The organism is Tabrizicola sp. (genome assembly GCF_041911175.1).
In the GTDB taxonomy this organism is placed as follows: Bacteria; Pseudomonadota; Alphaproteobacteria; order Rhodobacterales; family Rhodobacteraceae; genus Tabrizicola.
The window spans coordinates 1-54,283 of the sequence record NZ_JAYRPN010000043.1 but is presented as its reverse complement, the minus strand read 5'-3'; the positions used below and the strand labels follow the sequence as shown (position 1 = coordinate 54,283).

The 54,283-nt window shown below is 67.1% G+C and carries 56 protein-coding genes and 1 pseudogene (1 of these 57 cut by a window edge); 15 read left to right on the top strand and 42 right to left on the bottom strand.

Annotated elements, in window-relative coordinates; genetic code table 11:
- The 12 genes from ACE3P6_RS05550 to ACE3P6_RS05495 all read right to left on the bottom strand — a co-directional run.
- Positions 1-1,168, bottom strand: partial view of a 3-hydroxyacyl-CoA dehydrogenase NAD-binding domain-containing protein gene (locus ACE3P6_RS05550; protein WP_374392471.1) — the 5' portion only. The gene continues 1,022 nt to the left of window position 1, outside the view; 1,168 of the gene's 2,190 nt are visible here — the first part of the coding sequence; its start codon is at positions 1,166-1,168; its stop codon lies off the left edge, out of view.
- The gene (locus ACE3P6_RS05545; protein ID WP_374392468.1) at positions 1,165-2,145 is read right to left on the bottom strand and encodes a cupin domain-containing protein; all 981 of its coding nucleotides are present in this window, start codon (positions 2,143-2,145) and stop codon (positions 1,165-1,167) included. The genes ACE3P6_RS05550 and ACE3P6_RS05545 overlap by 4 nt, the downstream gene beginning before the upstream one ends.
- A complete protein-coding gene (locus ACE3P6_RS05540) occupies positions 2,142-2,603 on the bottom strand; it encodes a hypothetical protein (RefSeq protein ID WP_374392467.1) in 462 nt (153 codons plus the stop codon). The genes ACE3P6_RS05545 and ACE3P6_RS05540 overlap by 4 nt, the downstream gene beginning before the upstream one ends.
- On the bottom strand, positions 2,600-3,070 hold the full coding sequence (locus ACE3P6_RS05535; RefSeq protein ID WP_374392465.1) for a cupin domain-containing protein: 471 nt from the start codon (positions 3,068-3,070) through the stop codon (positions 2,600-2,602). Before ACE3P6_RS05535 ends, ACE3P6_RS05540 begins: the two co-directional genes overlap by 4 nt.
- Positions 3,071-3,102: 32 nt before the next feature.
- Positions 3,103-4,314 carry an acetyl-CoA C-acetyltransferase gene (locus tag ACE3P6_RS05530; protein ID WP_374392463.1) on the bottom strand — a complete coding sequence of 404 codons (1,212 nt, stop codon included), beginning with the start codon at positions 4,312-4,314 and terminating at the stop codon, positions 3,103-3,105.
- A gap of 10 nt (positions 4,315-4,324) precedes the next feature.
- Positions 4,325-4,945: a glutathione S-transferase family protein gene (locus ACE3P6_RS05525; RefSeq protein WP_374392460.1), complete on the bottom strand. Its 621-nt coding sequence runs from the start codon at positions 4,943-4,945 to the stop codon at positions 4,325-4,327.
- A gap of 284 nt (positions 4,946-5,229) precedes the next feature.
- Positions 5,230-7,002 (bottom strand): acyl-CoA dehydrogenase C-terminal domain-containing protein, encoded by a 1,773-nt coding sequence (locus ACE3P6_RS05520; protein ID WP_374392457.1) that lies wholly within the window; start codon positions 7,000-7,002, stop codon positions 5,230-5,232.
- Between the two features lie 49 nt (positions 7,003-7,051).
- Positions 7,052-7,441, bottom strand: coding sequence for a MerR family DNA-binding transcriptional regulator (locus ACE3P6_RS05515; RefSeq protein ID WP_374392684.1), 390 nt, complete (start codon positions 7,439-7,441; stop codon positions 7,052-7,054).
- A gap of 221 nt (positions 7,442-7,662) precedes the next feature.
- Positions 7,663-9,297: a DUF4139 domain-containing protein gene (locus ACE3P6_RS05510; RefSeq protein WP_374392454.1), complete on the bottom strand. Its 1,635-nt coding sequence runs from the start codon at positions 9,295-9,297 to the stop codon at positions 7,663-7,665.
- Positions 9,298-9,396: 99 nt separating this feature from the next.
- Positions 9,397-10,713, bottom strand: coding sequence for an aldo/keto reductase (locus ACE3P6_RS05505; RefSeq protein WP_374392451.1), 1,317 nt, complete (start codon positions 10,711-10,713; stop codon positions 9,397-9,399).
- Between the two features lie 36 nt (positions 10,714-10,749).
- Entirely contained in the window at positions 10,750-11,772 is a 1,023-nt protein-coding gene (locus ACE3P6_RS05500) for an aspartate-semialdehyde dehydrogenase (RefSeq protein ID WP_374392448.1), read from the bottom strand.
- 90 nt (positions 11,773-11,862) lie between these two features.
- Positions 11,863-13,032: an MFS transporter gene (locus ACE3P6_RS05495; RefSeq protein WP_374392446.1), complete on the bottom strand. Its 1,170-nt coding sequence runs from the start codon at positions 13,030-13,032 to the stop codon at positions 11,863-11,865.
- Between the two features lie 163 nt (positions 13,033-13,195).
- Here ACE3P6_RS05495 and ACE3P6_RS05490 point away from each other — a divergent pair, with 163 nt between their 5' ends.
- Positions 13,196-14,239 carry a DUF4424 family protein gene (locus tag ACE3P6_RS05490; protein WP_374392444.1) on the top strand — a complete coding sequence of 348 codons (1,044 nt, stop codon included), beginning with the start codon at positions 13,196-13,198 and terminating at the stop codon, positions 14,237-14,239.
- A gap of 76 nt (positions 14,240-14,315) precedes the next feature.
- Here the strand turns inward: ACE3P6_RS05490 and ACE3P6_RS05485 are convergent, their stop codons facing one another.
- A complete protein-coding gene (locus tag ACE3P6_RS05485) occupies positions 14,316-15,554 on the bottom strand; it encodes an MFS transporter (RefSeq protein ID WP_374392441.1) in 1,239 nt (412 codons plus the stop codon).
- 238 nt (positions 15,555-15,792) lie between these two features.
- On the opposite strand from ACE3P6_RS05485, the gene ACE3P6_RS05480 reads away from it, so the two are divergent.
- A complete protein-coding gene (locus tag ACE3P6_RS05480; RefSeq protein WP_374392439.1) occupies positions 15,793-17,403 on the top strand; it encodes an alpha-amylase family glycosyl hydrolase in 1,611 nt (536 codons plus the stop codon).
- 101 nt (positions 17,404-17,504) lie between these two features.
- Here the strand turns inward: ACE3P6_RS05480 and ACE3P6_RS05475 are convergent, their stop codons facing one another.
- The 5 genes from ACE3P6_RS05475 to trxB all read right to left on the bottom strand — a co-directional run bounded on the left by ACE3P6_RS05475 (position 17,505) and on the right by trxB (position 21,686).
- Complete coding sequence (locus ACE3P6_RS05475; RefSeq protein WP_374392436.1) at positions 17,505-18,341, bottom strand: SMP-30/gluconolactonase/LRE family protein; 837 nt, start codon at positions 18,339-18,341, stop codon at positions 17,505-17,507.
- Positions 18,338-18,943, bottom strand: a complete 606-nt coding sequence (locus ACE3P6_RS05470; protein WP_374392434.1) for a 2-dehydro-3-deoxy-6-phosphogalactonate aldolase — start codon at positions 18,941-18,943, stop codon at positions 18,338-18,340. The genes ACE3P6_RS05475 and ACE3P6_RS05470 overlap by 4 nt, the downstream gene beginning before the upstream one ends.
- Complete coding sequence (locus tag ACE3P6_RS05465) at positions 18,940-19,854, bottom strand: 2-dehydro-3-deoxygalactonokinase (protein WP_374392431.1); 915 nt, start codon at positions 19,852-19,854, stop codon at positions 18,940-18,942. The genes ACE3P6_RS05470 and ACE3P6_RS05465 overlap by 4 nt, the downstream gene beginning before the upstream one ends.
- Positions 19,851-20,615, bottom strand: a complete 765-nt coding sequence (locus ACE3P6_RS05460) for an SDR family NAD(P)-dependent oxidoreductase (RefSeq protein WP_374392427.1) — start codon at positions 20,613-20,615, stop codon at positions 19,851-19,853. The genes ACE3P6_RS05465 and ACE3P6_RS05460 overlap by 4 nt, the downstream gene beginning before the upstream one ends.
- A gap of 132 nt (positions 20,616-20,747) precedes the next feature.
- Positions 20,748-21,686, bottom strand: coding sequence for a thioredoxin-disulfide reductase (gene trxB, locus ACE3P6_RS05455; RefSeq protein WP_374392425.1), 939 nt, complete (start codon positions 21,684-21,686; stop codon positions 20,748-20,750).
- A 170-nt stretch (positions 21,687-21,856) separates the two neighbouring features.
- On the opposite strand from trxB, the gene ACE3P6_RS05450 reads away from it, so the two are divergent.
- Positions 21,857-22,357, top strand: a complete 501-nt coding sequence (locus tag ACE3P6_RS05450) for an Lrp/AsnC family transcriptional regulator (RefSeq protein WP_294971689.1) — start codon at positions 21,857-21,859, stop codon at positions 22,355-22,357.
- A 111-nt stretch (positions 22,358-22,468) separates the two neighbouring features.
- On the opposite strand, the gene ACE3P6_RS05445 is transcribed toward ACE3P6_RS05450, so the two are convergent.
- From ACE3P6_RS05445 to lgt, 4 genes are all read right to left on the bottom strand, one after another.
- On the bottom strand, positions 22,469-22,666 hold the full coding sequence (locus ACE3P6_RS05445) for a hypothetical protein (RefSeq protein ID WP_374372455.1): 198 nt from the start codon (positions 22,664-22,666) through the stop codon (positions 22,469-22,471).
- A gap of 113 nt (positions 22,667-22,779) precedes the next feature.
- Entirely contained in the window at positions 22,780-23,538 is a 759-nt protein-coding gene (gene pgeF, locus ACE3P6_RS05440; protein ID WP_374392421.1) for a peptidoglycan editing factor PgeF, read from the bottom strand.
- On the bottom strand, positions 23,538-24,590 hold the full coding sequence (locus ACE3P6_RS05435) for a class I SAM-dependent methyltransferase (RefSeq protein WP_374392418.1): 1,053 nt from the start codon (positions 24,588-24,590) through the stop codon (positions 23,538-23,540). Before ACE3P6_RS05435 ends, pgeF begins: the two co-directional genes overlap by 1 nt.
- A complete protein-coding gene (gene lgt / locus ACE3P6_RS05430; RefSeq protein ID WP_374392415.1) occupies positions 24,587-25,456 on the bottom strand; it encodes a prolipoprotein diacylglyceryl transferase in 870 nt (289 codons plus the stop codon). Before lgt ends, ACE3P6_RS05435 begins: the two co-directional genes overlap by 4 nt.
- A 154-nt stretch (positions 25,457-25,610) precedes the next feature.
- Here lgt and ACE3P6_RS05425 point away from each other — a divergent pair, with 154 nt between their 5' ends.
- Entirely contained in the window at positions 25,611-25,868 is a 258-nt protein-coding gene (locus tag ACE3P6_RS05425; RefSeq protein WP_374372464.1) for an accessory factor UbiK family protein, read from the top strand.
- A gap of 80 nt (positions 25,869-25,948) precedes the next feature.
- Here ACE3P6_RS05425 and ACE3P6_RS05420 read toward each other — a convergent pair whose 3' ends face one another.
- The 17 genes from ACE3P6_RS05420 to ACE3P6_RS05340 all read right to left on the bottom strand — a co-directional run bounded on the left by ACE3P6_RS05420 (position 25,949) and on the right by ACE3P6_RS05340 (position 40,627).
- Positions 25,949-26,707, bottom strand: a complete 759-nt coding sequence (locus ACE3P6_RS05420; RefSeq protein WP_374392413.1) for a TIGR02186 family protein — start codon at positions 26,705-26,707, stop codon at positions 25,949-25,951.
- Positions 26,704-27,627, bottom strand: coding sequence for a sulfite exporter TauE/SafE family protein (locus ACE3P6_RS05415; RefSeq protein WP_374392410.1), 924 nt, complete (start codon positions 27,625-27,627; stop codon positions 26,704-26,706). The genes ACE3P6_RS05420 and ACE3P6_RS05415 overlap by 4 nt, the downstream gene beginning before the upstream one ends.
- An 84-nt stretch (positions 27,628-27,711) precedes the next feature.
- Positions 27,712-28,515 carry a purine-nucleoside phosphorylase gene (locus ACE3P6_RS05410; RefSeq protein WP_374392407.1) on the bottom strand — a complete coding sequence of 268 codons (804 nt, stop codon included), beginning with the start codon at positions 28,513-28,515 and terminating at the stop codon, positions 27,712-27,714.
- Positions 28,516-28,598: 83 nt separating this feature from the next.
- Positions 28,599-29,567, bottom strand: a complete 969-nt coding sequence (locus ACE3P6_RS05405) for an ABC transporter permease (RefSeq protein ID WP_374392404.1) — start codon at positions 29,565-29,567, stop codon at positions 28,599-28,601.
- Entirely contained in the window at positions 29,567-30,667 is a 1,101-nt protein-coding gene (locus ACE3P6_RS05400) for an ABC transporter permease (RefSeq protein ID WP_374392403.1), read from the bottom strand. Before ACE3P6_RS05400 ends, ACE3P6_RS05405 begins: the two co-directional genes overlap by 1 nt.
- A gap of 208 nt (positions 30,668-30,875) precedes the next feature.
- Positions 30,876-32,435 (bottom strand): ABC transporter ATP-binding protein, encoded by a 1,560-nt coding sequence (locus tag ACE3P6_RS05395; protein ID WP_374392401.1) that lies wholly within the window; start codon positions 32,433-32,435, stop codon positions 30,876-30,878.
- A 118-nt stretch (positions 32,436-32,553) separates the two neighbouring features.
- A complete protein-coding gene (locus ACE3P6_RS05390; protein ID WP_374392398.1) occupies positions 32,554-33,549 on the bottom strand; it encodes a BMP family protein in 996 nt (331 codons plus the stop codon).
- A 156-nt stretch (positions 33,550-33,705) separates the two neighbouring features.
- The gene (locus tag ACE3P6_RS05385) at positions 33,706-34,137 is read right to left on the bottom strand and encodes a GNAT family N-acetyltransferase (protein ID WP_374392396.1); all 432 of its coding nucleotides are present in this window, start codon (positions 34,135-34,137) and stop codon (positions 33,706-33,708) included.
- Complete coding sequence (gene tsaB / locus ACE3P6_RS05380; protein WP_374392681.1) at positions 34,134-34,727, bottom strand: tRNA (adenosine(37)-N6)-threonylcarbamoyltransferase complex dimerization subunit type 1 TsaB; 594 nt, start codon at positions 34,725-34,727, stop codon at positions 34,134-34,136. The genes ACE3P6_RS05385 and tsaB overlap by 4 nt, the downstream gene beginning before the upstream one ends.
- An 88-nt stretch (positions 34,728-34,815) precedes the next feature.
- Positions 34,816-35,379 carry a NifU family protein gene (locus ACE3P6_RS05375; protein ID WP_374372191.1) on the bottom strand — a complete coding sequence of 188 codons (564 nt, stop codon included), beginning with the start codon at positions 35,377-35,379 and terminating at the stop codon, positions 34,816-34,818.
- A gap of 93 nt (positions 35,380-35,472) precedes the next feature.
- The gene (locus tag ACE3P6_RS05370) at positions 35,473-35,628 is read right to left on the bottom strand and encodes a hypothetical protein (RefSeq protein WP_374392394.1); all 156 of its coding nucleotides are present in this window, start codon (positions 35,626-35,628) and stop codon (positions 35,473-35,475) included.
- Between the two features lie 107 nt (positions 35,629-35,735).
- On the bottom strand, positions 35,736-36,107 hold the full coding sequence (locus ACE3P6_RS05365; protein ID WP_374392392.1) for a diacylglycerol kinase: 372 nt from the start codon (positions 36,105-36,107) through the stop codon (positions 35,736-35,738).
- Between the two features lie 2 nt (positions 36,108-36,109).
- Positions 36,110-37,753: a phosphoethanolamine transferase gene (locus ACE3P6_RS05360; RefSeq protein WP_374392389.1), complete on the bottom strand. Its 1,644-nt coding sequence runs from the start codon at positions 37,751-37,753 to the stop codon at positions 36,110-36,112.
- A 146-nt stretch (positions 37,754-37,899) separates the two neighbouring features.
- A complete protein-coding gene (locus ACE3P6_RS05355) occupies positions 37,900-38,355 on the bottom strand; it encodes a universal stress protein (RefSeq protein WP_374372180.1) in 456 nt (151 codons plus the stop codon).
- 54 nt (positions 38,356-38,409) lie between these two features.
- Positions 38,410-39,720, bottom strand: coding sequence for an MATE family efflux transporter (locus tag ACE3P6_RS05350; RefSeq protein WP_374392386.1), 1,311 nt, complete (start codon positions 39,718-39,720; stop codon positions 38,410-38,412).
- Positions 39,717-40,208 (bottom strand): PaaI family thioesterase, encoded by a 492-nt coding sequence (locus ACE3P6_RS05345; protein ID WP_374392383.1) that lies wholly within the window; start codon positions 40,206-40,208, stop codon positions 39,717-39,719. The genes ACE3P6_RS05350 and ACE3P6_RS05345 overlap by 4 nt, the downstream gene beginning before the upstream one ends.
- On the bottom strand, positions 40,205-40,627 hold the full coding sequence (locus ACE3P6_RS05340; protein WP_374392381.1) for a PaaI family thioesterase: 423 nt from the start codon (positions 40,625-40,627) through the stop codon (positions 40,205-40,207). Before ACE3P6_RS05340 ends, ACE3P6_RS05345 begins: the two co-directional genes overlap by 4 nt.
- Positions 40,628-40,736: 109 nt before the next feature.
- Here ACE3P6_RS05340 and ACE3P6_RS05335 point away from each other — a divergent pair, with 109 nt between their 5' ends.
- The 3 genes from ACE3P6_RS05335 to ACE3P6_RS05325 all read left to right on the top strand — a co-directional run bounded on the left by ACE3P6_RS05335 (position 40,737) and on the right by ACE3P6_RS05325 (position 44,253).
- A complete protein-coding gene (locus tag ACE3P6_RS05335; RefSeq protein ID WP_374392379.1) occupies positions 40,737-41,117 on the top strand; it encodes a MerR family DNA-binding transcriptional regulator in 381 nt (126 codons plus the stop codon).
- Positions 41,118-41,244: 127 nt separating this feature from the next.
- Complete coding sequence (locus ACE3P6_RS05330; protein WP_374392376.1) at positions 41,245-41,664, top strand: hypothetical protein; 420 nt, start codon at positions 41,245-41,247, stop codon at positions 41,662-41,664.
- 24 nt (positions 41,665-41,688) lie between these two features.
- Positions 41,689-44,253, top strand: coding sequence for a M10 family metallopeptidase (locus ACE3P6_RS05325; protein ID WP_374392374.1), 2,565 nt, complete (start codon positions 41,689-41,691; stop codon positions 44,251-44,253).
- A 47-nt stretch (positions 44,254-44,300) separates the two neighbouring features.
- Here ACE3P6_RS05325 and ACE3P6_RS05320 read toward each other — a convergent pair whose 3' ends face one another.
- The gene (locus ACE3P6_RS05320) at positions 44,301-45,146 is read right to left on the bottom strand and encodes a universal stress protein (RefSeq protein WP_374372160.1); all 846 of its coding nucleotides are present in this window, start codon (positions 45,144-45,146) and stop codon (positions 44,301-44,303) included.
- A 214-nt stretch (positions 45,147-45,360) separates the two neighbouring features.
- Between ACE3P6_RS05320 and ccoN the strand changes: the two genes are divergently transcribed.
- The 4 genes from ccoN to ccoP are packed head-to-tail and all read left to right on the top strand — an operon-like array spanning position 45,361 to position 48,831.
- Positions 45,361-46,959, top strand: a complete 1,599-nt coding sequence (gene ccoN / locus ACE3P6_RS05315; protein ID WP_374372158.1) for a cytochrome-c oxidase, cbb3-type subunit I — start codon at positions 45,361-45,363, stop codon at positions 46,957-46,959.
- 12 nt (positions 46,960-46,971) lie between these two features.
- Entirely contained in the window at positions 46,972-47,739 is a 768-nt protein-coding gene (gene ccoO / locus ACE3P6_RS05310) for a cytochrome-c oxidase, cbb3-type subunit II (RefSeq protein ID WP_374372155.1), read from the top strand.
- An 11-nt stretch (positions 47,740-47,750) separates the two neighbouring features.
- Positions 47,751-47,948, top strand: a complete 198-nt coding sequence (locus ACE3P6_RS05305; RefSeq protein ID WP_374372152.1) for a cbb3-type cytochrome c oxidase subunit 3 — start codon at positions 47,751-47,753, stop codon at positions 47,946-47,948.
- 4 nt (positions 47,949-47,952) lie between these two features.
- A complete protein-coding gene (gene ccoP / locus ACE3P6_RS05300) occupies positions 47,953-48,831 on the top strand; it encodes a cytochrome-c oxidase, cbb3-type subunit III (protein WP_374372149.1) in 879 nt (292 codons plus the stop codon).
- A gap of 83 nt (positions 48,832-48,914) precedes the next feature.
- Here ccoP and ACE3P6_RS05295 read toward each other — a convergent pair whose 3' ends face one another.
- On the bottom strand, positions 48,915-49,598 hold the full coding sequence (locus tag ACE3P6_RS05295; RefSeq protein WP_374392371.1) for a DUF2270 domain-containing protein: 684 nt from the start codon (positions 49,596-49,598) through the stop codon (positions 48,915-48,917).
- A gap of 215 nt (positions 49,599-49,813) precedes the next feature.
- On the opposite strand from ACE3P6_RS05295, the gene ccoG reads away from it, so the two are divergent.
- The 4 genes from ccoG to ccoS are packed head-to-tail and all read left to right on the top strand — an operon-like array spanning position 49,814 to position 54,135.
- Positions 49,814-51,238, top strand: coding sequence for a cytochrome c oxidase accessory protein CcoG (gene ccoG / locus ACE3P6_RS05290; protein WP_374372144.1), 1,425 nt, complete (start codon positions 49,814-49,816; stop codon positions 51,236-51,238).
- Positions 51,231-51,683, top strand: a complete 453-nt coding sequence (locus tag ACE3P6_RS05285; RefSeq protein WP_374372141.1) for a FixH family protein — start codon at positions 51,231-51,233, stop codon at positions 51,681-51,683. Before ccoG ends, ACE3P6_RS05285 begins: the two co-directional genes overlap by 8 nt.
- A gap of 3 nt (positions 51,684-51,686) precedes the next feature.
- Positions 51,687-53,960 carry a heavy metal translocating P-type ATPase gene (locus ACE3P6_RS05280; RefSeq protein WP_374392368.1) on the top strand — a complete coding sequence of 758 codons (2,274 nt, stop codon included), beginning with the start codon at positions 51,687-51,689 and terminating at the stop codon, positions 53,958-53,960.
- A 16-nt stretch (positions 53,961-53,976) separates the two neighbouring features.
- Positions 53,977-54,135: a cbb3-type cytochrome oxidase assembly protein CcoS gene (gene ccoS, locus ACE3P6_RS05275; RefSeq protein ID WP_374392365.1), complete on the top strand. Its 159-nt coding sequence runs from the start codon at positions 53,977-53,979 to the stop codon at positions 54,133-54,135.
- A gap of 22 nt (positions 54,136-54,157) precedes the next feature.
- On the opposite strand, the pseudogene ACE3P6_RS05270 reads toward ccoS, so the two are convergent.
- Positions 54,158-54,283: pseudogene (locus ACE3P6_RS05270) on the bottom strand (IS110 family transposase); the annotation flags it as partial.

The following is a 54,283-nucleotide window of genomic DNA, read 5'->3' as shown; positions in this document are numbered from 1 at the left end:
GGCCCAGCACTTCGGCGCGTCTCTCTGCCGTGACCTTGCCGCGCTTCAGACCCTTGTCCAGCAGCCCCTCGGAATGCGCCTTGCCGCGGTCCGCCGATTCCTGCGTGGAGTCGATCAGCACGACCTCGATCCCGGCGTTGGCGGCGACATAGGCGATCCCGGCGCCCATCATCCCTGCGCCGATGACGCCGAGTTTCTTCACCGCCATATCCTCGACCTTGGGGCGGTTCGCGCCTTTCTCCAGCGCCTCCTTGTTGATGAAGAGGCTGCGGATCATAGCGCTGGACGAGGGGTTCATCAGGACAGAGGTGAACTGCCGCGCCTCGATCTTCAGCGCGGTGTCGAAGGGCACCAGTGCGCCTTCGTAGACCGCCGCCAGCAGGGCCTTGGCCGCCGGATAGACGCCCATCGTCTTGCCGTGGACCATCGCAGAGGCGCCGACGAAAGTGGGGAAGCCGGGCGCCGAATAGGGCGCGCCGCCGGGCATCTTGTAGCCCTTCTGGTCCCAGGGTTTCACCAGATCGGTCTCGGTGGCGGACAGCACCCATTCCTTCGCGCGCTTCAGCAGGTCCTCGGGCGCCACGACCTCATCAATCAGGCCCGCGCCCTTCGCCTCCTTCGGCGAGGAGAGCTTGCCTTCCAGCAGGAACGGTGCGGCCATCATCGCACCCAGCTTGCGCGACAGGCGGGTGGTGCCGCCCGCGCCGGGGAAGATGCCGACCATGATCTCGGGCAGGCCGATCCTGGCCTTCGGGTTGTCGGCGGCGATGATCCGGTGGCAGGAAAGCGGCAGCTCCAGCCCGATCCCCAGTGCGGTGCCGGGAAGCGCGGCGACGATGGGTTTGCCGCCCTTCAGGGTCTTCGGGTCCATCCCGGCGCGTTCGATCTTGCGTAAGGTATGGTGCATCTGCATCACGCCATCGAAGATCGCCTGCGCGCCGCCCGCCCGCATCTTCGCGATGACGTTCAGGTCCATGCCCCCGGCGAAATCCTTCTTTCCGCTGGTGATGATGATGCCCTTGACGCCCGCGTCCGCCAGCGCCGTGTCGATCAGTCCGTTCAGCGTCGCGAAGGCCTCGGTCGACATGACGTTCATCGACTTGGACTTCAGGTCCCAGGTGATGGTGGCGACGCCGTCGGCATCAGTGGTCATGGTGAAGTCGGTCATTGGGCGATCTCCTTGGGCCAGCCGGGATAGGGGGTGCCGTCCTTCATGGCGAAGGTGCGGAACCCGTTCCGGCGCGTATAATGCAGGTCGATGTCGGGGTAGTGGCAGGCGTCCTCGGCAAAGCGTGTGCCGGTGATGAAGAGCGTGGCAGGCGCGCTGCCGTCGTTGCGCAGGCAATGGGCGTTGGGCTGACCGGCGGGCCATGAGACGCAGGTGCCGGGACCGATCTGGTGCGGGCCGTCGTTTTCCAGAAGCGTGACGGTGCCGTCGAGGACATAGAGGAATTCGTCCTCCTCCTCATGCCAGTGGCGCAGGCTGGTCTGCCCGCCGGGGTTCAGCCTTTCCACGAAGGCGCCGAACTGGGTCAACCCGCCTGCATCGGACAGCGCGATGTCCCAGGCGTCGCCGAGATCGGCGAACCGGGCGGGGTAGTTGTTCTGGCAGTAGAGCTCCGGGACCGAGCCCGTCCGCAGGACATTCGGGCGCGGGGTGCCGTCGAAGGGTTGGCCCCAGGGGGCGCGGAGGTTCATGAGGTCCTGCGGCAGGGTGCCGGATTTCAGCACCGACCCGCCCGCCGCCTCGATCCGCCAGTCGGTCTCGCCGTTGATCTGGCGGCGGCCGTCGTCGGGATAGGTGCAGATGTCGCCCTTGGCCCGGCTGCCTACGATCAGCCAGCGCGCGGGCACGTCGCCCCGGTTGGTCAGGTGGTGGCCGTTCGGATCGCCATGCCGCCAGCAGACGGCATCGCCGGGGAAGAGGTCGGTCATCCCGGTGTCGTCACGCAGGGTGGCGGTGCCGGAGAGGAGGTAGAGGAACTCGTCCTCCGCCGAATGCCAGTGCCGGTGGCCGGACCAGGCGCCGGGGTCGAGCGTGTCGAGATAGGCGCCGAACTGCGTCAGCCCGCCTGCGGTCGACAGGTGCAGGGTGTGCAGGCCCTTCTCGCCGCTGACGGGCGCGTTGGCGGGATCGACGATCATTGCGGGGCCTGCGGACGGCCCGGCCCGTCGGCACCGGCAAAGAAATCGGAGGCGTCCAGCGGCCAGCGGGTCGCTTGCAGGGCGTCGTAATGCGCCTCGGAGAACAGCCAGAGCTGCCCGCGCCGGACCAGGCTTTGCCGCGAGACATGGGGATAGGCCACGGGGTCGCCGTTCGACAGGATATGGGTGTGGTGCCAACCCTCGATCCGGTCGCGGGCGGCATAGTCGGCAGCGCGGGCGACCCGTTCGTAGTGGGTGACGCCACGCGCCTTCAGGCCCTGCGACAGGGAGTCGAAGGTGGGGCGCAGGTCGGCGGTCGTGGTGACAAGCAGTTCGGCGCGGGCGGTGTGCACCAGGTAGGGCAGGTCGATCATCGCGGCATAGCGGTCGAAGTCGCCCGCCAGCACCGCCTGCGAGACGATGTTCAGCGCGTCCTGATAGATCGTGAGCGGGTTCATCTTGGACCTGCCCAGTCGGTGCCGTCCCTGTAGGTGAAGCGCGCCTTGCCCCCCTCCACCTCCAGCTTCAGGTCGACGTCGGAATAGGTCGCCACCTCGCGCGGGGCCTTGGTGCCGACGACAAGGAACTTTGCCACCTTGTCGGTGCGGTTGAGGAAATGGTGCCCGTCCGTGCTGCCCGCCGGGAAGGCCGCGCAGTCGCCGGGGCGCATCACCGTCTCGCCCGCGTCCTGCACCAGGGTGCATTCGCCTTCCGTCACCATGACGAACTCGTCCTCGTGCTGATGCCAGTGTCGCAGGCTGGACAGCGCGCCGGGCTCCAGGCTGACGAGGTTCGCGCCGAACTGGGTCAGCCCGCCCGCATCGCCCAGCCGGAGCGAGGACCGGCCCCGCATCATGCTGGCGTAGGGCTCGGGGTAGATCGAGCCGGTTTTCACCGGAACCTTGGTCGGGTCGATCACGGGCATCTTCAGCTCCCTTGGTTGCGTCCCTGTCGCGGTCAAACCCGCTCGATGATGGTGGCGGCGCCCATGCCGGAGGCGATGCAGAGCGTGGCGAGGCCCAGCTCCTTGTCCTGCCGCTCCAGCTCGTCCAGAAGCGTGCCGATGATGATCGCCCCGGTCGCGCCCAGCGGGTGGCCCATCGCGATCGAGCCGCCGTTGACGTTGACCAGGGCGGGGTCGACATCGAAGGCCTGCTGGAAGCGCAGCACCACGCTGGCGAAGGCCTCGTTCACCTCGAAGAGGTCGATGTCGCCGATCTGCAAGCCGCTGTCGCGCAGGATCTTCTGCGTTGCGGGAACCGGGCCGGTCAGCATGATCGTGGGATCGGTGCCGATCTTCGCGGTCGCGCGGATGCGGGCGCGAGGTTTCAGCCCGTGGGCCTTGCCGAATTCGGCGTTGCCGATCAGCACTGCCGCCGCGCCGTCCACGATGCCGCTGGAGTTCCCGGCGTGGTGGATATGCTCGATCCGTTCCAGATGCGGATACTTCATCAGCGCGATCTTGTCGAAGCCGGGCATGGATTCCCCCATGTCCTTGAACGCCGGTTTCAGCGCGCCAAGCGCCTGCATGTCGGTACCGGGGCGCATGTATTCGTCGGTCGACAGGATCGGCAGACCGTTCTGGTCGGTGATCGTGAGGACCGACTTGGCGAACCGACCTTCCTTCCAGGCCTGTGCCGCCCGGCGCTGGGATTCCACCGCCAGGGCATCGGCCTGGTCGCGGGTGAAGCCATATTCGGTGGCGATGATGTCCGCCGAAATCCCCTGCGGGACGAAATAGGTCTTCATCGCCAAGGTCGGATCGACGGCAATCGCCGCCCCGTCCGAGCCCATCGCGACACGGCCCATCATCTCGACCCCGCCGGCGATATAGGCCTGCCCCGCACCGCCCTTGACCTGGTTGGCGGCCAGGTTCACCGCCTCCATGCCGCTGGCGCAGAAGCGGTTGATGGCAAGGCCCGGGATGTGTTCGTCAAGGTCCGAGGCCAGCACCGCCGAGCGCGCAAGGCACCCGCCCTGCTCGCCAACCTGGGTGACGTTGCCCCAGATCACATCCTCGACCGCATGGCCTTCCAGCCCGTTCCGCTGCTTCACCGCGTTCAGCACCTTGGCCGAGAGCGCGACCGAGGTCAGCTCGTGCAGGGAGCCATCGGGACGGCCCTTGCCGCGCGGGCTGCGGACGGCGTCGTAGATGAAAGCGTCGGTCATCGGTAACTCCTTACGCGGGGAAGGCCCGCTGCATCAGGTCATAGGGGTGTTTCCAGCCGGGCAGGGCCGCGATGCGGGCAAGCCAGACGTCGATATGGGGCCAGTCCTTGCGGTCGAATCCGAAGGGCTCGGGGTAGAAAAGGTAGCCGCAGCAGGAGAGGTCGGCGATGCTGGGCCCGTCGCCGACGATCCAGTCGCGGGCGGCGAGGTGGTCGTTCAGGATCGTATAGGCCGCCTTGAGCCGCCCTTGCAGGAAGGGGATCACCGCCTCGGGGCGCTTGTCCGGGGGCAGGAAGTTCATCAGGAAGCGGGTGGTGCCGATCACGGTCGAGAGCTTGTGGTTGTCCCAGAACAGCCAGCGCAGGATTTCCTGCCGATCTTCGGGCCGCCCGCCAAGCTGGCCGGTCTTCGCGGCGATATGCTCAAGGATTACGCCGGACTGGGTCAGCGTCAGGGCGCCGTCGACCAGCACAGGCACCTCGCCCATCTCGTTGATCTTGCGAAACTCCGGCGACCGCGCCTCGCCCTTGAAGAAGTCGACGAAGACCGGCTGCCAGTCGGTGCCGGTCAACGCCAGCGCCAGCGCGCATTTGTAGGCGTTGCCGCTTTCGCCGAATGAGTAGAGCTTCACGTCACATCCCCCATCTGCACCCGCCAGCCCGGCCCGAAGGTCGGAATGAGTATTTGTCGCCAAGAGGAAGCACCATTCGTTAACCCTTCCCCGCTACCCTCTCCCTCGCGGTACAGGCTGGAGAGCCGATGACCGCCCAAGGGGAAGCTCCGTCCCGCCCGGTCGCATAGCCAAGGCGATGATCGCGGGACGGAGTGGACCATTGTTCATTCCTCTTGGCGCAAAATACTCCCCCGCCGGAGGCGTCCCGCAGCTGCAGCCCGCGCGACGCCCGGTATCAAAGCCTAGAACGCCTCGGCGGCGAGTGCCATCACAGGATCGGCACCGCTTTCGATACGGGCGAGATGCGCGGCACAGGCCGGCAGCTGGCGCGCCATGTAGAAGCGGCCCGTGGCGATCTTGGTATCGTAGAAGGCGCGGTCCTCGGCGCCCGCGTCCAGCGCGGTGTAGGCGGCCTTGGCCATCCGGGTCCACATCAGGCCCAGGCAGACATGGCCCATCAGGTGCATGAAGTCATAGGACCCGGCCAGCGCGGCGTTGGGGTTCTTCATGCCGTTCTGCATGAAGAACATGCCCGCCGCCTGCATCTGCTTCGACGCGGCCTTCAGGGGTTCGACGAAGCCCGCCATCCGGTCGTCGCCGTCATGCGCCTTGCATTCCGCCTTCACCATCTCGAAGAAGGCCATCACATGCTTTCCGCCATCGGTGGCAAGCTTGCGGCCCACCAGGTCCAGCGCCTGCACGCCGTTCGCGCCTTCGTAGATCTGCGCGATGCGGGCGTCGCGGACGAACTGCGACATGCCCGTTTCCTCGATATAGCCGTGCCCGCCGAAGACCTGCTGGGCCTGCACCGCCATCTCGAAGCCCTTGTCGGTCTGGAAGCCCTTGAGCACCGGGGTCAGCAACCCGATCAGCCCGTCCGCCGCCGCGTCGCCCTGGTGCGCGCGGTCGATCAGCGTCGCGCCCCAGTAGGTCAGCGCGCGGGCGCCTTCGACGAAGCTCTTCTGCTCCATCAGGTTGCGGCGGATGTCGGGGTGGACGATCAGCGGGTCCGCCGGGCCGGTAGGGTTCTTCACCCCGGTCACGTCGCGGCCCTGCAGCCGGTCCTTGGCATAGGCGACCGCGTTCTGGTAGGCGGCCTCGGCCACGGCATAGCCCTGCAACGCCACGCCGAGCCGGGCCTCGTTCATCATGGTGAACATGGCCTTCATGCCCTTGTGCAACTCGCCCAGCAGCCAGCCGGTCGCGCCGTCGTAGTTCATCACGCAGGTGGCATTGCCGTGGATGCCCATCTTCTCCTCGACCTTGCCGACCGAGACGGCATTGCGGTCGCCAAGCGAGCCGTCGTCGTTCACCATGACCTTCGGCACGATGAAGAGGCTGATCCCCTTGGTCCCCTCGCCGCCGCCGGGGGCCTTCGCCAGCACCAGGTGCACGATGTTTTCGGCCATGTCGTGATCGCCGGCCGAGATGAAGATCTTCTGCCCGGTGATCTTGTAGCTGCCGTCCGCCTGCGGTTCGGCCTTGGTGCGCAGAAGCCCCAGGTCGGTGCCGCAATGCGGTTCGGTCAGGTTCATCGTGCCGGTCCACTCGCAGGTGACGAGTTTCGGCAGCCATTTCGCCTTCTGCTCCTCCGTGCCGTGGACGAGGATCGCGGAATAGGCGCCGTGGGTCAGGCCCTGGTACATGTTGAAGGCCATGTTGGCCGAGACGAAGCTCTCGTTCACCGCCGTGTGCATCAGGTAGGGCAGGCCCTGTCCGCCGTAGTCCGGTGCCGCGTCCAGCGACATCCAGCCGCCTTCGGAGAGGGTGCGGAAGGCCGCCTTGAAGCCTTTGGGCGTGCGGACGACGCCGTTTTCCAGGTGGCAGCCTTCCGCGTCGCCGACCACGTTCAGGGGGGTGAGGATCTCCTGCGAAACCTTCGCGGCCTCGTCGAGGATCGCTTCGGTGAAGCTGCGGTCGAGGTCGGAATAGCCCGGAATGTCGGCTTCGCTGATCTTCAGAAGATCGTGCAGCAGGAACTGCATGTCCTTCACGGGGGCGGCATAGGTCGGCATTGCAGGCTCCTCTTCCCTTGTTGGTGCCGCGCCCCTAGGCGCGGGTCGTTCAGGCCGCGCGTTCGGGCACCAGGCCCTTGGCTGCGGCGTCGGCCAGTTCGGCCTTCAGGTCGGCGATGGCCAGGTCCAGCTCGGCGCGCTGGGCCTCCATCTCGGCCAGCCGCGCCACGGCCAGCTCGTAGGCTTTCTGCCGCTGGGCGGTGGCCCCGCCGTCACGGTCGTAGAGGTCCAGCGTCTGGCGGATATCCTCCAGGCTGAACCCGAAGCGCTTGCCGCGCAGGATCAGCGCCAGCCGCGCACGATCCCGCCGGGTGAAGAGCCGCCTTGTCCCGACACGGATCGGGGTCAGCAGTTCCTTGGCCTCGTAGAACCGCAAGGTGCGCGGGGTCACGTCGAACGCCTCGCACATTTCGCGGATGGTCATCACGTCGGTCGGTATGTCGAAAGTCATGGTCAACTCGTCATTGGGAGCATCACTGCGGCGGCAGATGCGGATCCCAGGGTCGGTTTACCAGAGCAGTTGACGTTAACGTCACTGTGACGTCACGTCATGAAAGCGACTGACGTGAAGTCAGAAACCCGGCCCGCAACCCTGGGGGTGACGCAACGGCAAAGGCCGGGCGTTTCGGCCCGGCCTTTGTGCCTTCTGTTGGGGGTATATCAGCGCAGGACCATGCCCTCGGGCCAGGTCAGCACCTGCTCCAGGGTGATCGTCTGCTTGCCCCCGGCGGCAAGGTCGAATTCCCAGGCGAGGATGCCGCGCTGGCCCTCGACATCGGTCTCGGAGGGCTCGGGGCTGGCAGTGACCTCGATCTCCAGGTCGTCCTGTTCGCTGTAGGGCACCTGGTCCAGGATGCGGACCGGCCAGCTTTCCGTGCCGGTATTCTCGACCGTGATCACCGCGCTTTCGCTTTGCTGGTTGGCGCTGGTGAAGACACCCGTCTCGCCGCCCGCGCGCTTCGGCATCTCGCGCTTGACGGTCAGCGTCTCGATGGCGCCGAAGCCCACGTCGATCTCCACGCCGGGCGCGATCACGTCGAGCCAGGTCTGGCCGACCAGCACGCCTTCGCGGAACAGCATGGCCTGACCGGGCAGCAGCGGTTCCGCGCTGGCATTGGTGAAGCTGGCCATGACGAAGGCGGTCTTGTCCAGCCGCGGGACGGCCACCGCCTTCACCACCGGGGCGAAATCCAGGTTGTCGAGCGCGAGGCGCAGGTTCTCGGCCCCCGTCGCGACGGTGACGGCTTCGGGGTAGTGATAGACGACAGTGTCACCCTCATACCCCATCCCGGCGGTGACGGTCGGGGCGGGGGCCGCGACGGTTGCCGGGGCCGCTTCGTACAGCACGTCGCCTGCGCCCATCACCTTGCGGGCACGGTCTTCCTCGGTCTCTTCAGGCCCGATCGACCGCAGCTCCGGCCAAAGCTGCGAGGGCGCAGCCTGTTCGGCGGGGCGCGAGGATGAGAGGGTCAGCGCCACCCCGTCCCAATCCTCGCCGGTATACTGGGTGACGAGGACGGCACGGTCGAGCACCAGCTTGTCGCCGCCCTCGCGGGTCAGGTTCAGGTCGTAGACCGGCTGCCAGCTGGCATTGCCGACATACTGGGTGATCGTGACCGTCTCTTCGCCCGCTTCGGCGGCGTTCACCGCGACCGACAGCGCGGTATAGTCCATGTCGACCGAGGGCAGCGAGTCATAGGCAGCTTGCGCTTTCGCCAGCGCGTCCTGCGCCTCGGTCACGGCCTTCCGGGCGGGGGACAATTCTGCCTTGGCGGCCAGCGCGGCCTGCCGGGCGGCCAGCGTCTCGGTGCCGATCATGACTGCCATCGACTTGATCGTGTCGGGCGTCGCCCCGTCCGGCAGCGCGCCGGTGAAGGACGACAGGAACCGCGCCTGCGCCTCGGCGGCCTCGACTTTCGCGGTGATCGCCTCCAGCGCAAGCTGGGCCTGGTCGGTGGCTCCTTGCGCCGCTTCGATGGCCGTCTTGGCGGCCCGCTGGTCTTCGGTCAGCGGGTCCTCGCGCGGGGGCAGGCGGTCGGCCCGCAGGGCGAAGGCACCGACCTGCAGCCCCTCGGACGGCGCCAGGCGGATCGCCCCCGGATCGCTGTCATAGGGCAGGTCGGTGACGAGAAGTTCATGCGCCCCGGCGGACGGGGCAGAGAAAGTGACCTCGCGCGTCAGCTTGGCGCCGTCGGGATAGACGGTGACGGCGGTGATCCGGCTGGTCGCCGCGATGGTGTCGGCGCAAGCAGGCAGGGCGGTGGAGGCGAGAAGGGCGGCAATCAGCGAGCGCATCGGCGGGGCCTTTCGGTTGGGGTCGAGCGAAAGGTAGGCTGGGTGTCGCAGGGGCGGCAAGGCGGGAAACCCGTCCCAAGGATTCCGCCCCGGCTTGCGTCAGTCCATCTCGAACCGAGCGGGGTCGGGCCCGCAACGCTGGCCTTCGTCCAGGGTGGCGATGGCGGCCATCTCGGCTTCGGTCAGGGCGAAGTCGAAGAGGTCCAGGTTTTCCTTGAGGCCGGCTTCCCGAGTGGAGCGGGGAATGACCGAGGCGCCAAGCTGGATGTGCCAGCGCAGGATCACCTGCGCCGGGCTTTTTCCGGCGCGGCGGGCGGCGGCCTGCACCGGGGCGGCGTCGAAGCTTTTCCCCTGGCCAAGCGGCGTCCAGCTTTGGGTGACGATGCCGTGCTTCGCGTGGAACGCCCGGAGCGCGGGCTGCTGCAGGCGCGGGTTGATCTCGACCTGGTTCAGGACGGGGGTGATGCCGGTCTCGCCGATGATCCGGGTAAGTTGCGGCTCCTGGAAGTTCGACACGCCGATGGAGGTGGCGCGCCCCTCCTCGCGCAGCCGGATCAGCGCGCGCCAGCTGTCGAGGTAGAGGTCCTTTCGCGGGCAGGGCCAGTGGATCAGCAGCAGGTCGACATGGGCCAGCCCAAGCCGCTTCAGGCTGGCCTCGGCTGCGTGGAGCGTGCGGTCGAAACCCTGCTCGCTGTTCCAGACCTTGGTGGTGACGAAGACCTGCTCGCGCGGCAGGCCGGAGCGGCGGATGCCCTCGCCCTGGCCTTCCTCGTTGCCATAGATCGCCGCGCCGTCGACCAGCCGGTAGCCGAGTTTCAGGGCGGTGGCGGTGGTCTCGGCGGTCGTGGCGGCGGGGACCTGCCAGAGGCCGAAGCCCAGCTGCGGGATGCTGCGGGTGTCGTTAAGGGCGAGCGTCTGGGTCATCGGGGGTCTCCGGTCGGGGCGGACAGGAAAGCCCGTGCGGCGGGCGGGCGCAAGGGGGCAGGGACGGGCCAGTGCCTGGGCAGCAATTCCCGGCTGAGGGTGGCCTGGAAAGCCGGTACCGAAGCGGCGGACCAGGGCCATGTAGGGCGGGCCGACCTGGCTCGACTTGGCAAGCGTTTCGCCGGTGGCAAGGTCGGTCAGGACAAGGCCCCCGCCCGCCGGGGTGAATTTCAAGGCCCGTTCTTCAAGCGCCCGTTGCAGGTCCCCCCAGCTTTCGGAAACTGCCAGCGCCTCTGCGACGAGAAGCCGAAGGCGCACGAGGAGCCGCTCGTCGATGCCTTCGGCACTCCTCGCTTTGCGTCGCTCGCAGCGCTGGACTTCCAGCCGGACAAGATCGCGCAGCACCGCGCCGGGCGTCTCGTCCCGCTCACGGCAGATCATCTCGAACCGCCGCCACAACACGTCATCACAATGGAAAAGGGTCTCGGCCATAGGCCAAGACCCTCCGTCACAAGGCTTAAGAAACCCTTAGCCCTTCTTCAGGACCTTGGACCCCAGCAGTTCCGCGATCTGCACCGCGTTCAGCGCCGCGCCCTTGCGCAGGTTGTCGCTGACGCACCACAGGTTCAGCCCGTTCTCGATGGTCGAATCCTGCCGCACCCGGCTGACATAGGTCGCGAACTCGCCCACGCATTCGATGGGGGTGATGTAGCCACCCGGCTCGCGCTTATCGACCAGCATGACGCCCGGCGCCTCGCGCAGGATGTCCTGGGCTTCCTGCCAGTCCAGGAACTCCTCGGTCTCGATGTTGATCGCCTCGGAATGGCCGACGAAGACCGGCACCCGGACGCAGGTCGCCGTGACCTTGATCTTCGGGTCGAGGATCTTCTTCGTCTCGGCCACCATCTTCCATTCTTCCTTGGTCTCGCCAGAATCGAGGAAGACGTCGATATGCGGGATCACGTTGAAGGCGATCTGCTTGGTGAACTTCTTCGGCGGCACTTCCTGCACCGGGTTGTAGACCGCCTTGGTCTGCTCCCAAAGCTCGTCCATGCCTTCCTTCCCGGCGCCCGAGACGGACTGGTAGGTGGAAACCACCACGCGCGTGATCTTCGCCCGGTCATGCAGCGGCTTCAGCGCCACCACCATCTGCGCGGTCGAGCAGTTGGGGTTGGCGATGATGTTCCGTTTCGCATAGCCGTGGATCGCCTCGGCGTTCACTTCCGGCACGATCAGCGGGATCTCGGGGTCATAGCGATACAGGGACGAGTTGTCGATCACCACGCAGCCCGCTGCGGCGGCCTTGGGGGCGTAGACTTTCGTCGCCTCGGACCCGACGGCGAAGAGGGCAATGTCCCAGCCGGTGAAGTCGAACGTGTCGAGGTCCCTGGTCTTGATAGTCTTGTCGCCGAAGCTGACCTCGGTGCCGAGCGACTTGCGCGACGCAAGTGCCGCGATCTCGTCCACCGGGAACTCGCGCTCGGCGAGGATGTTCAGCATTTCGCGGCCCACGTTGCCCGTGGCACCCGCGACGACGACTTTGTAGCCCATCGGGGTTCTCCTATCCGTCCCCACCGTCGGGGACGGGCGGCTGTTAGCGTGAAAGGCGCGGGGGGAAAAGCGGATTCGACGGGGCTTGCGTCAGTGCGGACGGTCCTGTGACAGAAGGTAGACAGCAAGGCCGATGGCGGTGGTGACGGCGAAGAACAGGAACACCGCCTCGTAGGGGGCTGACGCGGGCGTCGGGACAGTCGCGGCATGGATGCGACCGGTCACGATCTGCGCAATGCCGATGGGCGCGATGCCGAAGAGGTTGAGAAGCGTCACCCCCCGCCCGGTCAGGTGCGCAGGCACGAAGGACCGGCCATGCGCCAGCACGATGGGGAAGCTTGCGCCGAAAAACCCGGCGGCGACGAGGATCGCCGTCACGACCAAGGGTGAGGCTGCCGCGAACCACCAGAGCGCGACGAGACACCCCAGCATCACCGCGTTCCCCGCGATGACCAGCGCCTTGCGTTGCCCCAGCCAGCGGTCGAGCGGGCCATAGGCGAAGTTCCCCGCCACCATCGCAAGGCCCATCCACAGGCTGACCCGCCCGATCTCCAACTGCCCGGCGCCCTGCACATCGGCGAAATAAGGCCCGATCCACAACCCCCGCAGGCCCGCGATGGGGGCGTAGCAGACCATCATCATGATCAGGATCGGCCAGAGGACGGGCATCCGCAGCAGCTCCATCAGCGACCCGCCCCGCGCGCCCTCCAGCCTCTCCGGGTCGCGCACCAGCACGAGGATCGCCAGCGCCACCGCCCCGGTGATCGCGGCGAGGCCCAGCACGGTTTCTCGCCAGCCGAAGGCCGTCACCGCCCAGCTGAGCGGCAGCGAGGCCGCCACGTTCCCCAGCGTGCCCACTCCCAGCATCAGCGCGGCCAGCGTGCCGAAGACTGCGGGCGAGAACTGCCGCGCGAAGATGAAATACCCGGCCATCAGCACCGGGGCGCAGCCGATGCCGATCAGCGCCATCGCAAGCTTGATCTGCAAGGCCCCGGACGCCTGCGCAAACAGCACCGCGCCCGCCGCCCCCAGCCCCAGAAGCACGCCCGTCGTCAGCCGCGGCCCGACCCGATCCAGCCAGGCCCCGATCGGCACCTGCATCGCCGCGAAAGCCAGAAACCACCAGCCCGAGGCCGAGGCCAGATCAGCCGCGGTGACGTGCAGGTCCTCGGTCAGCACCGGCGTCATCACCGCAAGGAAGGCGCGGTAGAACTGGCTCAGGACATAGGCGAGGACGAGGGCACTGATGCCGATGCGCATGGGACGGGCCTTTCGGGACCCAGAGGTTGTGGCAAGCGCAACAGGCCGGCGCAAGGCCGATTTCTTCAGGAAATCGGTTCGGAGTTTTGCAAACTCCGGTCACGCCCGGACTTGCGGAAATCTCCCGGCAGGGGTCAGATGGGGAATTGTTTCGGAGGTTTCGATGCGCCTGTCGCTATTGCTTGCCCTGTTCCTTGCCACCCCCGCGCTGGCCAATGACGGCTTCGGAGGGCTCTCGGCCACCGGCCTCACCTTCGGCCAGACCGAGGCCGTCGCGATGGAGGAGGAGCGGCTGTTCATCGGCATCGACACCATCGCCGTCGACTATGTCTTCCGCAACAGCACGGACAAGGACGTGACCGGCGAGGTGATCTTCCCGCTGCCGCCCATCGCCGTCTGGTCCGGCTACGAGTCGATGATGAACCTGCCCGAAGACCTGTCGCGGCCCGACGTGGTGGGCTTCACCGCCACGGTCGACGGCAGGCCGGTCGCGGTGACCATCGACCGGATCGCCGTGCTGGAGGACGGCTATGACGAGGCCAACCCGCCCTCGAAGCAGTACGACAATCCGGGCCGCGACGTGACGGCTGATCTGGAGCGTCTGGGCATCCCGCTGACGCTCGACTATCTGGCGGTGCGCGATGTGCTTCTGTCCTTCCCGACCGAGAAGCGCAACGAACTCACCGCGCTGGGCCTGGCGGAGTATTTCGAGGGCGATCCGGCCAATGACATCGCGCCCGACGTCTGGGGCGCCTGGTCCATCGTGACGCGCTATCACTGGACGCAGACCTTCCCCGCCGGAACGGTGGTGAAGGTCAGCCATTCCTATACCAACCGCCCGCCGGGAGGGCTGTTCTACTGGACCGACCCGCCCGAGGACTACCAGACCTCCCTCAGGGACATGTATTGCATCGACGCGGGCACTTCCAAGGCTCTGGTCAAGGCGCTGAAGAATCCGGCGGGCGACGAGGCGGGCAACTATGGCACCGCGTGGAATATCTCATACGTCCTGCGCACCGCGAACAGCTGGGCCGGGCCGATCAGCAAATTCACCCTGACGCTGGACAAGGGCGATCCGAAGAACGTGATCTCGCTTTGCGCGGACGGGGTGAAGAAGACCGGGCCGACGACCTTTGTTGTCGAGAAGACCGACTACGCGCCCGACCGCGACCTCGACGTGCTGATCGTGCAGCCGATTCAGCAATAGCTGCTCGTCGTGCGCTTCGCTTCTCCTTGCAAAGCGCCCTGCGACGAGAAGCCGAAGGCGCACGAGGAGCGACCGGTCAGGCCGGCTGTCCGACCGGCATCACCCGCTCGCGGATCGGCAGGTGGACCAGCGCACTGAACGCGCCCACCCCGACGCCGATCCACCAGACCAGCGTGTAGTCGCCGTTCAGGTCGTACATCCGCCCGCCCAGCCAGACGCCCAGGAACCCGCCGATCTGGTGGCTCAGGAACACCACGCCGTAGAGCGTGCCCATGTAGCGGATGCCGTAGATATGCGCGACCAACCCGCTGGTCAGCGGCACGGTGGCCAGCCAGAGCGAGCCCATGACGGCGGAGAAGACCAACACCGAAGTCGGGGTGATCGGCAGAAGGATGAAGGTCGCCGCCGCCAGGGTGCGCCCGACGTAGATCCCGAACAGCAGGTATTTCTTGGTGTAGCGCTTTCCCAGATACCCGGCGGTCAGCGTGCCGACGATGTTGAACAGCCCGATCACCGCGATGGAGACCGCGCCGAGGGCCGAGGTCGTGGTGATGCCGATGTCGGCCAGGATGCCGCCCGCGTCGATGGGCGAGCACAGCTCGGTCACGAAGGCCGGGAAATGGGCGGTGATGAACGCCAGCTGATAGCCGCAGGAGAAGAAGCCGAGGAAGATAAGCGTATAGGACGGGTCCTTGAAGGCGCGAACCAGCACGGTGCCCAGGCTTTCCTCCAGCTCAGCCCGCGAGGCCAGCTGCGGGCTGCGCAGGAAGGGAAGGGCGGCAAGGGTGGCAAGGATCACCACGGCGAAGATCGTGAAGACGGTCTGCCAGTGATAGGTCTGCAGCAGGAATTCAGCGGTCGGCGCGCCGAAGACCTGCCCCGCCGATCCGGCGGCGGTGGCGATGCCCAGGGCCATCGAGCGGTTCTCAGGCGAAGAGGCGCGGCTCACGATGGCGAGGATCACCCCGAACCCGGTCCCCGCGATGCCGAAGCCGATCAGGATCGCAAGAAGCTGGTGCTGGCCGGGGGTGACGGCATGGGCCGACAGCACCAGCCCCGCCGCATAAAGGAGCGCCCCGGCGATGATCGCCCGGCGGTCGCCGAACCGTTCCGCCAGTGCCCCGAACAAGGGCTGGCCGATCCCCCAGGCGAGGTTCTGGATCGCGATGGCCAGCGAGAAATCGGACCGGAGCCAGCCGAATTCGGTGGCGATCGGGATCTGGAACACGCCGAAGCTGGCGCGCACGGCGAAGGAGATCATCAGGATCACGCAACCGGCGATCAGGACGGGGGTGATCAGGGGGGTCTTGCTCATGTCGGTCTCCGCACGCCGGGGGCGGAACCTGCGCTGTCGGGCGGCGGGCGTCAAATGGAGAATTGTGATGGATACAGTAACGGATGGTGATCGACGGGGCGCGGCCCGGAATTGCGTGGTCGATGTGTCGCAGCTTGCCGGGCTCCATGCGATCTGACAGGATCGAAAACGCTTTGGGCTTTTGCGGCACGGCGCACGCCGCTATGGCCCGCACGCGATTCCGGCATGGGGGTGGGAAATGTCCGACTGGTGGCGTGGCGCCGTGACCTATCAGGTCTATCCCCGGTCCTTCCAGGATTCGAACGGCGACGGGGTGGGCGACCTGCCCGGCATCACCCGGCGGCTGCCCTACCTGGCCGCCCTGGGTGTGGATGCGGTCTGGCTGTCGCCGTTCTTCAAGAGCCCGATGAAGGACATGGGCTATGATGTCAGCGACTATTGCGAGGTCGACCCGGTCTTCGGCACCCTGTCCGATTTCGACGCGTTGATCGCCCGGGCGCATGAGCTGGGGCTGAAGGTCATCATCGACCAGGTGTTGAGCCACACCTCGGACCAGCATCCCTGTTTCGTCGAAAGCCGAAAGGACCGGATCAATCCGAAAGCCGACTGGTATGTCTGGGTCGACCCCAAGCACGACGGGTTGCCGCCCTGCAACTGGCTCTCGGTCTTCGGCGGCCCGGCCTTCCAGTGGGACGCGCGGCGCAAGCAGTACTACCTGCACAACTTCCTGACCTCGCAGCCCGACCTGAACTACCACAACCCGGCGGTGCAGGACTGGGCGCTGGAGAACATGCGCTTCTGGCTAAAGCGCGGGGTGGACGGCTTCCGCTTCGATACGGTGAACTACTTCTTCCAGGACGCGCTGTTCCGCGATGATCCGGCGGACTACCGGGTGAAGGCGGAACCCGAGGGCAACCCCTACGGGATGCAGTACCACATCTTCTCGAAGAACCAGCCCGAGAACCTGCTGTGGATGGAGCGCATCCGCAAGCTGCTGGACGAATACGGCGCGGCGAGCGTGGGCGAGATGGGCGAGCAGCACCATGCGATCCGCATGATGGGGGAATACACCGCTCCGGGGCGGCTGCATCAATGCTATTCCTTCGAGCTGATGGGCTATGACTTCGACGCGGGCTTCTTTCGCGACCGGGTGGAGGGCTTCTTCAAGGGCGCGCCGGACGGCTGGCCGATGTGGGCGTTTTCCAATCATGACGTGGTCCGCCATGCGACGCGCTGGGCCGAACATGGGGCCAGCGTCGAGGAGGTGGCGAAACAGGCGGGGTCGCTCCTTCTGGCCTTCGAGGGGTCGATCTGCCTGTGGGAAGGCGAGGAGCTGGGCCAGACCGACACGCCGCTCGACTTCGAGGAACTGACCGACCCGCAGGGGATCACCTTCTGGCCGGAGCCCATCGGGCGCGACAATACCCGGACGCCGATGGTCTGGGATGGCTCGCCCAATGCGGGCTTCACCACCGGAAAGCCCTGGCTGCCGGTGAAGGCGGAACAGGCGGCGCGGAACGTGGCCTCGCAGGAGGGCGCGCAGGGGTCGGTGCTGGAACATTACCGGGCGGCGATCGCGTTCCGAAAGGGGTCGGCGGCGCTGCGGGCGGGGAAGACTCGGTTCCTGGACCTGCCCGAGCCGGTGCTGGGCTTCATCAGGGGCGAGGGGGAGGGGGCGCTTCTGTGCCTGTTCAACCTGTCGCCGGTCGCGCTGTCGGTGACGGTGGCGGGGGTCGCGGCCCCGGTCGGGCCGTCGCTGCATGCGGTGCTGCAAGGCGACCGGCTGACCCTGGGGCCGAATGCGGCGGCCTTCCTGCCGGTGACGGGGGCGGTCGCGGTCCGGGACTGAGCTGTCCACGGTGGACAGATTTTTCGACTCAGCGAAATCAATGGCTTGCGCGTGGGCGTTCAGGAATTCTTAACGGTTGGCCGACCGGCACGGCCGTCCGGCTACACGATCACCTGCGCTTCCGGCAGGCCCCTGGCGACGCCCTTGAAGGCGAAGGTCTGGCCGGAGGCGGGGTGGCGGGTGCGGGCCTCGGCGTCCATGTGTTCCAGCGCGGTGGTGACGTAGAGCGTCGTCAGATCGGCACCGCCGAAGGCGGGGCAGGAGGCATGCGGCGCGCCGGGGGTTTCCACCGCGTTCAGGAACACGCCGTCGGGGCCGTAGCAGGCCACCCGCCCCGCGCCCCATTGCGCATTCCAGAACCGGCCCTCGGCGTCGATCACCGCGCCGTCCGGGTTCAGCCCGGCGCGGGCGAGGTCGAGCCAGGCTTCGGGTTCACCCCTGGGCCAGCCCTGCGCGTCGAGCGCGACCTTCATCACCTGACCCAGTGACGTGTCAGTGAAATGGGCGGCGGTCCCGTCCGGGGTGAAACAGATCGCGTTCGGGATGGTGACGCCGGTGTAAAGCTGCCGCAGCTCGCCGCGATACCAGCGCCAGATCGCGCCCGCGCCCTTCTCGGTCTTCTTGCCCATCGTGCCGAACCAGAACCCGCCCTGCCGGTCGGCGCGGCCATCGTTCGAGCGGGTGACCGAAGTTCCGGCCTTCACCACCGGTGTTTCGCTGCCGGAGGCCAGATCGAAGCGGATCAGCCCGGTTTCGCTGGCCAGCAGCAACGCGTCGCGGGAAATCCACCCGGCGGCGGAGACATAGCCGGAGAAGCTCCAGGATTGCTTTTGCGAGTGAAGCGTGCGGTTCAGGATGTCGAACCAGAACAGTTCGCCCCGCAAGGGGTGCCAGAGCGGGCCTTCGCCCAACTCGCAGGCGCGGGTGTCGAAGATCATGCGAAGACCTCGTCATAGGCCGCGACGATGGCGGCGGCGCGGGTGGCGATCTCGGCGGTGCCGAGGCCGGGCGTGTAAAGCGCGGTGCCGATGCCGAAACCTTCCGCCCCGGCGCGGGCCCAGTCGGCGAAGTTCGCGGGTCCCGCACCGCCGACGGCGTAGACGGCCATGCCCTTCGGCAAGACCGCGCGGATCGCCTTCAGCCCTTCCGGCCCTAGCAGGTTGCCGGGGAAGAGCTTCAGCCCCGTCGCCCCGGCCTTGATCGCGGCGAAGCATTCGGTCGGGGTCATCACCCCGGGCCAGGAGGCCATCCCGGCGGCGCGGGTGGCGGCGATCACCTCGGGGTCGGCATTGGGCGAGACGATGAGTGTCCCGCCCGCCACCTTCACCTGCGCCACCTCGGCCACGGTCAGCACGGTGCCCGCGCCGATCTCGGCCCCCGGCACGGCGGCGACCATCGCGGTGATGGAGGCGAAGGGATCGGGCGAGTTGAGCGGCACCTCGATCCTTGTGATCCCGGCGGCGACCAGTGCCCGCGCGGCGGGGGCGGCCTCGGCCGGGGTGATGCCGCGCAGGATGGCGATCAGGTTGCGATGGGTCATTGCGGCGTGGCCTCATGTTGGGGGGAAAGCGAGGCGAGGCCCGCAAGGGTGCAGTCGGTGACGGAGAGCCGCCCGGTCGTGACCCCCTGCGCGGCAAGCGCGCGGGCATAGGCGGTGGACAGTTTCTCGGCCCCGATCAGCGTGACGCGCTGGCCCAACCAGTAGGGCCTGGCGGCGGCAAGCTCCATCCCGATCAGGAGGCCGGAAAGCCGGGCGCGGGCGGCATCGGGCGTCAGGCCCGCGATCAGCCCCTGCGCCCGCAAGGAGAAAAGCCGCGCGCCCAGCCGTTCGGGGCGGGAAAGCGCATCGGTGACGGCGGTGTCGAAAGCCGCCTCGTCCCAGCCCGACCCCTGCATCCCGTGGCGCAGGACCGAGGCGGTGGACAGAAGCGCGAAGAGTTCGCCGGTCATGAAGGTCTGGAAGCTGACGACCTCGCCCGCGCTGATATGCGCCCATTTCGAATGGGTGCCCGGCAGGCAGAGGATTCCGTCATAGCCCGGCATCAGCCGCAGCGCCCCGGCGATCTGGGTTTCCTCGCCGCGCATCACGTCGGCGGGGTCGGCCTGCATCAGCCCGGGGGCGATGGTCACGCGAAGGCGGGGGTCGGTGGTGGGGGCGGCGATCAGCGCAGCGCGGTCGAGCGGCGTGCAGGGCACGGCGCGGTAGGGCGCCTCGCGCCAGCCCTGGCGGCTGCCGACCATGCCGCAGGCGAGGACCGGGGGGGTGCCCGCCAGCCAGGGGGTGATCAGGCGCAGGAGGGCGGCTTCGAAATCCGACGGGGCCAGCTTGCCCATCCCCTCATCCGACTCCGCCTCGGCCAGCACGCGGCCATCAGCCCCCATCGCCCAGGCGCGCAGGTTCGAGGTGCCCCAGTCGACGGCGATCCAGGCGGGGCTCAGGGTGTTGGTCATCCGGAAACGAAGCCTCCATCCAGGATCAGGGTCTGCGAGGTCATCATGCGCGCGGCGTCGGAAGCGAGGAACAGCACCGACCCCGCCACATCGGCGGGCTGGATCGGGTCGGGCAGGCATTGGCGGGCGAGATGGCTGGCCAGCGCCTCGGGGGTGACCCAAAGCTCTTTCTGCCGGTCGGTCAGCACCCAGCCCGGAGCGATGGCGTTGACGCGGATGCGGTCCGGCCCGAATTCGCGGGCGAGCGTCCGGGTCAGGCCGACGATCCCGGCATTGGCGGTGATATAGGCGGCATAGCCGGTGTCGGCCATCATGAAGCTGATCGAGGAGAAGTTGACGATGCTGCCGCCGCCCGCCGCCTGCATGCCGGGGATCACCGACTGGCAGGCGAAGAAATAGCTCCGCAGGTTGACGTCGATCGACCAGTCCCAGAAGGTTTCGTCGGTTTCCAGCGTATCGTGGCGCTGGTCGTTCGCGGCGTTGTTCACCAGGACGGTGATCGGGCCATGCGCCTTGGCGGCGGTGGCGAGGGTCAGTTGCAGCTGGTCGGTGACGGCGATGTCGCAGGGCAGGAACAGCGGGCGGTTGCCGGTGGCCAGTTCCATCGCGTCGCAGAACGGTGTGGCGTCGGAGCGCTGGCAGAAGGCGACCCTGGCGCCCTGGCGCAGGAAGGCCTCGGTCAGCGCGGCGCCGATGCCCGCGCCGCCGCCGGTGATGAAGACGGAACGGCCTTTCAGGTCGGGGAAGACGGGATCGGTCATGCTCTGGTCCTTCGGCGACCCAAGGGGTGGGTCCGGCTGCGGGCGACAGGATGAATGGGTGACGTCCCGGCCAACCAGCGTCAAGGGGGTTCGGTTCCGGGCGCGGTGTTCCCCGCGCGCCGGATTGCCGGGTCAGTGGCCCGCGAGGAACTTCTCGGCGTCGAGCGCGGCCATGCAACCCATCCCGGCGCTGGTCACGGCCTGGCGGTAGATGTGGTCGGTCAGGTCGCCCGCCGCGAAGACGCCGGGAATGGCGGTGCGGGTGCTGCCCGGCTCGACCACCACATAGCCGCCGGAATGCAGGGGAAGCTGGTCCTTCACCAGGTCCGAGGCGGGCGCGTGGCCGATGGCGACGAAGAACCCGGCGCAGGGAATTTCCGATTCGGCGCCGGTCTTCACGTTGCGCACCTTGACGGCGGTGACGCCAAGCGGGGTTTCGGTCCCGAGGACATCGGTCACTTCGCTGTCCCAGACCACGGCGATCTTCGGGTTCTTGAACAGCCGGTCCTGCATGATCTTCTCGGCCCGGAAACTGTCGCGGCGATGGACCAGCGTCACTTTCGCGGCGAAGTTGGTGAGGAACAGCGCCTCTTCGACGGCCGTGTTGCCGCCGCCGATGACCACCACTTCCTTGCCGCGGTAGAAGAACCCGTCGCAGGTGGCGCAGGCGGAGACGCCGAAGCCCTTGAATTTTTCCTCGGACGGCAGCCCCAGCCATTTCGCCTGCGCCCCGGTGGCGAGGATCACTGCGTCGGCGGTGTAGGTGGTGCCGCTGTCGGCGGTGGCGGTGAAGGGGCGTTTCGACAGGTCAAGCGCGGTGATGTAGTCACCGATCACCTCGGCCCCCATCGCGCGGGCGTGTTCCTCCATCCGCACCATCAGGTTCGGGCCCTGTACGGTATGGTCGCCGGGCCAGTTCTCGACCTCGGTGGTGATGGTCAGCTGGCCGCCGGGTTGCAGGCCCTGGATCAGCAGGGGTTGCAGCATCGCACGGGCGGAATAGACCGCCGCCGTATAGCCTGCCGGGCCGGAGCCGATGATCAGAACCTTTGTATGCCGCGTCTCGCCCATGCTTGTCCCCTGAAATGCCGGACCCCGATATAGACCGCTGCCCCGAGCCCGGAAAGCCCCCGCATGGCAGGGTTGCAGGGAACGCAGCAGATCGTTTTCTTGCGCCGTGTTGAAATATTATTGCGCAGACAGCCCCTCGCGCGTAAGTAAGGCCGCAGAACGGAGACATCATGGCCGCGCACAAGCTTGACCCCATCGACCGCCAGATTCTGGCCGAATTGCAGGCCGATGGCCGGATGACCAATGTCGAGCTGGCCAGCCGGGTGGGAATCTCGGCCCCGCCCTGCCTGCGCCGGGTGCGCGGGCTGGAGGAGCAGGGCTTCATCCGGGGCTACCATGCCGACATCAACGCGCGGGAACTGGGCTTCGAGGTGCAGGTCTTCGCGATGGTGCGGCTGTCGAGCCAGGCCGAGGCCGACCTGGCCGCTTTCGAGGCACGCTGCCGGGCCTGGCCGCTGGTCCGCGAATGTCACATGCTGAACGGCGAGATCGACTTCATCCTGAAATGCGTCTCGCCCGACCTGTCGACCTTCCAGAGCTTCCTGACCGAGGAATTGCTGAAGGCCGACCATGTCGCAAACGTGAAGACCAGCCTCGTCATCCGCTGTGCGAAGGATGAGCCCGGCCTGCCGTTCGATATCCTGGAAGCGCGGCTGGCGAAGAACGCCTGAGCCCTCCCGGAACAGAATGATGCTTGTCGGGAATGGGCCGGTCTTATGGCAGCCCAAGAATTTTCTAGAAAATTCTTAGACTTGGCCCGGCGGGGTAAGGCGCATTTCGCGTCAGCGCGCGGCGTCGGAGACCTGGCGGGTCGCGGTCTTCAGCCGCATGGCGAAGCCCTTCTGCCCGGCGACCATCGCCGTGCGGCCCGAAGTCTGGCGGGCAGAGGCGCGGGCGACGACGCGCGCATCTTCACCGTCACCGACGGTTTCAAGGATGGAGAGAATCCAGCGGCGCTTGGTCTTCATCTGGATGATCATCGCTTTCCCCGTCGCAATACAACCTGACAGGGAAACCCATGACCCCAGATTGCGGCAGGGTTGGGGAAGAACCGTGAAGCAATCAGAGCATTTTCATGCCAGATTTCGCCCAGTTATAGCCTTATTGTCGAGATCAGCCGCCCATAGTCGGCCTCGCCCGCATGGGTGGTGCGGCGGAAAGAGTAGAACCGCGCCGGGTCGCGATAGGTGCAATGGCCGGTCCATTCGGCCTGTTTCACCCCGGCATTGCGCAACCGGTAAAGGCCATAGCCGGGCAGGTCGAAGAGCATCCGGTCGCCCTCGCCATTGGCGAAATAGCGGGTGCTGGCCTCATCTTCCGCGCGGAAACGGTCGAAGAATTCCGGGCCTACCTCATAGGCCGCCTGGCTGATCGTCGGGCCGATGACGGCGGTGATATTCGACCTCTGCGCGCCCAAAGCCTCCATCGCGTCAAGCGTCGCCTCCAGCACCCCATCCACCGCCCCTCGCCAGCCGGCATGGGCGGCGCCGACCACCTTCGCCTTCGGGTCGGCGAACAGCACCGGCTGGCAGTCGGCGGTCAGCACGGCCAGAAGGACGCCGGGAGTGGCAGTGACCAGCGCATCGGCCTCGGGACGGATGGAGAGCGGGCCGGTGACGGGCAGCGCCTTGGCCGAATGCACCTGATGCACGGTGACCAGCATCTCCGGCCCGACGCCCATCGCCTCGGCCACGCGGGCGCGGTTGATGGCGACGATCTCGGTCTGGTCGGAAGACCCGGTGCCGCAGTTCAGCCCCGCGAAGATGCCCGAGGATGCCCCGCCCTTGCGGGTGAAGAAGCCGTGGCGGACGTCGAGCGCGGCGGAGGTGATGATTTCCAGCGTTGTGGGCATCAGGCGAATCCGGGGGGTGGCGGGGCACCGGCTGAGGTGATCGCCAGCACCTTGAACAGCGAACCCATTTCTTGCGGATCGGTCAAGCGGTGATGCGCGGCGCGGTGGCTTTCCAGCGCTGCGCCGGTGAGGTTCCGGGCCAGCCGCTCGGCCCGGGCGTCGATGCCGAGGCGGGAGAGGACAGCGCCTTGCGTGTCCCAGGCGAAGGCCTGCCCCAGCGCGGCAAGCGGTTCGAAATCGACATGGGCGGTGAGGTCGGCCTCGCCCGGGTGGGCCAGCGGGTCGTCCGGCCGGTGCTGGCGGAGGGCCTGCAAGGTATCGCCTTGCGAGCGCCAGCCGCCGTAGTCGATCCAGTAGGCCACGCCGCCCGCCCTGGCGATGCGGGTGGAGACCTCGGCGACGGCATGGCGGGCGGCAAGGTTGTCCTCGACCAGCGCGCCTTCGGGGGCATGACGGAAGGCGGGGGTTTCGGGGACCTGCGGCAGGGGGGCGGAGAGGCCGAAGGTCAGGGTTTCGTCGCGCAGGCCGATCAGGCGCTCCTGCCAGCCTTGCGGGCCGTGCTGGAACTGGCGGATCGGAAGGGCGTCGAGGAATTCGTTCGCTATGAGAAAGAGGGGAGCCTCGGGCAGGTCTTCGAGGTGGTCGATCCAGTTGGGGGAATAGGCTGCGAGGGTTGCGGCCTGCACTTCGCGCAGGCGGGGGGAGGCCTCGACCAGAGTGACGCGGGCGGCTTGGTGGAAGCCGGGAACGGACCGCGTGGCGCGCAGGATGTCGGCCATAAGGGTGCCGCGACCGGGGCCAAGCTCGGCCAGGGTGAAGGGCGCGGGCGAGCCCCGGTCCAGCCAGCTTTGCGCCAGCGCCAGCCCGACCAGCTCGCCGAACATCTGGCTGATCTCGGGGGCGGTGGTGAAGTCGCCTGCCGCGCCGAACGGATCGCGCGTCGTATAGTAGCCGTGGACCGGGTGCAGCAGGCACTCGGCCATGTAGTCGGCCACGGTGATCTGCCCCTCCTCGCGGATGCGCTCGGCGATCAGGCGGGCGAGGGGGGTCATTCTTCCCGGGCGCGGAGGCCGAACCACAACCCGGCGGCGATCATCGGCAGCGAGAGGAGCTGGCCCATTGTCAGGCCGTAGTCCCCGGCCTGCACCGCCCAGCCGATGGGATTGCCGGGTGAGACGAACTGCGCGTCGGGCTGGCGGACGAACTCCACCAGGAAACGGGCCACGCCATAGCCCACCAGGAACAGTCCCATCAGCGCGCCGGGGCGCTTGAACCAGCCGCGGCGGAAGGCAAGCCAGGTCAGCACGACCAGCAGCAGCAGCCCCTCCAGCGCGGCCTGATACAGCTGGCTCGGGTGCCGGGCGCAGGCCCCGGTCAGCTCGGCGCAGGTCTGGGCGGCGGCGCCGGGGAAGACCACGCCCCAGGGCAGGTCGGTCGGGCGGCCCCAAAGCTCGGCGTTGACGAAGTTCGACAGGCGGCCGAGGCCGAGGCCCAGGGGCGCGGCGATGGCCAGAAGGTCGCCCATCGACAGCATCGGGATCTTCTCGCGGCGGCAGAACCAGAGGCCCGCCAGCACCACGCCCGCGAAACCGCCGTGGAAGGACATGCCGCCCTCCCAGACGTAGGGAACACGCCAGGGTTCGGCGAGGAAGGTGGCGGGCTCATAGAAGATCACATAGCCGAGCCGCCCGCCGAGGATCACGCCCACCACGGCCCAGGTGAAGAAGCGTTCGACCTGTTCGGCGGTCAAGGGTGGCTCGCCCGCCCAGAGCCGCGGGGTGCGGATGGCGCGCAGGATGATCCACCAGCCGTAGAGGAGGCCCGCCATATAGGCCAAGGCATACCAGCGCAGGGCGAATTCGCGGCCGAAGAGCGTGACCGAGAAGACGTTGGGCGAGATGTCGGGGAAGGGGATCATGCGGGCCCTTTCGGCTATGGGACCGCTTGTCGCGGGCGGGGCAGGCGATGTCAACCGCGCCACGTTTCCTGCGCCCCGTCTCCTGCGCCCCGTTTCCTGTGCCTTGCCCCGGCGGCGGGGCGGGGCCATATAGGGGCGAAGCAGGAGGTGGCCCATGCAGACCCGCAACAAGTTCTTCGACGACATGAGCCAGCTCATGACCAATGCGATGGGCGTGGCCCAGGGCGCCAAGACCGAGGCCGAGACGGCGATGCGCGGCTTTGTCGACCGCTGGATGGCCGACCGCGATTTCGTGACCCGCGAGGAATTCGACGCGGCCCGGGCGATGGCCCAGAAGGCGCGGGAAGAGAACACGGCTCTGGAGGCCCGGATCGCGGCGCTGGAGGCGGCGCTGGCGAAGAAGAAGGGCTGACCGGACGCTCGTCGTTCGACGTCGTCACGCCTCGCCGGGCATGCCCGACGAGGAGCCGAAGGCGAACGAGGAGGCGGGTATCACGTCCTGATCAGCCGGAAGGCCGCCGAGGCGCCCCATCCCGCCACCGCGGCCAGCACCAGCGAGACCAGCCCGTAGACCAGCGGCTGCTGCTTGGCGAGGTTGAAGACGAAGCGCTCCAGCCCCTCCTTCCGCACCCCGATCACCTTCTCCTGGCTTGCGACCACATGCTTGTTGCGCAGAAGGAACAGCCGCACCTTGTATTCGCCCTCGGTCAGGTTGGCGGGCAGCTCGACATCGGAGCGGAAGAGCGTCTCTTCGGTCAGTTCGACCTTGCCTTCCAGGATGCGGTAGCGGCCTTCGTTGGTGCGGACGCGCAGAAGCGCCAGGATGAACTCGCCCGACTTGTCGGCCTCGGCCGAGATGCCGATGGCGCGGATCACCCGTTCGATGGTGATGCCGTAGCGCAGGTTGTCGACGTCCGACAGGATGTGGGTCAGGGGCCCGGTGGTCGCGACGGCATAGAAGCTGGGGGCGCTGCCGATTGTCACCGAGGCATTGTTGACCCAGATCCCCGCGACCCGGCCCTTGCGGCGCACGGCGACGGGGGTGGCGGGTCCCTCGACGGTGACGATCACCTCCAGCGGGCCGCCTTCGGGCGCGGGGGCGTCGCGCTTCACCGCGCCGTAGATCAGGATCTCCGAGCCGTCGAAATCGGCGGTGATCGAGACGCGGTTCTGGCTCATCCCCGAGACGATGACCTCTTGCGCCGCGGCGGGCAGCGCCAGCGCCAGCGAGAGGAACAGCGCGCGGATCACGGCAGGACCACCGGTGCGACGGAGTAAAGTTCCTCCGGGGTGACGAGGAGATCGGCCGCGATGCGGATCGACACGGTCAGGACCAGGAGCGACAGGAGGATGCGCAGTTGCTCGGCCTTCAGCCGGACTCCGACCCGGGTGCCGATCTGCGCGCCGATCACCCCGCCAAGGATCAGGAGCAGCGCCAGCATCATGTCGACGGTCTGGCTGGTCACCGCATGCATGACCGTGGTGAAGGCCGAGACGAAGATGATCTGGAAGAGCGAGGTGCCGATCACCACCTTGGTCGGCATGCCCAGGAGGTAGATCATCGCGGGCACCAGGATGAATCCGCCGCCGACCCCCATGATCGCGGCGAGGAAGCCCACCGCCGCCCCGATCAGGGCCGGGGGGATCACGCTGATGTACAGGCCCGAGGCGCGGAACTTCATCTTGAAGGGCAGGCCGTGCGCCCAGGAATGCACATGCGCCCGCCGGATCGGGGCGCCGCCGGGCCTGCGCGACCGCATCAGGCTGCGCAGGCTTTCCTGGAGCATCATCGCGCCGATCAGGCCCAGGAAAAGGACATAGGACAGCTGCACGAACAGGTCGACCTGGCCGAGCCGGGTCATGATGCTGAACACCCAGACCCCGATGGCCGAACCGGCGATGCCGGCGAAGAGCAGCACGGTTCCCATCTGGAAATCGACACCCTTGCGGCGCAGCTGCGCCAGCACGCCCGAGATCGACGAGGCCACGACCTGGTTCGCGCCGGTGGCCACCGCAACCGCCGGGGGGACGCCGATGAAGAAGAGAAGCGGCGTGATCAGGAAGCCGCCGCCGACCCCGAACATGCCGGAGAGGAACCCCACGATGCCGCCCAGCCCCAGGATGAGGAAGGCATTGACCGAAACCTCGGCGATGGGGAGGTAAAGCTGCATCGAGGCGGCCCAGTCCGGGGCAAAAACGGCATGATGGACCGAGGGTTGCGCGCCTTTTCCGGCGAAGTCAAACCCCGATTCGGTTCACTTTCGCGCGCGCAGGAATTCCCGCAGAATCCGTTCCAGTTTTGCCGCACCCAGGGGGGCCATCGCCTTGGTGTGTTCGTGGCTGATCTTCTCGTCCGACATGCCGGCGGCCATGTTCGTGATGGTGGAAATCGCCGCGACCTTCAGGCCCAGGAAGCGGGCGAGGATCACTTCGGGCACGGTGGACATGCCGACCGCGTCGCCGCCCAGAAGCTTGAGCATCCGAATCTCGGCCGGGGTCTCGAAGGAGGGGCCGGAATACCAGCAATAGACGCCTTCGGGCAGGTCGATGCCTTCCGCCACGGCGGCGGCTTCCAGCGCCCGGCGCATCTCGGGGTCGTGCGCGTCGGTCATCGGCACGAAGCGGGCGTCGGTCTTTTCGCCGATCAGGGGGTTCAGGCCGGAATAGTTGATATGGTCGCAGAGCAGCATCACGCTGCCGGGCGGGATGTCAGGTCGCATCGAACCGGCGGCATTGGTCAGGATCAGCCGGCTTGCCCCCAGCGCCTTCAGGACCTGGAGCGGCAGGAGCATCGCGCGGGGATTGCCGGATTCGTAGTAGTGTTCCCGCGCGCCGAAGGCGGCGACGCGAACGCCCTCCAGCATTCCCACATGCAGGTGCGGGTTATGGCCCGAGACGCCGACATGCGGGAAGCCGGGCAGGTCGGCATAGGGGATCGCCACCCCGTCGACCGCCTGCGCCAGATGGCCGAGGCCGGAGCCAAGGATCAGGCCAAGCTCCACCGGGGCGTCTCCGGCGCGCGATTGAATGTATTTGGCGAGCGTTGCGGCATCGGACATGCGGTGCGCCTTCTGGTTGGCGGCGGAGCGGGGGTTTCACACCCCCGCACCCCCGTGGGATACTTGCGCCAGTATGAAAGGCCTCAGCGTTCCTTGACGTAGGGCTCGCCCCCCGCGCGAGGCGGGATCGCCTTGCCGACGAAGCCCGCCAGGACGAGGACGGTCAGGATATAGGGCAGCGCGTCGAGGAAGGGGACCGGGACCTTGACCTGCGCCACGCGCTCGACCACGTCGGGGCGCAGCGCAAGCGCCTGGAAGAAGCCGAACAAGAGGCAGGCATACATCGCCTGGATCGGGCGCCACTTGGCGAAGATGAGGGCGGCCAGCGCGATATAGCCGCGCCCTGCCGTCATCTCTTTCCCGAAGCCCGCCTGCAGGGCGGTCGCCATGTAGGCCCCCGCCAGCCCGCAGAGGACGCCGGTGACCATCACGGCGGAAAAGCGCAGCCGGTTCACGCTGACCCCGGCGGTATCCACCGCCGCCGGGTTCTCGCCCACCGCCCTGAGGCGCAGGCCATAGCGCGTGCGGTAGAGCACCCACCAGGTCAGCGCGACGATGGCGAAGGCGAGGTAGACCAGGATCGAATGGCCCGAGATCACCTCGGCGTAGAGCGGGCCGATCACCGGCACCGGGCGCAGCGCCTCGGCGAAGGGCAGGTGCAGCTCGCCGAAGCGGGCGGCGCCGTCCAGCGGCGGGGTGCGGCCACCCTGGCCGAAGAGGCTCTGCGCCGTGAGCACGGTGAGGCCGGAGGCAAGGAAGTTCAGCGCCACCCCGGCGATCAGCTGGTTGCCGCGGAAGGTGATCGAGGTCAGCCCGTGGATCAGCGCAAAGACCAGCGACCCGGCGATCCCCGCCAGCGCGCCGACCCAGGCCGAGCCGGAGTAGTAGGCGGCCGCGCCCGCGCACATCGCGGCGACCAGCATCTTGCCCTCCAGCCCGATGTCGAAGACCCCCGAGCGTTCGGAATAAAGCCCGGCCAGGCAGGCGAGCAGCAGGGGCGTCGCCAGCCTCAGCGTCGAGTCGAGGATTTGCAGAAGCGTGCTGTAATCCATCACGCGGCCTCCAGTCTTGCGGGGCGGAAGAGGGCGAAGATGCGGGTCAGCAGCATCCGCACCATCATGTCCAGCGCCCCGGTGAAGAGGATGACCAGCCCCTGCACCACGGTGCGCAGCTCGATCGGGATCTTGGTCCAGAGGCCAAGTTCCGCCCCGCCCTGGAACAGGAACCCGAAGAGAAGCGCCGCCAGCACCACGCCGACCGGATGGTTTCGCCCCATCAGCGCCACGGCGATGCCGATGAACCCGGCACCGCTGGCCGAGTTGCCCAAGAGACGCTCCGCCTCGCCCATCACGTTGTTGATCGCCATCAGCCCGGCCAGCCCGCCCGAGATCAGCATCGCGATCATGATGATCCGGGTCGGGTTGATCCCGGCGTAGCGCGCCGCCGATTCCGATTTGCCGAAAGCCCGGATCTGGTAGCCGAGCCGCGTGCGCCAGAGGAGGAGCCAGACCACCACCGCCGCGGCCAGCGCGATGAAGAAGGTGACGTTGGCCGGGACCTTGGTGTCGAAGACCAGGTTCAGGCCGGGGATTTCGCTGAAGCGGGGCAGATGCGACTGCGGCGGGAAGTTCGCCGTCGCCGGGTCCATCTTGCCTGGGGGCCGCAGCACGTCGACCAGGAGATAGACCAGGAGGCTGGCGGCGATGTAGTTGAACATGATCGTGGTGATCACGATATGGCTGCCGCGTTTCGCCTGCAGATAGGCCGGAATCGCCGCCCAGGCCGCCCCGAAGGCCGCAGCGCCGACCGACGCCCCCAGCAGCGCCAGCGTCCAGTGCGGCCAGGGGATGAAGAGGACGGCGAGGGCGACCCCGAGGCCCCCGAGCTGCGCCTGCCCTTCGCCGCCGATGTTGAAGAGGCCGGCGTGGAAGGCCACCGTCACGGCAAGGCCGGTGAAGATGAAGCTGGTGGCGTAGTAGAGCGTATAGCCCCAGCCATAGGCGTTCATCACAGAGCCTTCGACCATGACCGTGATCGCCTCCCACGGGTCCTGGCCGATGGCGATGATGACAAGGGCCGAGATGATCGCGGCGAGGGTCAGGGAAACGAGCGGGACGAGGGCGACATCGGCCCAGCGTGGCAAGCGGTCCATCAGGCAAGTCTCCGGTCATTGTTCCTGAGGGCAGCCCCCCCACCCCATCCCTCCCCCACAGTGGGGGGAGGGAGGCGCCTGGCCCGGGCCGCAGTTATCTGAGCGCGGGTCGCGCATGGCATCGAGCGCGCCGCGTGACATCGCGCACCTCCCCTCCCCCTTTGTGGGGAGGGGATGGGGGCGGGGGACTGCCGCAGATCAAGGATCGTCACGCCGCCTCCCCTTTCCCCGTCACCCCGGCCATCAACAGGCCCAGCTCGCGCTCGTCCGTCTTGTCCGGGTCGCGGAAGCCCATCAGCCTGCCGTCGAACATCACGGCGATGCGGTCCGAGAGGCTCATGATCTCGTCCAGTTCCACGCTGACCAGCAGGATCGCCGCCCCCGCGTCGCGCAGCGCGATGATCTGCTTGTGGATGAACTCGATCGCGCCGATATCGACGCCGCGGGTCGGCTGGCCGACGAGAAGCAGGTCGGGCTTCTGCTCGATCTCGCGGGCCACCACGATCTTCTGCTGGTTGCCGCCGGAGAATGACTTGGCGGGCAGGGTGACGATCGGGGGACGGACGTCGAAGGTCGCCATCTTCTTCTCGGTGTCGGCCCGGATCGCGGCATTGTCCATGAAAAGCGCGTTCTTCTGGTATTCGGGTTCGTTGAAGTAACCGAAGGCCACGTTCTCCCAGGCGGTGAAATCCAGGATCAGCCCGTGGTGATGGCGGTCTTCGGGGACATGGGCGATCCCGGCGCGGCGGCGGGATTGGCCGTCGGCACCCTTGCCCGAGAGCGGCAGGTCCGCGCCCTTGAGGCTGGCCTTGCCGGTGGCGCGGATCATGCCGCCAAGGGCTTCCATCAGCTCGGTCTGGCCGTTCCCGGCGACGCCTGCGATGCCCAGGATCTCGCCCGCGCGGATCTCGAAGCTGACGCCTTTCAGCCGTTCGACCTTGTGTTCGTCGCGGACGCGCAGGTCTTCGACCGCCAGCACCACCGGCCCAGGTTTCGCCGGGCCCTTCTCGACCTCCAGCAGCACCTTGCGGCCGACCATCAGCTCGGCCAATGCCTCGGGGCTGGTCTCGGCGGTCTTCACGGTGGCGACCATCGTGCCGCGCCGCATGACGGAAACGTTGTCGGTCGCCTCCATGATCTCGCGCAGCTTGTGGGTGATCAGGATCACCGTCTTGCCCTGCTCTTTCAGTCCTTTCAGGATGCGGAACAGGTGGTCGGCCTCGTCCGGGGTCAGCACGCCCGTGGGTTCGTCCAGGATCAGGATGTCGGCCTGGCGATACAGCGCCTTCAGGATTTCCACCCGTTGCTGGTGGCCGACCGACAGGTCCTCGATCAGCGCGTCGGGGTCGACGTCGAGGTCATAGTCGCGCGCCAGCCGTTCCAGCTCGGCCCTGGCCTTCGTCAGCGAGGTGTTGAGCATCTGACCTTCCTCGGCACCGAGGATGATGTTTTCCAGCACGCTGAAATTCTGCACCAGCTTGAAATGCTGGAAGACCATGCCGATCCCGGCGCGGATCGCGCTCTGGCTGTCGGGGATCGGGGTGAGTTGGCCGTTGACGAAGATCTCGCCCGCGTCGGCCTTGTAGAAGCCGTAGAGGATCGACATCAGCGTGGATTTCCCCGCGCCGTTCTCGCCGATGATGCCGTGGATCGTGCCCTTCGGCACCGCGATGTTGATGTCCTTGTTCGCCTGCACCGGGCCGAAGGCCTTGGAGATGCCCTTCAACTCGATGGCGAATGCCGCATCGGCCCCGCTCTGTCTGGCCATGTCTTCCCCCTGTCGACCTGGCACCCGCCGCTTGTGGTGCGGCTTTTCCGGGTGCCTCTTGCAAGGATGCCGCGCCAGAAGTCTGGCGCGGCATCATTCCTCTCAGGCGGCCAGCCGATCAGAACGTGGCGGCCGGGCAGGTGTTGTCCGACATGTAGTCGTGCACCACGATCTCGCCCGACTTGATCTTGGCCGCGGCTTCCTCGACCTTGGCCTTCATGTCGTCGGTCACCAGGCTGGCGTTGTTCTCGTCCATCGCATAGCCGACGCCGTCGTTCGCCAGACCCATGACGTTGATGCCGGGGGTGAGGGCTTCGCCTTCCTTGAAGGCTTCGTAGACCGCATTGTCGACCTTCTTGACCATCGAGGTCAGGACCTGGCCGGGATGCAGGTAGTTCTGGTTCGAGTCGACGCCGATCGAGAGGATCCCCTCATCCGCCGCCGCCTGCAGCACGCCGACGCCGGTGCCGCCCGCTGCCGCGTAGATCACGTCCGCGCCCTGCGCCTTCTGGCCCTTGGCCAGTTCCGCGCCCTTCACCGGGTCGTTCCAGGCCGCCGGGGTGGTGCCGGTCATGTTCAGCACGATCTTGGCATCCGGGTTCGCGGCAAGCACGCCCTGGGCGTAGCCGCAGCCGAACTTGCGGATCAGCGGAATGTCCATGCCGCCGATGAAGCCGACGGTGCCGGTCTTGGAGGCCATCGCCGCCATCATGCCGACAAGGTAGGAGCCCTCATGTTCGTTGAACACGACCGACTTCACGTTCGGCTGGTCCACCACCATGTCGATGATGGCGAACTTGGTGTTCGGGAAGTCGGGGGCGACCTTGTTCAGCACGTCGCCGAAGGCGAAGCCGGTCATCACGACGGGGTTGGCGCCCGCTTCGGCCAGACGGCGCAGCGCCTGTTCGCGCTGGGCCTCGTCCTGCATCTCCAGTTCCTTGTAGGTGCCGCCGGTTTCCTTGGCCCACCGCTCGGCCCCGTTGAAGGCGGCCTCGTTGAACGACTTGTCGAACTTGCCGCCGAGGTCGAAGATGATCGCCGGTTCCGCCGCAGCGACGCCCGACAGGAGGGCGAATGCGCAGGTGGCCCCGGCAAGGGATTTCATAAGGCTCATGGGTATTCTCCCGGTTGATAAACTCACACGCCGCCCAGTCCGCCGGTCATCCCGGTCGCGGGCGGTTCCTGTCGCTGATTAGCGTCGAAGGCCGCTTGGGGGTCAAGCCGGATTCGGCTTGCCGTCGCAACAAGTTGACCCCTTGGTCAAGTTTGTTCACCGCAAGGGTGCGGGCGCCAGATCCCGGGCAAGGACCAGCGCATCGGTGCGCTGGCCGTAGGGGCCCCGATAGTAGCCGCGCCTGCGCCCGGCGGGGGCGAACCCGGCCGATTCGTACAGCGCGATGGCGGCGGCGTTGTCGGCGGCGACTTCCAGGAAAGCCCGGTCGGCGCCCCGGAGCTGCGCCTGATACAGGAACCGGGCGACGAGCATGCGGGCCAGGCCCCGTCGCCGGGCCTCGGGTGCGACGGCGAGCGTGAGCAGTTCGGCTTCCCCCGCCACCGCCCGACCGAGGAGGAAACCCGCATCGCCCTCGACCAGCAGGAAGGCGAGGGGGTCGGCCAGGAAGCCCGCGAAATCGGCGGCATTCCAGGGCGGGGGCGAGCGGAAGCAGCGGGCGTGGAGCGCGGCGAGAGCCTCGGGCGTCACGGGAGGATCACCGGCGGCGGGTCCGAGGGCGGGGCGGCATCGGCTCCGCGCAGGTAGAAGGGGGCGGGGCGGGGTTGCGGCCGGTCGGCATGGGTGGCGGCGATGCGCGCGATGGCTTCGGCCAGCGGCATGGCCGGGGGAAGGGCTTTGTCGCCTGCCGACGAACCCGTTGCGGGGCAGGCGGGCACCACGACGTCGGCCAGATGCGCCTCTCCGGCGCCGCCGGGGGTGAAGAGCTGGACATAGGCCTGGCCGCGTCTGGCGTCCTCGATGACGAGGACGGGGCGCGGCAACCCGTAGGCCAGGGCCTCCAGCCGGGTGACGCCGATGGCCGGGATGCCCAGCCCCAGCGCCAGCCCGCGCGCGGCAGCGACAGAGATGCGCACGCCGGTGAAGTTGCCCGGTCCGGTGCCGACCGCCAGCGCCTTCAGGTCGGACCAGTTGAGAGCGGCTTCGGCCAGCACTTCCTCCAGCAGAGGGACCAGCCGTTCGGCCTGACCCTTCTCCATCGGTTCAAGCCGCTGGATCACCCGGTCAGGCAAAAGCAAAGCCGCCGCGCACCAGGGGCCGGAGGTGTCGAAGGCCAGCAGCGGAAGCTCCTCGTTCGTCTTCGACTCCTCGTCGCCGAACGACCCGCGAGGAGCGACCGAAGGGGAGCGAGGAGCCGTCACGAAGGGCTCAGGCCGCGACGGGACGGACTTCCAGCACTTCCGGGATGTAATGCCGCAGCAGGTTCTCGATCCCCATCTTCAGCGTAAGCGTCGAGGACGGGCAGCCCGCGCAGGCGCCCTGCATGTGCAGGTAGACCACGCCCCGGTCGAAGCCGTGGAAGGTGATGTCGCCGCCATCCTGCGCCACCGCCGGGCGGACGCGGGTGTCCAGCAATTCCTTGATCTGCTTGACGATGTCGCCATCCTCGCCGGTATGCTCGGCATGGCCGCCGCCGGTCGAGGCCTCGCCCTCGATCACCGGCTGCCCCGACTGGTAGTGTTCCATGATCGCGCCCAGGATCTGCGGCTTGATATGGGGCCAGTCGACGTCATCCGCCTTGGTGACGGTGACGAAGTCGTTGCCGAAGAAGACGCCGGTCACGCCGCCCGCCGCGAAGATGCGCTTGGCCAGCGGCGATTTCGCTGCGGCCTCGGCATTGGGGAAGTCGGCGGTGCCAAGCTCCAGCACGGTCTGGCCGGGCAGGAATTTCAGCGTGGCGGGGTTCGGCGTGGATTCGGTCTGGATGAACATCATGGGTCTCCGACTGTTCCTGTCGGATATGCGCCTTGCACCCGACACTGTCAAGTTTGGAACCGTTCTAAATCGGCTGCAATCGCGCGGCTGTCAGGCCTGGTCGGAGCCCCAGTAGGCATACATCTGCTCCAGCGCGGTCAGCGGGCGCAGGCGCGGGGCGGGCAGGCCCGTGGCTTCGGTCTGGAAATAGGGCTCCAGCACGGGCGCGACATTGCGGTTGGGCTGGCGGAACGGGTGGACGGACATGATCTTCAAGCCTTTCGGAAGGCTCCTCCCTGCGCCGGAAGATAGGCCTTTCCCGAAGGACCCCCAACGCACATCGCTGCATGGCAGCAATGCATCCGCGGCATGAGCTACCAGATCAGCGCGACGCCCGAATACAGCAGCAGCGCCCCGATGGTGCAGGCCACGGCCAGCGAGCCCAGGTCCTTGGCATCCTTGGCAAATTGCGACCAGCCCGGCGACAGGTGGTCGACCAGCACCTCGATGGCGGTGTTCAGCGCCTCGACCGCGATCAGCACCAGGCCGATGGCAAGCATGCCCAGCACTTCGGGCAGCGAGGCCCCGGCGACGAGGAACAGCAGCAGAAGGCCCGCGATCAGTGCGACTTCCTGCCGGAAGGCGCTTTCGCCCGCCAGCCGCTTCAGTCCGCCAATCGAATAGCCTGCAGCGGCGAAGAAATGCGCGATCCCGGTCTTGCGCGGGGGCTTGTCCTGAACCGCCATGCTCAGCCCGCCACCGCGCGACAAGGTGCCGCAAGGTCCAGCGTCTCGTCCCGGGCCGTCGTCGTCACATCCAGCATTCCAAGCACCGTCGAGAACATGTTGTCGTGGCTCACCGGCGCGTCCGCGGCTTTCGCCAGGCAACCCTGATCCAGCGCCAGACTGTCACGGAAGCGCTGCGACATCCAGAGCACCATCGGCACCCGGGTCTGGTAGTCCGGCGCCATGAAATAGGGCGTCCCATGCAGGTAGAGCCCGCCTTCGCCCAAGCTCTCGCCGTGGTCCGAGACGTAGTACATCGCCGGAATGACCCGGTCCGACGCGTCGAGCTGGTCGATCACCTGCGCCAGGAACCAGTCGGTATAGGCGATGGTGTTGTCATAGGCGTTGACGATCTCCTCGCTGGAGCAATTGGTCAGCTCGGGCGTCTGGCAGGCGGGCTTGAACAGCTCGCGCTCGGGCGGGTAGCGCAGCCAGTAGCTTGGCCCGTGGCTGCCGATCTGGTGCAGCACGATCACCGTGTTCCGGGTGATCGTGTCGGCCTTGTCCTGCAGGCTTTTCAGGAAGACCGCGTCGATGCATTCGGGGAAGCAGAACTCGGCCCCGTCCTCGGCCTTCATCTTGCGCGGGCGCACCTGCAGGCGGTCGCCGATGTTCTTGTCGCCGGTGTTGTTGTCCCACCACTCGACGTCGAACCCGGCGTGGGTCAGCACGTCGAGCAGGTTCTCGTGGCTCAGCCCGCCTTCATAGGAATATTCGGCCCGGGTCAGCGGCGAGAACATGCAGGGCAGCGAGGTCGCCGTCGCCGTGCCGCAGCTGGTGGCGTTGGGGTAGTAGACGATGTCGCGCTTCTTCAGCTCGGCATTCGTCTCGCGGGCATAGCCGCCCAGCGACCAGTCCTGCGCCCGTCCCGTCTCGCCCGCGACGATCACCATCAGGATCGGCTTGTCGGCCTTGGCCAGGAACGGGCCGGGCTTGGCGTCAAGCCCGGTTGGCTCCACCACGATCTGCGTCGACTTGAACATCATCTTGGCATAGCGCAGCGCGGCGCCCATCGGGGCAAGCGGCTGGACCGAGCCCAACAGTTCCTTGTTGCCGCGCAGGACCGTGGAATAGGCCTTCATGTTGGTGAACAGGAGGCCGACCAGCAGCGCGACCGACAGTGCGGTGACCAGCCCGACGCCAAAGAGCCCCCGCACCACCGAGGCGCGGCGGATGCGCACCCAGAGCACCAGGATCGAGGGGATCACGCCATAGAGGAAGACATGGGTCAGGAAATGCAGGGTGATGAGGTGTTTCGATTCCGCGAAAGTGGTCGTCATCGCGTTCTGGATCATGTCGCGGTCGACGACGACGCCCAGGACGTCGACGTAATACGAGGTGACCCCCGCCGTGATCAGCATCGCCACCAGCACGGGTTTCTGCGCGCGGCGCACGGCCAGGACCGAAACCACCAGCAGCATCAGCGCCCAGACAGCCCCGGAAAAGACCAGCGCGGTGAGGGTGCGGCCTTCGAAGATGCGGAACAGATGGCCCCAGAATGTCGTGTTGCAGATCGCAAGCATGTAGGTCGCGACCAGTGCATTCAGCACGAAGGGCGAGAGTTCGGGGCGGCGGGCCGCGGGCGAGGCCTGGGTCGGGTCGGTCATTCGGGTATCCTGGGGCACGCGGGCCTTGCGCGACCCGGCTGTTAACTAGGCAATCGAACCGGGAAATGCACTAAGCACGCGCTTAAATCTGCACTGCCTGCCGTGGGGTCCTGCGCGGTTTCGGCAAGGACCCGCGCAGTCGGGGATCAGGTGATGCTCTCAAGCCGCTCTTTCGACAGGTCGCCGGGTACGATGGTGATCGGGATCGGCAGGCTGCCGGAATTGCGGCTCATCGCGGTGACAAGCGGGCCCGGTCCGTTCTTGTCGGTGCCGGCGCCAAGGACAAGGACGGCGATCTCGCCGTCTTCCTTCACCTGGCTCAGGATCTCGTTCACCGGGTCGCCCTCGCGGATCACCAGCTCGGGGTTTACCCCCTGCTTGTCGCGCATCCACTTGGCGAAGACCTCGAAATGCGCCTCGATCCGTTCGCGCGCCTCGGCCCGCATCAGGTCGGCGACGCCCATCCAGGTCTGGAACTCTTCCGGCGGCACGATGGACAGGATCGTCACCCCGCCCCCCGTGTGCGCCGCCCGCAATGCCGCGAAACGCATGGCATTCAGGCATTCGCGGCTGTCGTCCAGCACGACCAGGAATTTCCGCATGACTCTCCCCTTTGGCGGCGCAATATCGCGCGGGCTGCGGGCAGAAGGCAAGCGCTAGACGTGGGCGGCCCGTGCCCAGACCTTCGGGTAAAGCCGCCAGAGCGTGACAGTCCGCGTCCCGTTCAGCACCATCAGCGCGGCCCAGAGCCCGTGGTTCCCGACCAGCGGCACCAGCACCGCCAGCGCCAGAGCATAGACCGCGACCGAGGCGAGCATGGTGCGCAGCATGTCCCCGGTCATCAGCGCGCCGATGAAGATGCCGTCGTAGATCCAGGCCGCGACCCCGATCAGCGGGGCCAGGACCAGCCAGGGCAGGTAGGCGCGGGCGGTCTCGCGCACCTCCGGCGCCGTGGTCATCAGGTCGATGATCCAGGGGCCGGTGACGGCGAAGACCAGCGCCAGCGCCAGCGCCCCGCCAAAGCCCCATTGCATGCAGATGCGCCCGGCGGCCCGGGTGTCCGCCACCGACCTTGCGCCGATGGCCTGGCCGATCAGTGCCTCGGCGGCAAAGGCGAAGCCGTCCAGCGCATAGGCCGTGATCTCCAGGAACTGCATCAGCACCTGGTTCGCCGCCAGCGTCACGTCGCCGAACCGCGCGCCAAGGAAGACGAAACTGGTGAAGGACAGCTGCAAGAGGATCGTCCGAAGCATGATGTCGCGGCTGGCCGAGAACATCCGGCGGATCGCGACGCGATCACCCAGCCGGGCCATCCCCTCGCGGAAGGCGGGGCCGAAGGCATCGCGCGCGAGCCAGAGGCCAAGCGCCAGCCCGGTCAATTCCGCGATCAGCGTCGCCAGCGCCACGCCCGGCACGCCCCAGTGCAGGCCCAGCACGAACCAGAGCGACAGCAGGATGTTCAGCCCGTTCTGCCACAGTTGCAGGACCAGCACCCCCCGCGTCCGCTCCAGCCCGACCAGCCAGCCGGTCAGCGCGTAAAGCGCGATGGTGGCGGGGGCGCCCCAGATGCGGATCGCCAGATAGCCGCGGGCCAGGCTCTCGACCGTCGCGCTGGCCGGGGCGATTCCGAAGGCCGCCCCGAAGAGCAGCGCCTGCGCCATGACCAGCACCAGACCGGAGCCGACGGCGACGATCAGCGCGCGCAAGAGCACCGCCGAGCGTTCGCCCAGGTCGCCCGCCCCCTGCGCCTGTGCGGCCAGGCCCGAGGTCGACATCCGCAGGAAGCCGAAGGCCCAGTAGAGCGTGGCGAGGATCACCGCACCGATGCCCACCGCGCCAAGGCTGGCGGCATCGCCCAGCTGGCCGATGACGGCGGTATCCACCGCGCCCAGCAGCGGCACGGTGGCATTCGACAGCACGATGGGTCCGGCGATCCGCAGGACCCGGCCGTGGGTCATCCCGCTCATTTCGGCTCGGCGGGGGGCATCAGGAAATGCCCGGTGGCCTGCGCGAAGAGGCGCGCGCGATTGTCCTGCCAGGCCTCGACATGGACGGAGGCATAGCGTCGGCCGGAGCGATTGACCCGTGCCCGGGCATAGGCGTCGCGCGGCAGGCCTGCGCGCAGGTAGTCGATGGTGAAGTCGATGGTTTTCGGCAGTCGCAGCGGGCCTTCCGGCAGGGCGCCATCGGCCTCGACTCCGTCCCAGAGCGTGCTCCACGCGAGTTCGATCATCGCGGCGATCTCCAGGAAGGCCGCCGTCGCACCGCCATGCAGCGCGGGCAGACGCGGGTTGCCGATCAGGCTTTCGCTGAAGGGCAGCACGGCGGTCAGCTCGTCGCCGCGCCGGTCGAATTCCACCCCCAGGAAACGGATGTAGGGCACCCCGTCGACCAGGCTGCGCAAAAGCCCCTCGCGGCGCTGCTTCACCACATGAACCGGCTCCGGCGACTTCATCCCTTGCGCTCCACGGTGAAGGCGCCGGTCGCCATCGCCACCGGGCGGGCCTCGTCGTCGTCGGTCGCCACCGCGCGGACAAAGGCCACCGACCGGGTGACATGGTGGCATTCGGCGCGGGTGCGGATGGTCTGGCCGGGCGTCGCCGGGCGCATGTAGTCGATGCGCAAATCCAGCGTCGCGGTGGAAAAGCCCGCCTGCGGATGGCTCATCACCGAGGCCCCGCAGGCCGTGTCCATCAGCGCCGAGACCGCGCCGCCGTGGATCACCCCGGTCGCCGGGTCGCCGATCAGGCGGGGGTCGTAGGGCATGGCGATCGTCGCGCTGCCCTCGGTGATGGCTTCCAGCCGCATCCCCAGCGCGCGGCTGTGCGGCAGGGCCTCGATGAACTGGCGGGCGATGGCTTCGATGTCGGGCATGGGGCCTCCGGTCGCGCATCAAATCGCCGCAACCGGGGGAAGGCAACCCCCCGTCACGGTTGCACCTTGGCAGGTGTCCCCCTAGGCTGGCCCGTGGGAGGACCCGCGCATGACCGAAACCCGCCTCAGCTTCAAGGAAATGTGCGCCCGGTTCGATGTCACCCCGCGCACCCTGCGCTATTACGAGTACATCGAGCTTCTCGCCCCCGAAAAGGAAGGCCGCGCCCGCTATTATGGGCCCCGCGAGGTGGCGCGGATGAAGCTGATCCTGCGCGGCCGCCGCTTCGGCTTTTCGCTGGAGGAGATCCGCCAGTGGCTGCTGATCTACGGCAAGAAGGGTGAACGCCCGCAGCTGGAAGCCTGGCTGCAACTCGCCGACCGGCAACTGCTTGAACTGGAGAAGCAGAAGACCGAGCTTGACGCCTCGATCGCCGACCTGCGCGCCCTGCGCGAGACGGCGGTGCAGGAGATGGGCAAGCTGGACGAGTGATGACGCTGGGTCATGCGCCCGGCGAGCCTGCCCGCGACGCATTGCCACATTTTTGCCGCAATTTCGCCGAACGCGAACAATCATGCCGCATTATCCTTGTTCGGTCAGATAGTGCAGGGTTGATTCAATGGAATTGAAGCGGCACCGTGCGCGTATCGGTTGTGCGGTTTTGGGGGTGATGGCGGTGTGTGCGACGGGTGTTCTTGCCGATCAGCCTGCCCGTTTTTCCTTTTCCTGCAGCGGCAGTGCGCAAGCCGACGCTGCGCGTGTCGCCGATATCTGCGCCGATTTCCTGCAGGCACTGCGCAGCCAGCCCGACCTGTCCGGGGCAGAGTTGCAGGACGCCCCGCTTTCCAGTGGCCCGGGGCTGGAGATCGCGATCACCGCCGCGACCGCGTCGAAGATCGAGGTCATCCCGACCTGGATCGACGCGGGCGGCGGGCGGACCGTCCGGCCCGCGGTCGGATTCCTGACGATGGACACCACCGTGACCCGGCCGAGACGCCTGGCATTCTTCCAGAAACTGCTCGCCGACCTTCCCCGCTAACCCTTCTTTCCAAGGACGCATTGCATGAGTGCCGTTGAAGCCCCTCGCGATCCCTCCAGCCCCAGCGCCGCGCCAAACCCGGGCGATCACTCTGCGGCGCCGGTCTTCACGCTGGACCAGATCGCCAACCAGTTGACCAATGGCTATTGGGAGGGGGGCCAGCAGTACAAGTTCGCGCTGAATGCCACAAGAACGCTGACCTACAACGTCACCGGCCTTTCGGCCAAGGAACAGGCCATCGCGGTTGCCGCCCTCGAGGCCTGGACCGAGGTGACGGGGATCAAGTTCGTCGCCACGACCGCGAAGACCGCGAAGCTGATGTTCGACAACAATGATCCTGACGGCGCCTACGCCTATTCGGACTTCACCGGCAACACGCTCACCCAGTCCTTCATCAACATTCCTGTGAACTGGGCGCCGCTCGATCTGAACAGCTACATGCTGCAGACCTACATGCACGAGATCGGGCATGCCCTGGGCCTGGGTCACGCCGGAAACTACAACGGCGACGCCACATACGGCGTGGACAACCTCTATGACAACGACAGCTGGCTGGCGACGGTCATGTCCTACTTCAGCCAGGAAGATAACACCCAGTCCGCGACCGACAGCTTCGCCTTCACCGCCACGCTGATGCCCGCCGACATCGTCGCGATCCAGAACCTCTATGGCTTCACCGGCGTCACCAATGGCGGCAACTCGGTCTACGGCTACGGCTCGAACGTCGGCGGCTACCTGCAGAAGCTCTTGAACCAGTGGACCGGCTATATCCCGCGCACGGCGGACGGCTACTGGGGCGATCCCATCGCCTTCACCATCTACGATTCAAACGGCACCGACACGATCAACTTCTCGAACTTCTCCGCCAACCAGGAGATCTCGCTTGTCGCGCTGACCTATTCCGACATCGGCGGCCTGGTCGACAACGTGACCATCGCGCGCGGCGTGGTGGTCGAGAATGCCACCTCGGGCGCCGGCAACGACACGCTGACCGGCAATGCCGTGGGCAACATCCTGCGGGCCAATGCCGGGAACGACATCCTGTCCGGCGACCTGGGCAACGACACGCTGTATGGCGGGCTGGGGGATGACACGCTTCTTGGTGGCGACGGCAACGATGCGCTTTACGGCGAGGGCGGCAGCAACACCCTGGATGGCGGCGCGGGCGACGATACCTACTACGTCACCGGCGCTGGCGACAGCGTGACCGAGGCCGAGGGCGGCGGCACCGACACCCTTCGCACCGCGCTGACCAATGCGGTCCTGGGCGACAACATCGAGAACCTGGTTTTCACGTCTGCGCTCGCGTCAACCGGCACCGGCAACGCGCTGGGCAACGCGATCACCGGCGGCAACGGCAGCGACACGCTCTTCGGGCTGGACGGGTTCGATTTCCTCTCCGGTGGCGCGGGGAACGACAGTCTCGACGGCGGCACCGGGGGCGACACGATCTACGGCGGCAGCGGGAACGACACTGGCCTTGGCGGCGATGGTGCCGACCTGCTCTATGGTGGCAGCGGCAATGACAGCCTGACGGGCGGGGCCGGGGCCGACCTGCTCTGGGGCGAGGACGGCAATGACCGGCTTTTCGGCGATGAGGGCGGCGATACGATCACCGGCGGCACCGGCAACGATACGCTCTTTGGCGGCGAGGGGAGCGACAGTCTCGACGGCGGCACCGGCAACGACAGCATGGATGGCGGCGCGGGCGACGACAGCTATGTCGTGAACGCCTCGGGCGACAAGGTGGTCGAGGGGCTGGATGGCGGGATCGACACGGTTCGCACCGCGCTGACGGCTTTCACGCTGGGCGACAACGTCGAAAACCTGGTGCTGACCGCGACCGGATCGGCGACCGGCACCGGCAACGGGCTGGACAACACGATCACCGGCGGCGCCGGGTCGAACAAGCTGTACGGGATGGACGGGTTCGACTTCCTGTTCGGCGGCGGGGGCAGCGACACGATCGATGGCGGAAACGGCGGCGACCAGATCGACGGCGGAATCGGCAACGATTCCATGCTGGGTGGGGCGGGCGACGACCTGATCCTTGGCGGGGCCGGGAACGACAGGCTGTTCGGCGGCACCGAGAACGACCAGCTTTTCGGCGATGCCGGCAACGACCAGCTGGATGGCGAGGACGGCGACGACCTGCTGTCGGGCGGCATCGGCAACGATTCGCTGCTGGGCCGCGCGGGCGACGATGTGCTGGACGGGGGCGAGGGCAACGATACGCTGAACGGCGGGCTGGGTCACGACACCTACACCGGCGGCGCAGGGGTGGACCGCTTTGTCATCAGCAGCGTCGATGTGGCGGATGATTTCTTCGACTTCACCAGCGGGGTCGACAAGGTCGCACTGACGCGGACGGCGCTTGGCCTCTCCTCAACCGCCACGCTGGCCTCGCTGTGGCAGACAGGGCTCGGCCTGCCGGAAAGCTTCGCCGACGGCAAGGCGGTGCTATTCTACGATCAGGATCAGCACACGCTGTTTCTGGACATCGACGGCGGGTCCAGCGCCAACGCCACGGCGCTGTTCACCGTGCAGACGGGTGGCACGCTGGCCGTGACCGACCTGCTCTTTGTCTGACCCGGTTCAGGGGGGCCGCAACGCTGCGGCCCCCCTGCCGGCCCGCATCAATGCGCCAGGAACACCGGCACCTGCGCGTTTTCCAGCATGTCGCGGGTGGCGCCGCCCATGATCGCCTCGCGGAAGCGCGAATGACCGTAGGCGCCCATCACCAGCATGTCGGCGTTCACGTCGCGGGCGTGGCGTGCGAGAACTTCCGAGATTCGGGGCAGGGTGCGCGCCAGCACCGAGACTTCGGCCCGAACGCCGTGCCGCACCAGAAGCTGACAGAGCTGCCCGCCAGGGTCCGACCGTTCCGGCCCGTGGGCAGGGGGATCGATGACCACGATCTGCACCATCTCGGCCCGTTTCAGGAAGGGCATCGCCCGGCGCGCGGCCACCAGAGCCTCGCGGCTCTGGTTCCAGGCCAGCACGATCCGCTTCGGCTGCGCCGTCGCCATGCCTCCGGGCGGGACCACCAGCACCGGCGTCATGCCTTCGAACAGTGCGGCCTCGGTGATGGCCTCGTCCTCGACGCCGCGGCCCTTGCCATAGGGCAGGTGCAGGACGACGAGGTCGCTGTAGCGTGCCCGGGCGGCGACGACATCGGTCAGCGCGCCCAACTGGGTCACCACCGATTCGACCGAGGACCGCAGCGTCGGCACCTGGGCCCCGATGGCCGCGTTCAGCGCCGCCTCGGTCTCGCGCGCCTCGCCCTCGGCCCGGTCCATCGCGGCGGCGATCACCACCGCGCCCGAGCCGACATAGGAATAGCCAACCTGGGTCCGGTCGACGCCAAGCGCCAGGGCGTCAAGATGCGCATCCATCGCCGTGGCGATCTGGGCCGCGGCGGTGACGGTGCCAAGCACGCCCTCGGGCGAGCAGGCCACCGTCAGGAGGGACTTGTAAGCCATGATCATCTCCCTTGAAAATCCGTAGTATAGCATGCCTGCTGCGAATCCGTCCGCCTTGACCGAGGTCAATTCGCGTTGAGGTTCGGGTTGACCCAGATCAAGGCGCCGGGTTGCGCTGCACCGCAGAAGTCGCAGTGTCGAAGAGTGTGGCTGCCGCGTCCGAATCATTTCGGGCGCGCTTGATTGCACGAGACAGGACGAAGGGACGCTAACCATGTGGGATTACCTAAAACTGGCCGGGCTTGGCCTCGTCGCGGTCTGCGCTGCGATCGCGGCCAACTACGCCCATGACCTGGCCTACCAGGTCAACGCGATTACCGTGATGCTTGCCGCAGGCATCGCCTTTCTGTGGGTGGTGCGGTCGGCGGGAGATCCGAAGCCGAACCTGCAGCACGAATATTTCGACAGCGTGATCCGCGCCGGCGCGATCGCCACCGCCTTCTGGGGCGCCGTCGGCTTCCTGGTGGGGGTCGTCATCGCGCTGCAGCTCGCCTTCCCGCAGTTGAACTTCGAGTTCCTGCAGGGCTATGGCAACTTCGGACGCCTGCGTCCCCTGCACACCAGCGCGGTGATCTTCGCCTTCTGCGGCAACGCGCTGATCATGTCATCGTTCTATGTCGTCCAGCGCACCTGTGCGACCCGGCTGTTCGGGGGTAGCCTGGGCTGGTTCGTGTTCTGGGGCTGGCAGCTGGTCATCGTCCTGGCCGCGTCGGGCTATGTGCTTGGCGCGACGCAAAGCAAGGAATACGCCGAGCCGGTCTGGTACGTCGACGTGCTGATCACCGTGGTCTGGGTCGCCTATCTGGTGGCGTTCATGGGCACGCTGGTGAAGCGGAAAGAACCGCACATCTATGTCGCCAACTGGTTCTACCTGTCCTTCATCATCACCATCGCGATGCTGCACATCATCAACAACCTGGCGATCCCGGTGTCGATCTTCTCCAGCGCGTCGGTGCAACTTACCGCAGGCGTACAGGACGCGATGATCCAGTGGTGGTACGGCCACAACGCCGTGGGCTTCTTCCTGACCGCGGGCTTCCTGGGGATGATGTACTACTTCGTCCCGAAACAGATCGAACGCCCGGTCTACAGCTACAAGCTGTCGATCATCCACTTCTGGGCGCTGATCTTCCTGTACATCTGGGCCGGTCCGCACCACCTGCACTACACCGCCCTTCCCGACTGGGCCGCGACGCTTGGCATGGTGATGTCGGTCATCCTGTGGATGCCGTCGTGGGGCGGCATGATCAACGGGCTGATGACGCTGTCGGGCGCCTGGGACAAGCTGCGCACCGACCCGATCATCCGCATGATGGTCGTCTCGATCGGCTTCTACGGCATGTCGACCTTCGAAGGCCCGATGATGTCGATCAGGGCGGTGAACTCGCTGTCGCACTACACCGACTGGACCATCGGCCACGTCCATTCCGGCGCCTTGGGCTGGAACGGGATGATCACCTTCGGCGTGCTCTACTACCTGGTGCCGCGGCTGTGGAACCGCGAAGGGCTCTACTCGCTGAAACTGGTCAGCTGGCACTTCTGGCTCGCCACCATCGGCATCGTGCTCTACGCCTCGTCGATGTGGGTCACGGGCATCATGGAAGGCCTGATGTGGCGTGAAGTGGATGCGAACGGCTTCCTGGTGAACGCCTTCGCCGACACGGTTGCCGCGAAATTCCCGATGTATGTGGTGCGGGCTGCCGGTGGCGGGCTGTTCCTCACGGGCGCGCTGATCATGTGCTGGAACCTCTGGATGACCGTTCGCGCCCAGCCCGCCCGGGCCACGCAGAACTCGGCCGTTCCGGCAGAATAAGGAAACGGAATCATGGCTTTTCTTGACAAGCACAAGGTCATCGAGACCAACGCGACCCTCCTGATGATCCTCAGCCTTCTGGTCGTGACCATCGGCGGAATCGTGCAGATCGTGCCGCTCTTCTACCTCGAGAACACGATCGAGAAGGTGGAAGGCATGCGTCCCTACACGCCGCTGGAACTCACGGGTCGGTCGATCTACATCCGCGAGGGCTGCTACAACTGCCACAGCCAGATGATCCGCCCGATGCGGGACGAGGTCGAACGCTATGGCCACTACAGCCTCGCGGCCGAGTCGATGTATGACCGGCCGTTCCAGTGGGGGTCGAAGCGCACCGGGCCTGACCTGGCGCGCGTCGGCGGGCGCTATTCCGACGAATGGCACCAGGACCACTTCACCAATGCGAAGTCGGTCGTGCCGGAATCGGTGATGCCGCCCTATGGCTTCCTGGCGAACAACGTCATCGACGGGAAGTACATCCAGGGCTTGCTGGAAACCGACCGGATGGCTGGCGTGCCCTATACCGACGCGATGGTGGAAAACGCGCTGGCCGACTTCACCGCCCAGGCCGACCCGAATGCCGACAGCTCGGGCCTGACGGACCGCTACACCTGGAAGGAAGAGAACGGCGCCGTCGTGCAGACCTTCCCGAAGACGATCAACATCCGCAACTTCGACGGCCAGCCTGAGCTGACCGAGATGGACGCACTGATCGCCTATATCCAGGTGCTGGGCACGATGGTCGACTTCTCGACCTTCACCCCGGTGGCGAACCGGTAAGGGGGGGAGCGATGGAAACCTATTCCTTCCTGCGCCACCTGGCCGACAGCTGGTTCCTGCTGGGGATGTCGCTGGGGTTCCTTGGGCTCTGCGTCTGGGCCTTCCGGCCCGGCGCAAGGTCCGCCCACCAGGATGTCGCCACCTCGATCTTCCGCAACGACGACCATCCTGCGGACGATCAACCTGCCCAACTTCGTAAGGAGGCGTAAGGCCATGTGTGCCAAGCCATTGAAAAAGGAACCCCGGCAGGTGGAAACGACCGGCCACAGCTGGGACGGCATCCAGGAATACGACAACCCGATGCCGCGCTGGTGGGTCTGGGTGTTCTATGCGACGATCATCTGGGGCATCGGCTATACCATCGCCTATCCGGCCTGGCCGCTGATCCACGAGGCGACGCCCGGACTGCTTGGGGCCAGCACCCGCGCCGACGTCGAGGTCGAGATCGCAGCGGTCGACAAGGCCAACGCGGCCATCAAGGACAAGCTGGTCGCCGCGGACCTGAACGCGATCGGGGCCGACCCGGAGCTTGCGGGCTATGCCGAACGCGCCGGGGCTGCGGTCTTCCGCACCAATTGCGCGCAGTGCCACGGGTCGGGTGCGGCGGGCGTTGTCGGCAAGGGCTATCCCAACCTCCTGGACGACGACTGGCTCTGGGGCGGCACGATGGAGGACATCCATACGACCGTCACCCACGGCATCCGCAACACCACCGACGCGGACGCCCGCTACTCGGAAATGCCGAAGTTCGGCACCGACGGCATCCTGGACGAAACCCAGATTGCCCAGGTCGCGGAACATGTGCTGGCCATCTCGGGGCAAGAGCATGACGCGGCGCTGGCGGCGGAAGGTGCGACCGTCTTCGCCGACAACTGCGCCGCCTGCCACATGGAAGACGGCAAGGGCGACCGGACCCAGGGCGCGCCGAACCTGACCGACGCGATCTGGCTTTACGGCGGCTCGCGCGAGAAGATCATCGAGACGGTGACCAAGGCCCGCTTCGGCGTCATGCCGAACTGGAACCAGCGCCTGAGCGAAGACGAGATTCGCGCAGTGTCCTACTATGTCCACAGCCGTGGTGGTGGCGAGTGATCACTATTGACGAGTGATCACGGGTAACGAGTGTTCGGAAAGGGGGTCTTCGGACCCCCTTTCTTCGTTTCCGGGCGCGGGTCTTACCCCATCGAGCTGCCGCGCACGGCCCGGTCCTTGGCGCGCCGCCGGTCGACGCCGTTGATCCAGATCACCAGGCCGACGCCGGTGGCGATATAGACCGCCCCGGCCAGAAACACGATCTCGCCCGGGATCGGGCCGATGTCCGCCCGGTTGAGAAAGCCCGGCCAGGACGTCGCCGGGAAGGGGTGGACGATCAGCTTGCCGGTATAGGCGACCGCCTGGATCAGCAGGATCCACAGGTAGTTCGACCGGACCCGGCGCGCGATCGCGACGGCATAGCTGACGTGGTACTGCGGGTTCCGGTAGTCATTGGCCAGGACCGATTGCCAGTCCTGTTCGGTGTGCAGGTCGCCGTCCATCAACATGGGCACATAGAAATGCCGCTCGATCCAGCGGGCCCTTGCACGCCAGACATTGAAGAACCGGTAGCGGCGCGCTTCCAGCGACAGGAAGAACAGGATCAGCACTCCGACCAGCACCAGCGGCAGGGGCGATGCGCCGGGAGAGGAATAGGTGATCGACAGCGCCACGCCCAGGGTGACGACCGACCAGTTCGTCGTGGTGTCCAGCCGGGTGCGCCAGACCGTGCTGCGATAGACCTCGCCCCGGTAAAGATGGGCCAGCGCCCCGATTTCCGCAGCCGAGAATTCCTCGCTCGTCGCCGCCTTGCGCTTCACGGTCATTGCGCCCTCCCCTCGCTCCCGTTGGAAAAGCATGGCAGGGTGGCCGCGTCCGGTCAAAGTCGACGTGACGCCCGGGATCACGCCGATTTGCGCTGCATTGCCGCATTCCACCCGCGCGGCCCGGTTTATAATTGATACAGGTCAAGGTCGGTCCGCCCGGAATGACCGATTGCAGGCAGGATGATAGACTGGCCCCGTCCAGTGAAGGAGAGCCCGTGTCCACCCCAGACTCCGAACCCAGCCTCTACGCCGCGCGCGAGCCGATCTTCCCGCGCCGGGTGAAAGGCACCTTCCGCACGCTGAAGTGGTGGATCATGGGCATCACCCTCGGCATCTACTACCTCACCCCCTGGCTGCGCTGGGACCGCGGTCCCTCGCTGCCTGACCAGGCCGTGCTGGTCGACCTCGCGAACCGTCGCTTCTTCTTCTTCATGATCGAGATATGGCCGCACGAATTCTACTTCGTCGCAGGCCTTCTCATCATGGCAGGCCTCGGCCTCTTCCTCTTCACCTCCGCCGCCGGGCGGGTCTGGTGCGGATATGCCTGCCCGCAGACGGTCTGGACCGACCTCTTCATCCTGGTCGAACGCTGGATCGAGGGCGACCGCAACGCCCGCGTCCGCCTCTACAAGCAGAAATGGGACGCCGAGAAGATCCGCAAGCGCGCGATCAAGTGGACCGTCTGGTTCCTGATCGGCCTGGCCACCGGCGGCGCCTGGATCTTCTACTTCACCGACGCGCCCACGCTCCTGCGTGACCTCGTCACCGGCCAGGCCCACCCCGTCGCCTACATCACCATGCTGATCCTGACCGCCACCACCTTCTTCTTCGGCGGCTTCGCGCGGGAACAGATCTGCATCTACGCCTGCCCCTGGCCCCGCATCCAGGCCGCGATGGTGGACGAGGACACGCTGACCATCGCCTACCGCGACTGGCGGGGAGAGCCGCGCGGCAAGCAGAACGTCGCGGGCAACGGCGACTGCATCGATTGCATGGCCTGCGTCAACGTCTGCCCGATGGGCATCGACATCCGCGACGGCCAGCAGATGGCCTGCATCACCTGCGGCCTCTGCATCGACGCCTGCAACGACGTGATGGACAAGATCGGCAAGCCGCGCGACCTGATCGGCTACCTCGCCCTCACCGACGAAACCCGCGAACGCGCGGGCCAGCCGCCGAAAAGCGTGTGGAGCCACGTCTTCCGCCCCCGCACCGTGCTGTACACCGTGCTCTGGGCCGGGGTCGGCGTCGGCCTCATCGTCGCGCTCTTCCTGCGCTCGCCCATCGACCTGAACGTGACCCCGGTGAGGAACCCGACCTTCGTCACCCTCTCCGACGGCTCGATCCGCAACGCCTATGACATCCGGCTGCGCAACATGCACGGCACCGACGCCCAGTTCGCGGTCTCGGTCACCTCCGACGCGGCGGTGACTCTCGCGCTGGAAGGCAAGGACGGGTTGACCGTCACTGTTCCCGCCAACGAGACCATGTCGCAGCGCATCTACCTCACCGCCGCTCCCGGCACCCGCGCCGCCGAGGACGACCGGACCGACGTGCGAATCTGGGTCGAGGAACTTGGCACCACCAACCGGGTGGACCATGATACGATCTTCAATGGAAAGGAGGAGGGCAATGGCTGAGCTGACCGGCAAGCATGTCTTCGCAATCACCGCCAGCGCCTTCGCGGTGATCATCGGGGTCAACGTCCTTCTCGCCGTCAAGGCGGTCTCGACCTTCCCGGGGCTCGAAGTCGAGAACTCCTATGTCGCGGGACAGGACTTCAACGAACGCAAGGCCGCGCAGCTGGCGCTGGGTTGGGTCATGGTTCCGGGCTACGAAAACGGAAAGATGACCCTCGCCTTCACCGGAAGCGACGGGCTGCCGGTGGCGGTCGGCGATCTCCAGGTCCTCGTCGGCCGCACGACCGAAGCCAAGGATGACACGAACCCGGTCTTCGCGCGCGACGGCGATCTCTATGCTGCCGATGTGGCGCTTGGCCGGGGCAAGTGGATGGTGAAAGTCACCGCGCGCTCTGCCGACGGGACACTCTTCGAACAGCGCTCCGAGCTTTATGTGAAGGGCTGACGGATGGCATTGGCCGAAGACTTCGCGGACACCCGCGCCCCGGTTTCGGCCTGCCCGGCCTGCGTCGTCGTCCCTGCCGCCGAACGCATCGCCGCCCTTCGGGCCGACCGCGCCGGCCGCATCGTGTTGTCGCTGCCGAACGCGGGCGGCGCGCAATCGATCTCCACGGTCGAGGCCGCCGTGCAGGCCGTGCCCGGCGTGATCTCGGCCCGGGTGAACCTGACCCTGAAGCGCGTCTCGGTCGAGGCCGAACCCTCCGTCACCGCGGCCCAGCTGATCGCGGTGCTGGAGGGCCAGGGCCAGGAAGCGCACGAGCTTGACCCCGGCCTCCTCTCCGTCACCGAGACCGACCGGCAGGGACGCGAACTCCTCATGCGCCTCGGCGTCGCCTTCTTCTCGATGATGAACGTGATGCTCCTCTCGATCGCCGTCTGGTCCGGGGCCGAGGCCGCGACGCGCGACCTGTTCCACTGGATTTCCGGCGCCATTGCCTTGCCGACGGTGATCTTCGTCGGCCAGCCCTTCTTCAAATCCGCCTGGGCCAGCCTCCGGCAAGGCAAGCTCGGCATGGACGTGCCGATCTCGCTGGCCCTGATCCTCGCCTCCTCGATCTCGGTCTATGAGACCGCGATGTCCGGCCACCACGCCTATTTCGACGCCGCCGTGATGCTGGCCTTCTTCCTGCTTCTGGGGCGCTACCTCGATCACCGCACCCGCGCTGTCGCCCGGTCGGCGGCGGAGGAACTGGCCGCGCTGGAAGTCCCCCGCGCGATCCTGCTGGTCGACGGGACGGAAGTCGAAATGCCCATCGCCGAGGTCCAGCCCGGCGACCACGTCCTCGTCCGCCCCGGCGCGCGGATGCCGGTCGATGGCATCGTCCTTCACGGCGCCTCGGAACTGGACCGCAGTCTTCTCACCGGCGAAAGCCTGCCCGTCCCGGCGGGTGAGGGCACCGTGGTCAGCGCGGGCGAGGTCAACCTGACCGGCCCCCTGACGGTGCAGGTCACCGCCGCAGGCAAGGACTCGAGCCTCCACCGCATGGCCGACCTCGTGGCCGTAGCCGAGGGCGCGAAGACCCGCTACACCAGCCTCGCCGACCGCGCCTCGCGGCTCTACTCGCCGCTCGTGCATATCCTCTCATTCAGCGCTTTCGGCTACTGGATGTGGGCGACCGGCGGCGACGTGCGCTATGCGATCAACATCTCCGCCGCCGTGCTGATCATCACCTGCCCCTGCGCGCTTGGCCTTGCGGTTCCGGCGGTGATCACCTCCGCCTCCGGGCGGCTGTTCCGCAAGGGACTCCTCATCAAGCACGGCACCGCGCTGGAGCGTCTGGCCGAGGTCGATACCGTCGTCTTCGACAAGACCGGCACCCTGACCCTCGGCGCGCCCGAACCCGTGGCGCTGGCAGACCAGCCCCGCGAAGCGGTGGCCGTCGCAGCCGCCCTCGCCGCGGGCTCCTCGCACCCGCTGGCCCGCGCGCTGGCCGATGGCGCGCGCACCCTGGGCATCGCGCCCGCCGAGGTGACCGACATCCGCGAAGTCCCCGGCCAGGGTATCGAAGGTGCCTATCACGGCACCCGCGTCCGCCTTGGCCGCGCCGATTGGTGCGGCGCCGATCCGCTGCCGATGACCGCGACCTACCTGTCCATTTCAGGCGCACCCGCATCCCCGAGCGCCTCCCCTCCCCCTCGTGGGGAGGGGCCGGGGGTGGGGGGCCGCCCCCAATCACAGACCCACGCCTTCGCCTTCACCGACCGCCTCCGCCCCGGCGCGGAAGCCGCCGTCAAGGCGCTGAAAGCCGCCGGGATGCAGGTCGAGCTGCTGTCCGGCGACGCCGCCGCCCCGGTGCAGGACCTTGCCGACCGACTGGGCATCGCGTGTTGGCAGGCCGGAGTCCTCCCCGCCGAAAAGGCCGCCCGCGTCGCCGCGCTGTCAGCCGAGGGCCGCAAGGTCCTGATGGTCGGCGACGGGCTGAACGACACCGCCGCCCTCGCCGCCGCCCATGTCTCGATCTCCCCCGCTTCCGCTTTGGACGCTGCCCGCGTGGCCTCCGACATCGTGCTTCTGGGGCAGGACATCGCCCCCATCGCCGACGCGGTGCGGATCGGCCGCCAGTCCGCCCGCAGGATGATCGAGAACTTCCTGATCTCCGGCGGCTACAACATCATTGCCGTGCCGCTGGCCCTCATCGGCCACGCCACGCCGCTTGCCGCCGCGCTGGCCATGTCCCTCTCCTCGATCACCGTGTCCCTGAACGCTATGAGACTGAAGTGACGGGTCGGCTGACGTAATGCAAATCCTCACGCTCCTGATCCCGGCCTCGCTCCTCCTCGGCGGCATCGGCCTCGCCGCCTTCCTCTGGGCGATGCGTACCAAGCAGTTCGATGACCCCGAAGGCGACGCGAACCGCATCCTGACGAAGGATTGGGACGACAAGCCGAAGCCCTGAGCCCCCCCGTAGCAACTGTCTTTCACGCGGCCCGTTTCAGGTGGTCTGTGTGGTCGCGCATCATTGCGTTGAGGATGGTGAGGAGCTTTCTGGCGCAGGCGGTGATGGCGAGTTTCGCGGGTTTTCCGGTGGCTTCGAGGCGGGTTCG

What these genes read in the sequence shown, in the direction of transcription:
- ACE3P6_RS05545 (WP_374392468.1), bottom strand. Translation starts at nt 2,145, where the DNA reads ATGATCGTCGATCCCGCCAACGCGCCCGTCAGCGGCGAGAAGGGCCTG.
- ACE3P6_RS05540 (WP_374392467.1), bottom strand. Translation starts at nt 2,603, where the DNA reads ATGAACCCGCTCACGATCTATCAGGACGCGCTGAACATCGTCTCGCAG.
- ACE3P6_RS05535 (WP_374392465.1), bottom strand. Translation starts at nt 3,070, where the DNA reads ATGCCCGTGATCGACCCGACCAAGGTTCCGGTGAAAACCGGCTCGATC.
- ACE3P6_RS05530 (WP_374392463.1), bottom strand. Translation starts at nt 4,314, where the DNA reads ATGACCGACGCTTTCATCTACGACGCCGTCCGCAGCCCGCGCGGCAAG.
- ACE3P6_RS05520 (WP_374392457.1), bottom strand. Translation starts at nt 7,002, where the DNA reads ATGCCGACCTATGCCGCCCCCGTGAAGGACATGCAGTTCCTGCTGCAC.
- ACE3P6_RS05510 (WP_374392454.1), bottom strand. Translation starts at nt 9,297, where the DNA reads ATGCGCTCGCTGATTGCCGCCCTTCTCGCCTCCACCGCCCTGCCTGCT.
- ACE3P6_RS05505 (WP_374392451.1), bottom strand. Translation starts at nt 10,713, where the DNA reads ATGGCCGAGACCCTTTTCCATTGTGATGACGTGTTGTGGCGGCGGTTC.
- ACE3P6_RS05500 (WP_374392448.1), bottom strand. Translation starts at nt 11,772, where the DNA reads ATGGGCTACAAAGTCGTCGTCGCGGGTGCCACGGGCAACGTGGGCCGC.
- ACE3P6_RS05495 (WP_374392446.1), bottom strand. Translation starts at nt 13,032, where the DNA reads ATGCGCATCGGCATCAGTGCCCTCGTCCTCGCCTATGTCCTGAGCCAG.
- ACE3P6_RS05490 (WP_374392444.1), top strand. Translation starts at nt 13,196, where the DNA reads ATGCGCCTGTCGCTATTGCTTGCCCTGTTCCTTGCCACCCCCGCGCTG.
- ACE3P6_RS05485 (WP_374392441.1), bottom strand. Translation starts at nt 15,554, where the DNA reads ATGAGCAAGACCCCCCTGATCACCCCCGTCCTGATCGCCGGTTGCGTG.
- ACE3P6_RS05480 (WP_374392439.1), top strand. Translation starts at nt 15,793, where the DNA reads ATGTCCGACTGGTGGCGTGGCGCCGTGACCTATCAGGTCTATCCCCGG.
- ACE3P6_RS05475 (WP_374392436.1), bottom strand. Translation starts at nt 18,341, where the DNA reads ATGATCTTCGACACCCGCGCCTGCGAGTTGGGCGAAGGCCCGCTCTGG.
- ACE3P6_RS05470 (WP_374392434.1), bottom strand. Translation starts at nt 18,943, where the DNA reads ATGACCCATCGCAACCTGATCGCCATCCTGCGCGGCATCACCCCGGCC.
- ACE3P6_RS05465 (WP_374392431.1), bottom strand. Translation starts at nt 19,854, where the DNA reads ATGACCAACACCCTGAGCCCCGCCTGGATCGCCGTCGACTGGGGCACC.
- ACE3P6_RS05460 (WP_374392427.1), bottom strand. Translation starts at nt 20,615, where the DNA reads ATGACCGATCCCGTCTTCCCCGACCTGAAAGGCCGTTCCGTCTTCATC.
- trxB (WP_374392425.1), bottom strand. Translation starts at nt 21,686, where the DNA reads ATGGGCGAGACGCGGCATACAAAGGTTCTGATCATCGGCTCCGGCCCG.
- ACE3P6_RS05450 (WP_294971689.1), top strand. Translation starts at nt 21,857, where the DNA reads ATGGCCGCGCACAAGCTTGACCCCATCGACCGCCAGATTCTGGCCGAA.
- ACE3P6_RS05445 (WP_374372455.1), bottom strand. Translation starts at nt 22,666, where the DNA reads ATGATCATCCAGATGAAGACCAAGCGCCGCTGGATTCTCTCCATCCTT.
- pgeF (WP_374392421.1), bottom strand. Translation starts at nt 23,538, where the DNA reads ATGCCCACAACGCTGGAAATCATCACCTCCGCCGCGCTCGACGTCCGC.
- ACE3P6_RS05435 (WP_374392418.1), bottom strand. Translation starts at nt 24,590, where the DNA reads ATGACCCCCCTCGCCCGCCTGATCGCCGAGCGCATCCGCGAGGAGGGG.
- lgt (WP_374392415.1), bottom strand. Translation starts at nt 25,456, where the DNA reads ATGATCCCCTTCCCCGACATCTCGCCCAACGTCTTCTCGGTCACGCTC.
- ACE3P6_RS05425 (WP_374372464.1), top strand. Translation starts at nt 25,611, where the DNA reads ATGCAGACCCGCAACAAGTTCTTCGACGACATGAGCCAGCTCATGACC.
- ACE3P6_RS05415 (WP_374392410.1), bottom strand. Translation starts at nt 27,627, where the DNA reads ATGCAGCTTTACCTCCCCATCGCCGAGGTTTCGGTCAATGCCTTCCTC.
- ACE3P6_RS05410 (WP_374392407.1), bottom strand. Translation starts at nt 28,515, where the DNA reads ATGTCCGATGCCGCAACGCTCGCCAAATACATTCAATCGCGCGCCGGA.
- ACE3P6_RS05405 (WP_374392404.1), bottom strand. Translation starts at nt 29,567, where the DNA reads ATGGATTACAGCACGCTTCTGCAAATCCTCGACTCGACGCTGAGGCTG.
- ACE3P6_RS05400 (WP_374392403.1), bottom strand. Translation starts at nt 30,667, where the DNA reads ATGGACCGCTTGCCACGCTGGGCCGATGTCGCCCTCGTCCCGCTCGTT.
- ACE3P6_RS05395 (WP_374392401.1), bottom strand. Translation starts at nt 32,435, where the DNA reads ATGGCCAGACAGAGCGGGGCCGATGCGGCATTCGCCATCGAGTTGAAG.
- ACE3P6_RS05390 (WP_374392398.1), bottom strand. Translation starts at nt 33,549, where the DNA reads ATGAGCCTTATGAAATCCCTTGCCGGGGCCACCTGCGCATTCGCCCTC.
- ACE3P6_RS05375 (WP_374372191.1), bottom strand. Translation starts at nt 35,379, where the DNA reads ATGTTCATCCAGACCGAATCCACGCCGAACCCCGCCACGCTGAAATTC.
- ACE3P6_RS05370 (WP_374392394.1), bottom strand. Translation starts at nt 35,628, where the DNA reads ATGTCCGTCCACCCGTTCCGCCAGCCCAACCGCAATGTCGCGCCCGTG.
- ACE3P6_RS05365 (WP_374392392.1), bottom strand. Translation starts at nt 36,107, where the DNA reads ATGGCGGTTCAGGACAAGCCCCCGCGCAAGACCGGGATCGCGCATTTC.
- ACE3P6_RS05360 (WP_374392389.1), bottom strand. Translation starts at nt 37,753, where the DNA reads ATGACCGACCCGACCCAGGCCTCGCCCGCGGCCCGCCGCCCCGAACTC.
- ACE3P6_RS05355 (WP_374372180.1), bottom strand. Translation starts at nt 38,355, where the DNA reads ATGCGGAAATTCCTGGTCGTGCTGGACGACAGCCGCGAATGCCTGAAT.
- ACE3P6_RS05350 (WP_374392386.1), bottom strand. Translation starts at nt 39,720, where the DNA reads ATGAGCGGGATGACCCACGGCCGGGTCCTGCGGATCGCCGGACCCATC.
- ACE3P6_RS05345 (WP_374392383.1), bottom strand. Translation starts at nt 40,208, where the DNA reads ATGAAGTCGCCGGAGCCGGTTCATGTGGTGAAGCAGCGCCGCGAGGGG.
- ACE3P6_RS05340 (WP_374392381.1), bottom strand. Translation starts at nt 40,627, where the DNA reads ATGCCCGACATCGAAGCCATCGCCCGCCAGTTCATCGAGGCCCTGCCG.
- ACE3P6_RS05335 (WP_374392379.1), top strand. Translation starts at nt 40,737, where the DNA reads ATGACCGAAACCCGCCTCAGCTTCAAGGAAATGTGCGCCCGGTTCGAT.
- ACE3P6_RS05330 (WP_374392376.1), top strand. Translation starts at nt 41,245, where the DNA reads ATGGAATTGAAGCGGCACCGTGCGCGTATCGGTTGTGCGGTTTTGGGG.
- ACE3P6_RS05325 (WP_374392374.1), top strand. Translation starts at nt 41,689, where the DNA reads ATGAGTGCCGTTGAAGCCCCTCGCGATCCCTCCAGCCCCAGCGCCGCG.
- ACE3P6_RS05320 (WP_374372160.1), bottom strand. Translation starts at nt 45,146, where the DNA reads ATGGCTTACAAGTCCCTCCTGACGGTGGCCTGCTCGCCCGAGGGCGTG.
- ccoN (WP_374372158.1), top strand. Translation starts at nt 45,361, where the DNA reads ATGTGGGATTACCTAAAACTGGCCGGGCTTGGCCTCGTCGCGGTCTGC.
- ccoO (WP_374372155.1), top strand. Translation starts at nt 46,972, where the DNA reads ATGGCTTTTCTTGACAAGCACAAGGTCATCGAGACCAACGCGACCCTC.
- ACE3P6_RS05305 (WP_374372152.1), top strand. Translation starts at nt 47,751, where the DNA reads ATGGAAACCTATTCCTTCCTGCGCCACCTGGCCGACAGCTGGTTCCTG.
- ccoP (WP_374372149.1), top strand. Translation starts at nt 47,953, where the DNA reads ATGTGTGCCAAGCCATTGAAAAAGGAACCCCGGCAGGTGGAAACGACC.
- ACE3P6_RS05295 (WP_374392371.1), bottom strand. Translation starts at nt 49,598, where the DNA reads ATGACCGTGAAGCGCAAGGCGGCGACGAGCGAGGAATTCTCGGCTGCG.
- ACE3P6_RS05285 (WP_374372141.1), top strand. Translation starts at nt 51,231, where the DNA reads ATGGCTGAGCTGACCGGCAAGCATGTCTTCGCAATCACCGCCAGCGCC.
- ACE3P6_RS05280 (WP_374392368.1), top strand. Translation starts at nt 51,687, where the DNA reads ATGGCATTGGCCGAAGACTTCGCGGACACCCGCGCCCCGGTTTCGGCC.
- ccoS (WP_374392365.1), top strand. Translation starts at nt 53,977, where the DNA reads ATGCAAATCCTCACGCTCCTGATCCCGGCCTCGCTCCTCCTCGGCGGC.